Source organism: Thermococcus sp. ES12 (genome assembly GCF_012027515.1).
GTDB lineage: Archaea > Methanobacteriota_B > Thermococci > Thermococcales > Thermococcaceae > Thermococcus > Thermococcus barossii.
Genome location: NZ_SNUP01000003.1, coordinates 115,185 through 170,608, shown reverse-complemented (window position 1 = coordinate 170,608; position 55,424 = coordinate 115,185). Strand labels below are relative to the sequence as shown.

The window sequence follows — 55,424 nt, the reverse complement described above, 5'->3', positions numbered from 1 at the left end:
TGTCCAGGTCACCGGAGGTGTGGTGGCAGGCGTTGGAGTTGAGGGCGATGAAGTCTCTGAAGTCGTAGAGGGATACTCCACGCCTCCTGGCGTTCCGGTCCCTGGAGTAACCGAGAGGCAACCGGCGACGATGACCATGGATGCGATTATAAGTGTCGTGAGGAAGCTTTTCATCATAGAACTGATTGCCGGATGAGCTTATAAACAACTCCCCGAGGGGAAAACGCCGGTTTAGTGCTCATCGAAAGATTTAAAAATGCCCTCCTGAAGGTATAACCCGGGCGCTCTGTCAGTGCCGGGGTAGCTTAGCCTGGTCAGAGCGCTCGGCTCATAGGGCCGCTTCCCTTCGGGGAAGCCTGAGAAACCGAGAGGTCCGGGGTTCAAAGCCCCGCCCCGGCACCACATCGACCTCTTTACGCTCGCTGGCCTTTTGAATTCTCCTCTCTGGAGGTCTGTGGAGGGAGTTTATACCCAAGGTTGTCCTTCCGGTGGTTTCGAAGAACGCTGGATAGGGAATCGCTTTTCTCAGCGCGCTTCCCAGAACCGTCTCAGGTACAGCCTCATTCTCGCGCGGTCCACGGGCCTTATACTCTCACGCATCCAGTCGGGAAGGTCCTTCTTGATGGAGTTCCACAGCAGGCGGTAGTCGAGAACCACTATGCTGCCCTTCTCCTCGGCCGAGCGATGCACCCTCCCGGCGGCCTGGACGAGCTTCCTGTGGGCGGGCAGATAGTAGCCGTAGTAGCGCCCCTTTCCGGGGAACTTCCGCTCGAAGTACCTTATCTGGGCCTGAACCCTTGGAGTTGGCCTCGCGTAAGGGATTCCAACGAGTATAACCCCGTTCATCTCGTCACCGCTGTAGTCCTGCCCCTCGCTGTTCCTGCCGCCCATTACACCGAGCAGAACCGCGCCGTTGCCCTTTGCGTGGGCCTTGAAGCTCGCCACCATCGCGTCGTTCTCCGCCGAGCTGGCCCCCTGCTTCTCAATGAATATAGCCTTTCCGGTCTCCTCAAGACGAACCTGCAGGTTCGCCGAGAGAAGCCCCTGGAGAACCTCGTAGGAAGCCGTAAAGACGCCGACGTTCTTCGGTATCAGCCTGACAGCATCGACGATGTACTCTACCATGCGCCTGTAAACTTGGAGGGAGCGCTCATCGCCGCGGGTCGAGACGTCCTTGGCAACCAGAACCTGTGCGTTCTCGCGCTTTACCATCCTCGGGAACTTCTTCAGCTTGGCTTTCTCGATACCCATGACATCGCGAAAGGCCTCCATCGGGGTCAGGGTCCCCGACATGAACACCGTGCTCTGGACGTTTTTGATGAAGCTCAGGGCTTTCGAGGGATCCAGGGCGACCAGCTCAAGGCTCAGGCCTTTATCCCTGCTCATGAGGAAGAGGTAGTCCTCCCGTCCTATGAGTGAGAGCCAGAAGAGCAGGAACTCCCCAACGCGGCCGATGTAGGAGCGTGGGGGCTTTCCCTTCTCTATCCTGTCCTCCCTTATGGCGTCGCCAACGGCTACCATGTCGTTCAGTATCCTGACGAGCCTTCTGGTGTCGAGGCTCAGGATGTCAACGACGTGGGCGAAGACGAGCTCCGGCTGAATCGGGGTTTCCTGAACGTCCCTGTCCTTGAGCTTTTCGTCATAGAGTATCTCCAGTCCCCTGCCAAAGATGCTGAGAAAGTTGGCTATCTCGTGCTCGTTGTACTCGTCTGCCTCCTTTATGGCCCTGTTAACCGTGTGTATGCTTATCTTGTCGCTTAGGGCCGAGATGGCCTGATCCGGCAGGTTGTGGGCCTCGTCAAAGACGACTATCAGGTCGGAGTAGTCAACGTCGAGCGAGCTCATGAAGTTCTCCCTTATCGAGGGGCTGAGGAGGTACAGGTAGCTGGCAACTATAACGTCGGCCTTCTCGGCCACCCTTCTCGTTAGGTCGTAGGGACAAAGCTCCAGGGTTTCCGCATGGTTTAGAATCTCCGCCGGATGACTCGGCTCACCCAGGAAGAACTTCACCAGCTCGTCGAACTCGGTCTTTTTCTTCTTCTCGTTCTCGTAGAACTCGCATTTTCCAAGCTTCTTCAGGTTCTTGCAGACGACCATGGCGGTGTATGCATCGCTCGTGAACTGGGTGAGGTACGTATGAAGGCACAGGTCTTTCCTGCTCCGTAACTCTACGCCGGAAACGGGGCTCTTCCGGTTTATCGCCTTCAACTCCTCTATAACCCTGTCCATCTGCCTGTGGGTTCTGGCCAGGTAGAGAACCTTGTAGCCCATTTCCTTGGCATGGGGGAGGATTCCCGCCAGAACGCTCACGGTCTTTCCGAATCCCGTTGGAGCCTCTATTATGGCGTTCTCCCCGTTTTTAACAGCCTCCGCAACGAGGTCTATGAATTCCCTCTGGTGAGGCCTTAGCTCCTCGTAGGGAAAGTACTCGAACCCTTCGCCGGCATCACTCATGGGAAAGAGTTTTAACGGCTCGCTTTTAACTTTTCCCCAGGTGAAGGGTGTGGACGAGAAGGAGCAGAGACTAATTGAATACTCCATTGAGGCCGTTGTAATAGCGTGGCTCGCGTACCTGTTCTTCTATCAGAATTACCTGCTCCACAGCTGGCACAGGGGGTTGCCGCTCCCCTCAAAACTGCCCTTCTTGGTGGCTGGAATCGTTGTTGCGGCGCTGTTCTTCTGGTATGAATGGACCAGATTCGAGCGCGAACTTGAGGGAAGAAAGAAGGTGCCCCTGAAATCGGTTCTGCCCGTTGCCCTCAGGGAAGAGAACCTCCCCGATTCGGACTCAAACGAAACCGAGAATGGCGGTGAAACTGCGGACGACTCTGAAAGGGAAGAACAGGAAGGGGTCAGAGCTTCAGCCCCGGAATCTCCTCAAGAACCTTGACGGTCAGCCTGACCGCTGCATCGACGTCGCGCTCGTCCACAACTTCGGTGTTGGAGTGGATGTATCTTGCCGGAATGCTTATCCCGCCGCTCGGGACGCCGGCTTTGTTGAGGTGTATCGCTCCTGCGTCGGTTCCTCCGCCGGTGAGGATATCCCATTGGTAGGGTATCTCGTGCTTCTTCGCCAGCTCCTCCATCCACCTCACTATCGTCGGGTGACAAATTACCGAGCGGTCCATTATCTTGATCGCGACGCCCTTCCCGAGCTGAGTTATCTGCTTGTGCTCCGGCGTTCCGGGAACATCGGCCGCTATGGTTACGTCGAGGGCGAAGCCGTAGTCGGGGTCTATGCCAAAGGCCGAAACCTTTGCACCGCGGAGACCGACCTCCTCCTGGACGGTGGCGACGAAGTAAACATCCGCATCGGTCTCGCTCAATTGTCTCGCGGCCTCAACGAGGGTGTAAACTGCTATCCTGTCATCGTGGGCGATGCTGACTAAGCGGTGCTTGCCGAGCCTCTCAAGCCTTCCGTCCCAGGTGATGACGGTGCCTATCTTAACCCCCATCTCCTCGGCTTCCTCTTTGCTCTCCGCTCCGATGTCAATGAAGACCTGGTCCCAGGTCGGGGCCTTGTTCCTCTGCTCCGGTTTCTGGATGTGGGGCGGAACGCTTCCACCAACGCCGTAGATGAACTCGTTCGGCCCAACCCAGACCTTGAAGCGCTGGGCTATCAGCGTCCTCGGGTCTACTCCTCCAACGGGGGCGACGCGGAGGAAGCCGTTCTTCTCGATGTGGGTCACCATCAGGCCGATCTGGTCCATGTGGCCGGCGAGCATGACCTTCGGGCCCTTGCCCTCCTTGTGGGCTATGACGTTGCCGAGCTTGTCAACCTTAATCTCGTCGACGTAGGGTTTGAAGGCCTCGATAACCACGTCCTTAACCCCGAGAAACTCGTAGCCGGAAACGCCCGGCGCCTCTATAATCCTCTTGAGCAGTTCAAAGTCCACCATAGAGACCGCCTCCGTTCAGATTTCCGTCTAAATGTAGGGAAATCCATATTTAAGGCTTTAGGTTCAGGGGTATATCCTGACCCCCATCTTATCCTCGCCGTTGTCGTATATCTCCCGGATTTTGAAGAGGTACGCAGGAGTTCTGCTCCAGTCCCTCGGCTTTTTCGGCCTATGAAAGATGTCGTGGAGGGCGTTGGTGTACTCCCACACCGGGCCGGACTCGTGTATCTCGACCTCGCACCTCACCTCGTAGGAGGTGCTCGGAGGGGTGAAGAAAAGCACCGTAGCTTCCTTTTTCCCCTCCCTCAGGTTAGTCCACGTGTGCTTCTTGGCCAGTTCGAGGGAAACCAGCTTGGTGAAGTCTATCTTCTCCCTCACGTAGATTTCCTCCAGCAGAAACTTCCCGGCTTCCATTGGGCTGTACGGCCTCCTGAGCTCTTCCCACATCTTTTCAATTGTTTCTTCGAGCAGCTCCTTCCTGTGGATGAAGCCAACGCCCTTGATGGAACCGTTGACCCCCGCCGGCCCACAGGTGATTATCGCCGCATTGTGGCGCGTGAAGCTTATCAGAACCTCTGGCCCGAACTTTCCGTCCAGCAGGCGCTTTATGCCCTCGACCCTCTCCTCAAACGCGTATCTGATGAAGTCCTCTGGGAGCATGTTCCCACCGTATTAAGTGGAGCGCTACCGTTAAAAGATATCTCTCTGAAGAAAGGTGGGGTTCACTATGCAAGTTTTGCTGAACCTGAACGTCGTTCCCTGCGTCTTCCTCAAGAGGCTCAACCGCTTCGTGGCGCTGGTCGAGGTCAATGGGGAGATGAAGAAGGCCCTCGTAACCAACACCGGTCGCTTGGAGGAATTCATGATTCTGGGAAAGAGGGCCTTCTGTCTCCCGAAGAGAGGGGGCAAGACCGATTTCGTTCTGCTCGCTTTTGAAGACCTGGGCGGAAAAGGCGCGGTAATAGACACGAGGACTCAGGCGAAGGCCTTCGAGAGGGCCGTTGAGCTCAACCTTATCCCCTGGCTGAGGGACTGCTCAATAAAAAGGAAGGAAGTCTGCGTCGGCAACTCGCGCCTCGACTACCTCTTCGACTGCCCGGAGGGGGAGATATACGCCGAGATGAAGAGCGCCGTTCTTCGGGGTGGAGAGAGGGGAGAGTACGCGATGTACCCCGACTGTCCAAGCGTCAGGGGCCAGAAGCACGTCAGGGAGCTGATCGAGCTTGCAAAGGCAGGGAAAAACGCGATGATCTTCTTTATCGGAGCGATGCCTGGCGTAGAGAAGTTCAAGCCGTACGTCAAAGGCGATCCGGAGATAGCGAAGCTCCTAAGGGAGGCCAACAAGGCGGGCGTTGAAATCCGGGCGCTCAGCCTGTCCCTCCTTCCCACCGGCGAGGTGATCCTAGAGAGACCTGTTCTTAGGGTGGAGCTCTAAACCGCGGTTCTCGGCGTCTTGTACCACACCTTCTTGGCCTTTCTCGCCTCCCACAGGCCAGCGAGGGAGATTAATATCCATATCTGAGAGTATGTGTAGTACATGAGCGGTGCGAGGAGCCAGCAGCCGATGCTCCTTATCTTCCCGTCGTAGAGGCCTGCGAAAATCTCCAGCAGGAACGAAAGGTACACAAAGCTCAGAATAAGCCCCGTGAACCACGTGACGTTTCCGAAGGTCATCAGAAGTGCCACAAAGGCCACGTCCGCCACTATGACCGCTATCGCCAGGAGGTAGTACACCATCAGCGTGAGGAGCAGGTCAAAGCGCAGGCCCCAGCCGGGGATCTCGCGGAACCTCTTTATGTGCTCCCTCACGGTGTAGACGTTTCCAGCCGCCCAGCGGGTTCTCTGCCTGAACCACACGCGCCAGCTCTCGGGCTCCTGCTCCCAGGTGACCACGAGTGGGTTGTAGGCTATCCTCTTGCCCAGCGCCATTATCCTGAAGGACATCTCCAGGTCCTCGGCGAGCGCCTCTTCGTCCCATCCTCCGAGCTCCTCGAGCAGGCCCCTCCTGATTACGAAGTTCGTTCCGGGAAGTACTGCCGTCCCGTACAGCTTGCTCTTTCCGCTCTGGCCGGCCAGCTGGAAGTACAGGTACTCCATGCATATGAACCGTGTGAGTATGTTCCTGTTCCAGTTTATCGTCCGGACTTTTCCGGTTACTGCAGGCGTCTCGTCGCTCAGCATCGCCACAAGGCCCTTGAGCGCCCCCGGCTCCGGCCTGTTGTCGGCGTCGTAGACCGCTATAACCTCTCCCTTTGCCAGTTTAAGGCCGTAGTTCAGGACGTAGCTCTTTCCCCTTCCACCGCCCTCAACGCGAACCACCCTGATGAAGGGATGCTCCCTCGCCACCTCCTCCGCTATCCTCACTGTCTCGTCCGTGGAACCGTCGTCGAGCAGGAGAACCTCCAGTTTGTCCTTGGGATAGTCGAGGTTTGCCATCGCCAGGAGCGTGTCCCTTATCACCACCGCCTCGTTTCTCGCCGGGATGAGGATGGTGACAAAGGGAAGCTCGTCCGGGATCACGGGTTGCTTGAACCTCGAGTTGTACCTCAAACCCGCCATCGTCAGAGCTATGTAGTAGAAAAACACCGGGTAGATAACTGCGGCCGAAAACACCCAGATGAGGTGGAGGATGGATACCACGATGTCTAGGGCACGAGTTAAGGGCTCCATGTTACCCCCTTTAGTTTTATGTCGTTTGCTCCTTATAAGCCTGCCCTAACGCGGAAGCGTTTTAAACCCAGAGGGAAAGAGAGGATTAGGTGATATAAATGGCCATAGTCGATGTTAGAATTCTGGTTGAAGGCGCGAGCGATGTTGAGGTGGTAAGCAAAGCCCTTCAGGGTCTTGCACTTGGAAGTGAATACAACATAACGATCTCCTCAATAATCCCAACGACTAATGTCGAGATAGCAAAGAGTGCCGCCGCTGGAGCGGATCTTTTAATCATCGCGACCGACGCGGATAGGGTTGGAAGGGATCTCGCCGAGAGGCTTTTCAGCGAGCTGGGCGAAATGGTCGGGCACGTTGAAAGAATGAAGCTTCCCCTCGGCCACGACCTGGAGCACGTTGATGTCGAGCTGGTGAGGAAGGAGCTTAAGAACACCCTCGTAAGGGCAGGTCTCAAGAGCCTCCAGATACTCCCCGAATACATGGCTCTGAGGAACCAGCTCCTTGACCTCAAGGGACGCTACGATGGCCTTGCTGAGGAGTACAGGAAACTCCGCGAGGAGTACGAGGCGACCACAAAGGCCCTTGAGGAGCTGAGGGAGGAGAACACGAGGCTCAAGGAGGAGAATGAGGGTCTAAAGGCTCTGCTTGAGAGCGCCAAGAACATATACCGCATTGAGGAGGCCTGGAAGTCCCTCTTCCCCGCCGAACCGGTTCCCGACGAGGCTTACATAGGAAAAGCCGTTGAGAAGCTCGGTCTGGCAGGACGAGTAATAGTCGGCCAGGGCTACATCTTTGCCGAGGATAAGGGACTCGTGGACGAGCTTCTCAGGACGGTTTACCTCAGCCTTTCCATCAGGGAGGAGTCCGGGGAAGTTCCCAAACCACCTACGGAGGAGCCACCCAGGCCACCGAAGCCACCCGAGGGGCCGGGGGTCGTTGAGGACGCAGAGGTGAAGCCCGACGACATCGAGGGACTCCTGAAGGGGCTGTGATATGGAACTTAAAGAGACGCTTGAGGAGTACGAGACATACCTCGATCTGGAGGGCAAGAGTCCGAACACGATTAGGATGTACTCCTACTATGTGGGACGATACCTGGAGTGGGGCGGAAAACCAAACGCGCGCTCCGCTCTCCGTTTTCTCGCAAAGCTCAGACGTCAGGGCTACTCCAACAAGAGTCTAAACCTCGTCGTCCAGGCCCTCCGCTCCTACTTCCGCTTTGAGGGCTATGAGGAGGAGGCCGAAAAGCTCAAGCCTCCAAAGGTCCCACGGAGCCTTCCGAAGGCCCTGACGAGGGAGGAGGTCAGGAAGCTCCTCTCCGTCATTCCCCCAACGAGGAAGCGCGATAGGTTGATATTTCTTCTCCTCTACGGTGCCGGTCTTCGCGTCAGCGAGCTCTGCAACCTCAAGAAGGGCGATGTCGACTTTGAGCGCTCGCTCATAGTCGTCCGCGGAGGAAAGGGCGCCAAAGACAGGGTCGTTCCAATCCCAGCATTCCTCCTTGGAGAGATTAAGTCTTACCTTGAGGGACGCAATGACGACAGTGAATATCTCATCGTCGAAGACAGGCGCGAAAAGAAGGACAGGATTACTCCGAACACCGTGTGGTACCTCCTCAGGAAATACGGTGAGAGGGCTGGGATCAAAGTCACACCGCACATGCTCCGCCACAGCTTTGCCACCCACATGCTCGAAAACGGCGTTGACATAAGGGCCATTCAGGAGCTTCTCGGCCATTCGAACCTCTCAACGACACAGATATACACGAAGGTCACCGTCGAGCATCTGAGAAAGGCCCAGGAAAAGGCTCGGCTGATAGAGGGGCTGATGGAATAAAGAACAGTGCAGTGCTAAAAATCGACTATTCATAGCTTCCCCTTCTTCCTCAGCATCGCCAGGTAGCTCGTGAAGGCCCCGGCGGAGATGGTATCGCCCAGACCGACCGTTGAAACGGGATTTCTGACGAGTCTCGTCGGGATTATGACGACCTTGTACTCCCTGGTTCTCAAGCGCCTCTTCGCCTCCTCGAAGCGGAGCTTCACGAACTCACCGTACTCGTTGTACGGGACTTTCATGCCGACCTTGAAGTCCTCCGGGCTAGTTATGTCCCCGAGGGATGCCCTCGCCGCTGCCAGGGTAGTTGCGAGCTCAAGACTGCTCCTCAGCTCCCCTTCACTGAGCGGGTTGTCCGCGTGGGTTATATACATGATGTAGTAAATCGTGTGTATCTGGAGCACCTCGAGGTTCATCTCGTCCACGAGGATTTTTCCGCCTAGGACGGTGTCCTCTATGCGGTTGTATGTGAATATCCGGTCGGCGAGCTTGGAGTAGCCGAGGGCGTTGAGGACGTGGGCTATCTCGGCCTCGTCCATGCCAACGCTGTCAACCAGGGGGAAGAGGTTGTAGATGACCTTCTTCCTAAGCTCGCGGTTCTGTATCGAGGCAAACTCCAGGTGAACCTTAACGTCCTTCTCCCGCTTGAGCAGGAGTATGTCCCTCTTCGCCTCCCTGAGGTAGTGGTTCGCATCCTTGCCGTCCGAATAGCGGAGCTTTATCCCCTGGTAGCCTGAAAGGATAGCCCCGTCAACCTGAAGGCCTATTTCCGGCAGGAACGGCTTTAATTCGGGTTCGGTGTATATCCTTATGCTCTCAAACCTTGCTGAGACTATGAACCTGCCCGAGAAGGGAACCCTTACAGTCTCGCTTCCCAGCTTAAATGTCGTCCCGGCGCGGAACTCGAAAATGCGGTTCACCTTTATCGGGTCATTCTCGCGGTAGGCCTCGCGCGGGTGCCTGAAGGTCAGCCTCCCGTCCTCAACCACCGGATAGAGGAGGTTCGGCCTGTCCACGAACATCTCGGCCTGCTTCCTCGCGAGGTGGGGGGTGTAGACTATCACCCTCCTGAAATCTAGGCTGGCCAGGAGGTTTGCTATTATTCCAGCCTGGCCACCCATCCTCTCGATGTCGTATTTGAAGTGGGAGTCAAACCACGTGTGGAGCTCCTCGTTCACCAGCGGCACCGCCATCGGCTTTCCGGTCTTGAGGGCGTGAACAAGCCTAGCAACGAAGTCGAGGGGCTCGTTTATCTCCCTTGGGTACTCGTCCATCCTTTTCCTTACAGCCTCGGCCCCGAACTCGTCTATCAGGCCCTGCACCGTCTCCTCGTCCAGGAAGGTTATCGCATCGACGTTCGTGTTGTAGGCGGTGTATATCGAAAGTTCCCTGGCATCGTCGAGGAGCCCCATTTGTATCACCCTCAGTGATTAATCCTTAGAGAATGCGGGTGAATTCTTAAAAGGATTTCGGAAGAAATTGGCAGAAAAATGTTAAAGGCTCAGAACTCGGTGAAGAGCCTTCCAAGCCAGGGGATTCTTTCCATGATGTCCATCTCTCTGAGTGCCAGCCACAGCGATGCTTGGTTGCTCGTAACTACCGGGATACCGAGGTCTTCCTCAAGGGGCTCGATTATCTCGAAGGTTCTCATGTTAGTGCAGCTGATGAAGACCGCGTCGGCCTCGTCCATGAAACTCGCCTTTGCAAGGCGGTAGGCCTCGTGGGGTTCGAGTTTCCCAATCTGGGTGTTGTCCTCTATTCCAAGCCCCCTTATGTCGAGCACGTTGAACTCGTTGGCCTCAAGGAACTCCCTTTCCCGCTGGTTTATCTCGTCGGTGTAGGGGGTTATCACGAGTATGTCCCTCGCATCGAGTATCCTGAGGGCCTCGACAACGGCGGTGCTGGTGCTGACCACCGGAACGTTTACCTCCTCCTCTATCTTTGACTCAAGCTCCTTCTCGTAGTCTTTCCCGCCAATGAACGAGCCGCTGGTGCAGCCGTAAAGAATCATCTCCACGCCGGCGTCGCGCAGAAGTCTTGCCGCCTCGACGGCGAGGGTGTTCATTTTGACGAGCTCTTCCTCGGTGACGTTCTTCAGCGGAACCCTCGCGGTGTGGAGCGAAACCCCATCGGGAAGGGCGCCGTGAAGCTCCATCTCCATTGTGGTGTTTGATGAGGGTACAATAAGCCCGAGCCTGCCTCTCCATCCGTACATGCTTTCACCTCTGCGGTGTTACGCTGGAATTCTCTTAAACCTTTGGTTTTGGAAAGGCTGATTAAGGCCGGCGAGGAGGATATACCGGTGGTAGTGTGAAGCTCGATGATGCGATATTCGGAAGGGCTTCCGTGCGGTACTTTGAGGAGGAGGACGTTCCCGATGAGCATGTGAGGGCACTTATCGAGGCTGCTGTGAGGGCACCAACCGCAAGCGGCCTTGAAAACTGGAAGTTCGTGGTTTTCAGGAGCAAAGGCGTGAGGGAGAAGCTGTACAGCCTCATAGCCGAGGGCATGATAAGGTACTACCGCGCGGTGAACCTGGCGGAGGAGAAGATAGAGAAGCTCAGAAAGCGAATGTACGTGCAGGGGATGTACCGTGCGCCGGCCTACGTGGCGGTCTTCATTGACAGGCGCGTTCGGTTCCTCCCTGGGGAGGACTTCGATGAGCTTGAATTCATCTGGAGCGTTGAGAGCGCCGCGATGGCCATCCAGAACCTCATGCTCAAGGCGGTTGAGCTGGGCCTCGGAACGGTCTACATCGGCGTTACGAATTTTCCGGGGATAGAGGAGGAAGTTCGCGAGCTGGCGGGCCTCGATGAAAACCACTACCTCGTTGGCCTCATTCCGGTGGGCTACCCCAGGATGGAAGTCAAACCGAGAAGAAGGAGAAAGGCCCTCGACGATGTGCTGCTCTTCATCTAAACGTTTTTATTCCCTCCCCCTCAACTCAAACTGGTGGAAGGATGATAGAGTTCGTGATACTGCTCGGAGTCATCGGCGGCTGGATAATAGTGGCCTCGACGCTCTTCCTGATGCTGGCCCTGGGCAAGATGTGGGGGCTAGTCGGGGTTCTCCTGCTCATTCTGGCCATCCAGATCAACCACTGGCTCAAAAGGAAATACATGCGTGCCATCGTTGACGCCACGCCGAGGGCAAAGGCCATAGCCGCCCATATATTCGAGATGAACGAGCTGATTCTGCTGTCATCCTACCTAATTTCGGTGGTCCTCTACGTCGTCATCCAGAAGTACGTGGAGATAGTCATCAAGTTCCCGCACGCACTGGGGTGAGAGCATGAACGTCGTCATAGTCAGGTACGGTGAGATTGGAACCAAATCGAGGCAGACAAGGAGATGGTTCGAGAACATACTCATGAACAACATACGGGAGGCTCTGGTGAGCGAAGGAATAGAGTTCAAGAAGGTCGAGGCGAAGCACGGGAGGGTTCTGGTGAAGACGAACAGGGCAAAGGAGGCAGTTGAAGTACTCCGGAGGGTTTTTGGAATAGTATCCCTCTCACCGGCGATGGAGATAGAGGCGGAGATGGGGAAAATCAACAGAACTGCCCTCAAGCTCTTCAGGAGGAAGAAGCGCGAGCTGGGTCTTGAGAAGCCAAAATTCCGCGTCACTGCGAGGCGTATAACCAAGGAGTTCCCGCTCAAGAGTCCCGAGGTTCAGGCCAGGGTGGGCGAATACATCCTGGAGAACGAGGAAAGCGAGGTAAACCTTCACCACTACGACATCGAGGTCGGCGTCGAGCTGATGGAGGGCAAAGCGTACGTCTTCGTGGACAAGGTTAAGGCCTGGGGAGGACTGCCGATAGGGACGCAGGGCAAGGTGGTGGCACTGCTTAGCGGCGGTATAGATTCGCCGGTTGCCGCTTTCCTCATGATGAAGCGCGGCGTTGAGGTTATTCCCGTCCACATATACATGGGCGAAAAGACCCTCGAAAAGGTCCGGAGAATATGGAATCAGCTCAAGAAGTACCACTATGGAGGAAAGGGCGAACTTGTGGTGATCAAGCCCGAAGAACGTGAGAGAATACTCGAAAAGCTTCGCGAGCTTGGAAAGGAGAAGTACACCTGCGTCTTCTGCAAGTTCATGATGGTCAGGCACGCCGACAAAATAGCGAAGGAGTTTGGGGCCAAGGGCATCGTCATGGGCGATTCTCTCGGCCAGGTGGCTTCACAGACCCTTGAGAACATGTACATCGTCAGCCAGGCGAGCGATTTGCCGATTTACCGCCCGCTCGTTGGCCTTGACAAGGAAGAAATCGTCAGGATAGCGAAGGAGATAGGAACCTTCGAGCTCTCAACCCTGCCAGAGGACGAGATTCAGTTCATACCGAGGCATCCGGTTATCAGGGGCTCGTGGGAGGAGTTCAGGAAGCTCTACCGGGCGGTCTTTGGGGAGGAGCCGCAGAAAAGGCAGTGCTGAAAGGTTAAATATATGAAAAGTTAAGTCTTCAATGGAGGTGAAAATATGCCAATAGTCGTTGAGGCCGTGTATGAAAACGGAATTTTAAAACCTGTAAAAAAGCTCAACCTGCCTGAAAAGAGCAGGGTGCTCATAAAGGTTGAAGTCTTTGGAATTCTGAAGGACTGGGACGTTGACCCTCAAAAGCTGAAGGATGAACTGAGGGAGGCACATGGCTAAGTTCTTCGCCGATACCTACGCCCTCGTTGAAATCCTCAGAGGAAACCCCAACTACTCAACATATGCTGAAGAGGAACTGTATACAACCGAATTCAACCTGCTAGAGCTGTCGTATGCCCTGACAAGGGACTTTGGAGAGAAGAAAGCTAAAGCTATCGTGGAACTCGTGAGGAGCGTTTTTATTATCCTGACGCCCGATACAACGCATTACGTCCGGGCATCAACCCTAAGACTTCGGGCCAAAAAGGAAGGGAAAAAGCTTTCTTTGATAGATTGTCTGGGTTACGTTCTAGCAAAGGACATGGAAATGAGGTTTCTCACGGGCGATAAGGAGTTTGTAAACATGGAAAACGTGGAATTTGTGAAGTGATCCCCATGACTCTTCAGCGTTTATGGTCGTACGTGGCCATCTTCCTCCCGCTCATCTTCATCGTCGGACTCCTCATCGTTGTGAACCAGAACCCGTGGTTTTCGTTCACAGACAACGCCCTGAGCGACATGGGTTCAATACGGAATCCGGTGAACTACTACTTCAACGGTTTTTTGATGGTCTTTTCCGTTCTGGGTTTTGTGGCCTCCCTCGGTGCGCTGAGGAACGGTCTGGCTTACCTGATGCCCTTAGCAATGGTTCTCCTTTTCCTCGTTGGTGTTTTTCCGGAGGAGTACGCTCCCCATGGGCCGGCGGCGGTGTTCTTCTACGTTCTGGCCCTGGCGGACATAGCGATAGTTGGCATAAAGCTCGGACGGAAGGGGCTCTCCGCCGGCTATGCCTGGGGCGTTCTGGCGGTTCTCACCTTCGCTCTGATGCTATACCTCGTGAAGGCTGGGGTCTTTAAGGGCCTCGCGATTCCTGAGCTCATCGGCGCCTCCACGATACTGACCTGGTTTGTTTACATCGGCCTGCTCCAGTTTGGCACCCGTAGGAATTCCTACAGAAATCCTTAAATACCGTGCTGTTGTAGGCATGACTACACGGTGAGAAATGTGCCTGTGAGTCTTGATGACCTGAAGGCAAATATCTGGGAATACATAGAGACGGGGAAGACGCCTTCAAAAAGGCAGATACAATTTCGCATCGATACTGTATTTCAAAGCCCTTGTTGGAATATGCGACTACATCATCAAGCGTGATCTGAATCTTGAACCCAAGAACCACAGTGAACGATTTGCAATTCTGAGGCTTCACTACCGTGATCTGTACCGCGTTGTCAGTAAGTTCTTTGATTTTTACCGGGACGCGTATGAAAGACGGCTCACAGAAAATGAGGTGGGGGCGTTGAGGAATGAAGTTCTCAAACTTACCGATAGGATTAAGTGAACTGGAAGAGGCCGCGAGTAAATTCAAGAGGGAGCATGGAAAGGTCTTTGATGTGGTTCTGTATGGATCCACGACCCAGGGGAAAGACTCCCCCAACGATTTTGACTTCATGGTCGTGCTCCGGGGGGCGGACGATTCTGAGAGGTTTGAACTCTCCTTTGAGTTCAAGGAGATGCTGGTAGATACAGGGTTTCCCCACGAAAAGCTGGACGTTAAGGCGATAAACCTTGAGCAAATGTGGAATCCCAACTACCTTGCTGTTCCGGGGATAGTGATTACTGGCTATTCCCTGATTAGAAAACGGCCAGTTCATGAGCTGATGAACGGAGAGGGATACGCGCTGTTCGTCCTCGATGTCAGGGGGATGACAAAGAACGAGAGGAACAAATTCAGCTTCGCACTTCGCGGGAGGGATGGGAAAAGTGGTATACTGAAAGAACTGGAGGGACATTATCTGGCCCCGTGGGTCGTCCTTCTGCCTGTGGAGGCCACTTACCGGTTCAAGGAATTTCTGAGAGTATGGAGGGTTAACTACGAGCTGTACCTGATGTTTGGGGTCCCGTACGAATCAAAGGTTTGGGGACTCGAGATCAGTTCTGGTGGACTCCAACCTTAAGTTGAGGAAAGCTTCATATATCCTCAATCCCTTCTTCCGAACATGAAAGCGGTGGCGCTGCTCAGTTCGGGCATAGACTCGCCCGTGGCGATATACCTCATGCTCAGGAAAGGCTTTGAGATAACCCCCGTTCACTTCCGGCAGAGCGGTACGAAGGAATCCAAGGTCCTTGAGCTCTGCGAGGTTCTCGGAAAGTACGGAAAGCTGAATAAGGCGGTTATAGTAGATGCCTACGAGGAACAGGCACCGGTTTTTTCGAAGCTGGCGGAGATTGGAAAGGGAAAGTGGACGTGCCTCTTCTGTAAATACATGATGCTCAGGAAGGCGTGCAGGGTGGGACATGAGATTGGGGCAAGAGCTATAGTCACAGGCGATTCCCTCGGCCAAGTTGCTTCCCAGACCCTTGACAACCTTATGATAATAAGCAGGGCTAGCGACCTTCCGATCCTGAGGCCGCTTATTGGTCTTGACAAGGAAGAGATAGTTAGAATCGCCAAGGAGATTGGCACGTTCGATATAAGCATCGAACCTGAAGAATCGTGCCCCTTCGTTCCGAGGTATCCGATAGTGAGGGGCTCGCTCGGTGAGTTTGCGAGGATAAGGGAGAGACTTGTTAGAGAAGGTGTGCTCTAAACATCCGCTCACCTCACACCGGCATCTTGAAACGCCATCCGTTACCACAGGCTGAATATTTTGTAGGCTTTCACCCCGTTGGTTGTTTGGACGTAAACGATGTTTCCCACGAGTTTGACTTTTGTTGGGCGTTCGCCCTCTTTGAACTCTTTGCAGGCTAGTTTTCTTAGGCTCTCCGCCCTAAAGACGCAAATTCCGTTCTTCTCATCCCCTCTTTCGTTGGCTAAGAAGTAAGATACAACGGCATACTTCTCGTTGGCATCTATGAGAAGTCTGATGCCCACGCCCTCCCCCGAAATGCTGGTAATTTCCGCTTTTTTGACTTTCTCGCCGTCTTTCATGTATATCAACGCGTGGGTCTCCAGCGGAGGTCTTCTCGGCTCTCCAATGGTGACGTATATTCTGCCTCCTGTGATTTTAACGTCCGAGACATGGCCTCCGAGCACATCGGGACAGAACCAGCCGGAAAGCCGACCGGTTGAGATGTTCAAAACGTAGACGCATGAACTCCCAGAAGAACCAAAGGTTGGGTTGCTCACGAGAATCAGTCCTTCGCCTGTGTAGTTGAGCGGATACGCTGGAAGCTCCCGTCTCCACTTCTCGCTGAGGTTGTAGTCGAGGAAAATCATCGAGGATTGACTATCCGATGTGAAGTACGCATACAGAAGTAATCCTTCATGGGCACAGAGATATCCACTACTTATCCCCTGCAGAGTGTAGTTAACGGTCTGTGTCCCATTTGCCGATGAAATCATAAAGACGCAGGAGAAATTCTCAAGAATGGAGGCGGTCTGAATCTTCAGGGAGCCACACTTTGCTGAGACATTAAGGCCGTCAAAAGACGCTTCATCGGGATTTACCGGAGTAAGCAGGCCTTTGGGCAGGAAATATACCAAGGCCAAGAGAACAAATCCCAAGGTTGCTAATTCTTTCTTTTTGTCCATAGTCTACACCTCGTCGTCAGTCCCCTACATGCTAGATTATCCCAGACTTAGTATCTTGTAGGCTTTCACCCCCTTGGTTGTTTGGACGTAAACCACGTTTCCCGCGAGTTTGACTTTTAGCGGCCTCTCTCCCTCCTCAAACTCCCTGCAGGCGATTTTCCTTAGGCTATCTGCTGTGAACACGCAAACGCCGTTTTTCTCGGCTCCGTCGGTTGGATACAGAAAGTAGGCCACTGCAATATACTTTTCATTCACATCGAAGGGCATTCGTATTCCAACGAGTTCGAAAGTTGGAATGTTTATGATGGGGACTTCCCTCCTGTCACTGCCCTCAAAAACGTAAAGGTGGGCCTTGCCTTTGAGATGAGCCGCCGTTATGTACAACCTACCACCCACAAACTTGAAATGAGAGATGTACTCATGCACACAAATCCTCTTACGGAGTTTACCAGTTTCCACGTTTATCAGGTAAAGGCAGTCCTCTCCAAGGAGAATTATACTTCCGTTTTTGTACGCAACTGGCGAACCCCCATGCTCGGTTCTCCATAGCTGGGTCAGGCTGTAGTCGAAGAACGCTATAGTGCTGTGCTCCCGTGAGTAGTGCCCGTAAATGGCAACCCCCTCAGGGGTGCAGAAGTAGGAGCCGGAAAACTCTTCCAGGGTTAGGTTGAGATAATGGGTGTTGTTGACAAAGAGGGTGAAGTTAAGGAGAACGGTGTTATTCGGGGAAACATCTCGCCTCCATCTGACCTCTAACCACTGCGGACACGTGATAAAACCTCTAGACTCCTCTGAGAAATTCACTTCTTTAAACCCTTCATCGAGTTCGATTAAGGGGCTGGGCAGGGGTGTTTGAGTGGAGTTGTCCTTTATTGCTGTTGGAGTCTGCTCCGATGTTTCTTCTTTAGTGGACACTTTCCAGGAGGTTGCTTCATTGTTGTTGCTAAGCTTTGGATATTCCTCATAAACAACCGAGGTCGCTAAAATTAGAATGAGCAAAAATAAAAACAACACAGGGTACTTTTCCATTGACTTCATGGACTATACCCCCGGCCGACCAGCTACCCTCTTTAGAAGGACGTTAACGTCGATGCGGGAGCAGTCCTGAGGGGTTGCCTGGACTTGGCCGGTGGTTTGTGTTGCTTCCGCTTTGAGGGTATGAAAGCCGCCCAGGAGGAGAAGCCCAAGGAGGAGCATCGTTACCCACTTCCGCATTTGCCCTCCCCAAAGAGTTATTGGCTATAATTATTGAGAATTGCATATAACACTTTTGCCTGCAGAATACTGGGATTAAAACTGGCATTTGAATGATATGTTAACTGCTGGAGTTACGCCTAGGGCATTTAAAATGGGAATTAATTACCCAATTCTGTCCATAACTGTTCGTTTTAGGAAAGCTTTTAAAGGCTTTTCCTGAGCCTTTTGTGGTGATGGCAAATGAACGTGTTTAACAGCACGCTGGAGCTGTTCGAAAAGTACAAGCCCACCCCCCTGGTTAGACTCTCGGCGGAGAGGGGGGATGTATTTTGCCAAGCTGGAGTTCTTTAACCCCTTCAGCAGGAGCATCAAGGACAGGGCCGTTTTTAACATGCTTATGAAGGCCATCGAGCGCGGGGACATCAACGGCACGGCCCTTTTTGAGGCCACCTCCGGCAACGTCGGGATTTCTCTTGCGGCGCTCAGCAACGTTCTCGGTATTGAGTTCAGGGCATACCTGCCGAAGCCGACCCCCAAGGCCACACAGGTTCTGCTCAAGGTGCTGGGTGCGGATGTCGTCATGACCGACTTCGAGACCATAGACCCCACCATGGTGCGCTTTGTGCAGGAAGAAGCCAGAAAAGCCGGTGCAATGAACCTGAACCAGTTCGAGAACAACGACAACTTCGACGCCCACTACCGCTTTACCGCGGGGGAGATCGAGGAACAGCTGAGGAGCATCGGGAAAACTCCCGACGTCATAATAGCCGGCATCGGAACTTCCGGACACATAGCCGGCATAGCGAGCTACTTCAAAGAGCGCTACGACACGACCGTTGTGGGCGTCGTTCCGGCGAGGGGTGAGAAGATACCCGGCATTAAGAGGCTTGAAACAAAGCCCAAGTGGTACTTCCAGGTGGACATAGACAGGATTGTGGAGATAACCCGGAACGAAGCTATTGAAGGCGCCTTCAGCGTGGCACGCAGGGACGGTCTCTTGATAGGACTCAGCTCTGGAGCGGTGGTCAAGGCGTACGAGAAAATCTCCAGCGAATTCGGTGAGAAAACCTACGTCCTCATCTTCCCCGACGATGGGTTTAAATACGTGGAGGTCTTTGAAAGCTACTTGGGGATGATATGAAACGGCTCAGGGTTGCCTCGTCTCTCCTTTTTCTCAGCGGATTTCTGCTCCTCTACTACGCTTATTACTTGGCATCGCCGATTTACCTGACCTTTGCGATATTCAACATGGGGCTTGGCTATGGAGTTGGAATTGAAAACAAGACCGCCATCAAGGTTGCCCTCATATATGCTGGTGTGACGTTCTTTTTTGCCCTGCTCTTCCTTATAGCGGGTAACCCCATGGCCTTGATTGAGGTGGCGATAAGCTTCTTCATAATCCACGACATCCTTAGCTACATCAAGGCGGTGGTGAAGGAAGAGGAGGGGGAAGAAAAGCCCAAAGGCGAAACGAAAGACTGATGGATATTTTTATAGCTGGTCGGAGATGCGGAGGGTGAAAACCGGTTCCAGGACTCCTTACATCATCCTAATCGCCGGGTTCTTTGCAATCTTAGGTTCAACGATGAGCAAGTCGCCAACGCTGCCCCTCTATGCCCAGAGCCTCGGTCTTGGAAAGGGGGAAATAGGCCTCGTTGCCGCCGCCTCGACGGTGACGGGTATCTTCATGAACTTTGCGTCGGGCCTCCTCAGCGACGTTTACGGGAGGAGGAAGCTCCTCAAGATGGCGGGATTCGTTTTTCTCAGCGCTCCCCTGCTGTACTTTCTCACAGACAACGCGCTAAGCCTCGCCCTTGTCAGGGTCTACTACGGTGTTGCGACGGCAATCTTCGTCCCGGTGTCCTTCGCATTGGTCAGTGACCTGTACCCGGACCATAAGGGCACCTTCATGGGCTTCCTGAGCTCATCAACTCTCGTTGGCCGCGCCCTCGCTCCTGTTCTCGCGGGGAGCATCATCTATTTCCTGGGGTTCTCGGTGGTCTTTGTCCTCTGCTCACTGACGGGACTGGTCGTTTTTGCCCTTACCTTCAGGTTCCCTGAAACTGGGGGAGAGCTGAAGAGGTTTGAGTTCACGTTCAGCGGAGAACTCCTCCTGATAGGCCTTCTGGACGCGGCCGTTTACATGGCCTACCAGGGCATAGAGACCTTTCTACCCCTATTCTACTACCTCCAGGACAAGGCGTGGCTCTCCGGGCTGATACTCACCGTTGAGATAGCCATAATGGCGGTCGTCAAGCCCTACGCGGGCTACCTAAGCGACAGGGTGGGAAGAATCAAACCGATAGTGGCCGGCATGACGATGGTTGGCCTGGCGATGTTTGTGTTCGCCCTTTCAGAGTCCCTTTCTCTTGTGGTTCTGGGTGCGGTGCTTTTCTCGGTGGGTGCATCGATAAGTGAGGCCTCAACGAAGCCCCTGGCCACCGAGGTATCGAGGCTTCGCGGAACGGCACTGGGATTTCTGGAGAGCATAAAGGATATCGGTCAGGCCCTGGGGCCCGTCTTAATCGGATTTTTGGGCCTTAGAATCGGCTTTGCCCTCATAGGGATGTTTGGAATTCTGTCGTTGGGGCTGTTCCTTTTTGCCCGCCCCGGAAGAAAAGTTTGAAAAATGAAATTAGGCGCACCTCTCCCTGTACTCGCTGCTTATCTCCTCTTTCTTCTCGGTGGGCTCCTTGACGATTATCCTGGCGTCAACCACCACGGCACCCTTGCCCTTCTCGTAGACGAAGACCGGGTTGAGGTCCATCTCCTTGATGTAAGCATCGAGGTCGTTCACGAGTTCGCTAACCTTGAGGAGCAGCTCAACTATTGCATCGATGTCGGCCGGCTTCTCACCGCGCGCTCCAGCGAGAATCGGGTAGCTCTTGATCTCGGTTATCATCTTCCTGGCATCGCGCTCGGTTATCGGGATTATCCTGAATGTGACATCCTTGAGCACCTCGACGAAGATTCCTCCGAGGCCGAACATGAGGGCGTGGCCAAACTGCGGGTCCTCGGTAACGCCGATGATTATCTCCCTGCCGGGCTTAAGCATCGGGGCTATTAGGACGCCGAGGATTTCAGCGTCCGGGCGGTATTTCCTCGCGTTCTCGTGGATAACCTCCCACTTCTCCTTCAGCTCCTCGGGGGTCTTGATGTTGAGAAGGACGACCTTGGCGTCGCTCTTGTGGAGAATCTGCGGGGACATCAGCTTCATGGCGACGGGGTAGCCGATTTCCTCGGCGTACTTGAGTGCCTCGTCCAGTGTCTTGGCGAGCTTTTCCTCCGGAACCGGGAGGCCGTAGGCTTTGAGAACCTGCTTTGCCTCGTACTCAACGAGCGAAGTCCTTCCGGACTTCAAAACCTCTTCAATAACTTTAAGGGCTTCCTCCTTCATGCTACCACCACCGGAAGATTGGGGGGTCAAACCCCCTTCCTGAGGTATTCAGCGTACTTGACAAGGCCCGCCAGGGCGCGGACGCCCCTCTCGGGGGTCGGGTAAACGGGAACTCCCTTCTCCTCAAGGATTCTGGCGTAGTGATCGGTCTTCTTACCACCCATGGCAACGGCAACGATGGGCTTGTCGCTCTTTTTCTGGTATTCGGCGAGGATGTCGATTATCTTCTCCTCCTCAAGGAGCGGAACCTGGAACAGGACTATGACGAGTATCGCATCGACGTTCGGGTCGTTCACGAAGCCCTCGATGGCTATCCTGTAGCGCTCCGCGTCGGTGTCTCCAACCACGTCGGTGGGGTTGCCTGGAACCGCGTGCGGCGGGAAGTTCTCCCTCAGGAACTTTATCGTCTCCTCGCTGAGGTCGGCCATTTTAAGGCCGAACTTGGCAACGGCATCGCTGGCCATAACGCCGGCTCCACCGCCGTCGGTGATGATTCCTATCCTGTCGCCCTTCGGGAGCTTGTCCTTAAGCGCGGCGAAGGCCTTCGCCAGGTCGAACATGTGCTCGAAGTCCTCGGCACGGATTATTCCGGTCTGCTTGAAGACCGCATCGTAAATCGTGTCTGCTCCAGCGAGTGAACCGGTGTGGCTTGAGGCTGCCTTGGCCCCGTACTCGGTCCTTCCGCTCTTGAGAGCTATGACGGGCTTAACCTTGGTTATCCTCTTGGCGCTCTCTATGAACTTCCTGCCGTCCTTGACTCCCTCGATGTAGAAGGTGACGACGTTTATTCCATCGTCGTGGATGAAATAGTCCATCAAATCCGCATCGTCAACGTCGAGCTTGTTCCCGTAGCTGACCATCTTGCCTATGCCTATACCCGCCATCGCAGCCCAGTCGAGCATCGCAGCGGCGAAGGCACCGCTCTGGCTGACAAAGGCAATGGGCCCGCTCTTCGGCCTGTCCATCTTGCTCTCCGGCAGGAAGACCGTGTCAACGCCGGTGTCTGGAACGTAAACGCCAACGCAGTTCGGGCCTATGACCCTTATTCCATTGGCCTTTGCTATCTCGTAGATTTCGCGCTCCAGCTTCTTCCCTTCCTCGCCAAGCTCACCGAAGCCGCCTGTGATGATTATTACCGCCTTTATCCCTTTCTTTGCTATGGCCCTCATTGTATCGGGAACAAACGGGGCTGGAATCGAGATGACGGCCAGGTCGGTGTCCTCGGGGAGCTCATCAACGCTCTTGTAGACCTTGTAGCCCTCAATCTCGTCAAGCTTCGGGTTCACCGGATAGATGTTGCCCTTGAAGATTCCGCGCTCCTTGTTCATCTTGAAGTTCTCAAATATGACGTTTCCAACCTTCCCTTTCTTGTTGGTTGCTCCGATGATAGCGACCGCCTTCGGGTCGAAGAAAGGCTTCATTTCCTCAACTATCTTTTCCGCCATTGGTATCCCTCCGCCAGAAACTGCTTCTCGCAAGAACTTCATTTTAAATGTATAAAAGAGTTGCGTTTTGTAAAAACTGGACGCCAATGAACTGAAAAGTCCATCAATGCAGGCTTTTCAAAAATTCGAAGCTTCTCCGGGCGGATTCGAGGTCGTTGACTTCGAGGGCCCACGTCACCTTGGGGAGCTTTGGGAGCACCCTGACCCACGGAACGGTGCCGTCTCCCAGGGCGAGATGCTCGTCTCTCTCGCCGCGGTTGTCGTGGAGGTGGACGTGGACTATCCTGTCCCCAAAGAGCTCGATGAAGCGCTCAAAATTCCCCGTTGTGGTGTTCAGGTGCCCGACGTCGAAGGTCACTCCAATCTCAACGTCTCCAAGTATCTCCCACAGCCTCTCGCACGTCTGTGCATCGAGGATTACGAAGCGGGGCATGTTTTCAACGCCAATCCTGACCCCGTACTCCAGTCCCCATTCGGCGATTTTCCTCAGGGACTCCCTGTGTATCTCCAGGTACTTTCGCCTGTTCCTCACGCTCACCGGCGAGCAGTGGCCTGGGTGTATCGTGACTGAGAGCGCATCTATCTCTGCCGCCAGTTCTATGCTCTCTCTGATTATCTCCAGAGACGCTTTTCTAATTCTGTCGTTGAAGGAGCCTATGTTGAGGTCGCTGAACGGTGCATGGAGGGTTCTCTTCATGCTCCAACCGTCAAGAACCTCCGCGAAGAGGCGGTAGTTGTTCCTCGTCAGGTAGTGGGGCCATTCGCTCAGAATCTCGACGAAATCGAAGCCCAGCTGTCTTACCCTCTGGACCCATCCCTCCAGGCCGGAGAGGTCCTTTCCGGAATAGGCGGTCATGGAGAGGCCTATCATTCAACCACCCACCATCAGCTTGGCCATCAGCACGACGTATATTGTCCCGAATATGTCGCTGTTGTTAGAGATGAGCGGTATCGCAACGTGGTCGGGGTCTATGTTCTTCCGGAACAGGAAGTAGGATACCGTGTAGGAGTAGAGCATGATGAACAGGACCATGAACGGGTACGTGAGAGCCACTACCCACGCGGAGCCGGGAACCGCCATACCGGTCGTCAGCTTCACGAGGGCTATTCCTATTAAGAGCTTCGTCGTTCCAATGACCGGTGCGGTCGTGAAGAGTGCCAGAATGTCGGTGAATGCCTTGGGACAGAGAAAGCCCTCTATCTCACCGAGGTGGAGCTTCGTTGAGGTCTTCGCGGCTATTATCGAGCCGTAGTTGCCGAAACTGCTGAGGAGCGAGGGGTAGATGAAGCTCAGTATCACGGAAGCTTGGATTATCCCGCTGAACCTGGCGAGTATTGAACCGGATATCGTAGATAGGAGCGCCAGCCCGGTTATGGTTATGAAGACCTGTTTGAGTTCACGAAACTCCTCCTTCCTTACCCTGCTTATCGCGGCGACGACGGCAAACAGGAAGAGCACGACGTAGTTGAAAATCCTGAAGCCCTCTGGGGAGTGCTCTATGAGGAGGATGAACAGCACCAGCGAGGGAACCGTCAGGAAATCGCCCATCGAGGCGACGAGCGGAGCGGCTACGCTGTCAGGGTCGGTGCCGCGCCTGAAGGCGAAGATGGTGACGAATGAGGTGAAGTATCCGAGGATGAAGGAGACCAGTATCGTTGAGGTGACGACTATGAGGAGGACGTCGAAGGCGTTCTTCCTCACACCGGTGGCGACGCCTATGGCCCACAGAAGGAGTATCGGAATGAGCGAGATGAGCATTCTGAGCACTATCTCCTTGAGAACCTTCCTGTCACGGAGGGATGGCTCAAGGTCACCGAGATAGAGCATCGTGGAGAAGCGGGAAGCCATCGAGCCGAAAACGTTCCCGCGGAGGCCCATTATGCCCGGCAGAACCACCAGGAGGCCCGGGAACTGGGTTCTTATGGTCTCAAAGTACTTGCCCAGAAAAGTACCGCCGAATAGGCCGAATATCTGGGATGTAAACAGGGACGGCAGCGTGACTCTGTAGGCTTCCTTGACCTTTTCCTTCAGCTCCTCCCTGACCTCCCCGCCGATCACTGCCATCACTCTCCATTGCCCTCACCCCGTAGACGTTGGCCCTTGCGGGTATTAAACTTTTCGAAGGCGAAAACTAAATAAGATTTCCCTCCCTCCACACATCGGTGAGAGCCGGGTGGAAGAGTGGGACGAAATCGAGGTTCCGAGGAACGTTAAGGACATCTTCGTTGAGATGAAGAACACCGCCGAGCTGATGGTTGACCTGGCCTACTCCTCGATACTCTTCAACGAGGAGGAGATGGCCGAAGAGGTGCTTGAGCTTGAGGAGTACCTCGACCTGCTCAACTACCACCTCATGGTTCACGCGGTTTTGGCGGCTAGAAGCCCCAAGGAGGCCGAGCAGATAACGTCCATTCTTCACATGGCCCACGCCATAGATGACATGTCCAACGCCGCCGCAGACCTGGCGAAGATGGTTCTGGAGGGAGTTGAACTTCACCCAGTCATAACCGAAGCAATACTCGGCAGCGAGGAGATAATAGGCAAAATCTACGTTTCGGCCGATTCGATACTGGTGGGCAAAACCCTGGAGGAGCTGGATTTGGCCACGAACACCGGAGTATGGATAGTCGCGGTGAGAAGGGGCAAGCGCTGGATTTTCGACCCCGACGGGGACTTCAAGATATTCCCCGGGGACATACTCATAGGAAGGGGAACGAACACCTCCATAGACTACCTCAAGGAGATAGCCAGGGGCAACATCAAGGTGATGGGCAATGAGTGAGCTTGAAGAGATTAGGAACTGCCTCATAGAGATGAAGGACCTCTCATCGCTCATGGTTGATCTGGCCTTTTCCTCGGTGATGTACAACAGCGAGGACATAGCGGAGGAGGTTTACCTGCTTGAGGAGCGCATGGACGAGCTGACCCTCAAGGTCAAGAAGCTCGCTCTGATGCTTGCCAAGAAGGAGGAAGACCCGCTCAAGCTTCTCAGCGTCATAGACATGGCCGAGATAAACGAGCAGATAAGCGATGCCGCCTACAAAATATCCGACCTCGTGCTCCGCGACGTTGAGCCGCACCCGATAATCCGGAAGATAATGGAAGAGAGTGAGGAGGAACTCGGCAGGGTGACGGTTCACAGGGGCTCTGTTCTTCACGGCAAGACCCTCGAACAGCTCAAGCTTCCCAGCAAGATAGGAACCAGGATTCTGGCCATAAAGCGCGGGAGCAGGTACATTTACAACCCGGGACGGAACGACGTCATAAAGGAAGGCGACGTGCTCATAGCCGTTGGCTCCGACCTTGACAGGCTGAGGAAGCTGGCCGGCGAGGAAGTGGAAGAGGAGGAGTGACTTTTTTCCATCGAAAACTTTTTATCATTCTTGATGGTTTTAAATTCGATGCCGACTCGGAAGGACAGGGTGTTCCTGTTTGGCCTGCTGGTGGCCATACTGCTGGTCTACTCGGCGGACTGGCTTCACGGAAGAACCGTCTCCTCGCCCGGGGAAACAAGTGAAGCCGTGCTGGACACGTGGAACTTTGAGGCCAACGTGAGCAACCTCTCCTGCATCATAGAGCACTGGAAGCCGCTGGGCTTTTATTCCTTCAGAAGCAGGGGTGACCTTTTCATCGAGCTCTCATATTCTGCAGAGGCGATGAGGAACGTGGGATGCGATGATTTTTTGATTTCCGGGGACTTCACGATACATCTTATGCCAAGGAACGGCTCAATCGCAATAAGGAAGGTCCTCTTCGTTGCCGAGAATGTAAGCAACGCCTCAGTTGACCCAATCTTTCCCAAAAGGGAAGGCGTCATGTACTTCAAAACGGCCGACGGCAGGTTCGAGATAACCGAGGCCTATGTGCCCGGCCTCGAAATCTGGCAGGCTATCAGGGCCGAAGCTCTGAAACCAACGTGGGGCGATCCCCTCGACATTACCCCCGTCATTCCCCTCGACGTCAGAGGATCGAGGAACGTAAAGGTCATCGAAGCCAGGATGAGGTTTAGGCTGGAGATCGAGTATCTCTTGAGAACCGGATTCTTCAAATCCGAGAAAAGGAGAATCGAGATAGAGATTCCCGCGGTTTATCTCCTGTACGGGCTGGATAACTGTCCCTATGAGTGCGAGCCCTAAGCCTTTCCCTTTATATCAGCATCCGTAACGAGGCCCTTCGCGTAGGGACACAGCTCCCTCAGCGGACAGGAATCACACTTCGGCCTTATGGGGTTGCATATGTTCTTTCCGTGGTCCACCATAGCGTGGTTCACGTAAATCCACTTCTTCCTGGGGATTAGCCTCATCAGGTACTCCTCGACCTTTTCCGGAGGAACCCTCGGCGGGGCCAGACCGAGGCGCTTGCTTATTCTGTTCACGTGAGTGTCCACGGGAATCGCCTGTTTCCCGAAGCCGTAAGCCAGTACTATGTTGGCGCACTTCCTCCCGATTCCCGGCAATTTCATGAGCTCATGAATGTCATTGGGAACTTTCCCGCCGTACTTTTCGAGGATTATCCGGGAAGCTTTGACAATCCACTCCCCCTTGGTCTTCCAGAGGCCGACACCGTTCTCCCGCAGAAAGCGCTGCATCTCCTCGACCGGCGTGCTGGCTATCGTCTCGATGTCGCGGTACCTCTCAAACAGCCTCTTCCATACCTTGTAGGTCACCTCATCCCTCATGCGTTGGGAGATAATGCAGTGGATTAAGGTCCTGTATGGATCACCGATGAGGAGCTTCTCCCTCGGATAGGTTTTCATCAAAACCTCGACGATTCTCTCAGCCCTTTTCCTCTTCTCCTCCCAGGTTTCATCGAAAGTGAAGCCCTCAAGGCTTAACGAGCCTGATTTTGTTCCCGTCATGGATTATCACCACTGTTCCTTTGGAGACCCTAACTCTGTTAAGTTCCTCGAACTCGTCGCTATAAATCTTTTGCCCGATGTGGTTCAGAATTAGAACCTTTCTACTGAGCACAACGACAAAGCCACCATCAAAGGGAACAACTTCCCTCACCGGCTCGTCGAACTCGAAGTCCAGAACCTCCGTAACTCCGGTAGCGAACTCCACCCTCGTGTTCCTGCCCACCTTCAGCGGCGATGGCTCGGCCAGAAGAACCTTAAAGCGCAGTGGCTTTCCGAGGAGCTCAACCTCAATCTCCTCCCCGGTTCTGACCTCCCTCCCGGTGAGCTTGTTCTTTATGACCTCGCCGAAATCTGCCGGCAGTTCTGCCTCGAAGAGGGGTCTGAGAACGAGCCTCACACCGATCACCAAAAAAGGTTTGAAGAATGGGTAAAAAAGGTTACCTCAAACCGGAACGGCCGCAGTTTGGGCTAAAGTGCTAGTGCTTTGGACAAATGCGTTCATGAACTCGACAAAGACGTGGCTGTAGGCCCAGTCCGGGTCGTTCGTGCCTCTGTGAGTCGGTGAAACCTGCCCCTCCGGTCCGGGGTGGTCGCGGTCCACGCTCCAGAAGGCGAGGGAGCGTATTCCATGCTGGATAGCCCAATCCACAAGTTCCTGGGCATCTTCGATTGTGAACACACTGTGGTCGTCGTTCACACCTATCATCGGGGTGAGGCCAATCACGCCCCAGATTTCATTGTCCTCCTTTTCTGGATAGAGCCCATTGAGCTGGCTGAAGACGTGCTCGGCAACGCTTATCGCGTTGTCCGCGTTGGAGGGGGTCCAGTAGTAGTCCATCGTCATTGGATTGACCCTGTCTATCTCGACGCCCTTCTCAACCATCGTTTGGATTATCGAGTAGCCGTTGCCGACGAGACCCGCCCCCGGGTCGCTTGGAAGGGTGAAACTGAACTTTACCCAGGGTATTTCCCTTTGGACTATGAGCAGGGCATCTGCCAGGAGATTGGCGTCGATGCTGGACTCTATGTCAAAGTCGAGGTATGTGACGTTGTAGGTGTCGATGACCTGGAGGTACCACTCGGCGAGCTGCTCAGCGCTCTTGGCCTGCTGGCAGAGATACGGCCCGACTGCCCCTCCAAAGGCTATTATGACATCACCTCCGGCTTTTCTCAGCTCTCTGACCTCATCGACGTAGTGCTCCAGCTCCAGCGAACCCCCCCAGCTCGGACCATCATATGCCGAACCGTAGAGGATAAAAGCGAGGGTGAAGTACGGTGTTCCAGTGAGGTTGTAGTATTCAACGAGGGGCCTGTGCACACTGGTGAGGCTCATATCAACGTATGGGGCGAAGAAGTGCTCGGGAAGCCCAGGTTCGGCGGGGACATAGGTAGTGTTGGAGGGAGCGGTGGTGTTTTGGCTTCCACTCTCTGAGGTCTGGTCCTCCGATGAACCGTCGCCGGTGGTGTCGCTCTGGTTCTGTGGAACGGAGCTTCCCTTGGGCCAGACGTCCCAGGTTTGGCTGTTCACCTCAAGAACCATCTGCTCCACCGGCTCGCTTCCCGTCGCTATGAACCCGAAGCTTGCGGTTGGACCGCGATTCCAGCTGACTGGCATGAAAACAATCCATTCATCTTCCTCAGATTTGCTGACGCCCCAGAAGCTCGAAATGGAGGAGCCCTGGACGAGCTTGACCTTGATCTTCCAGTCATAGGTTCCGTTGAGGTTTAGCGTTACATCGTACTCTGTATCACCCCAGTCAGTTACCTGGACACTGATCGAATCTGGTTTGGTTAGCTCCGTGGAATTCGCGTTATTGTTCGATGATTCGGTTGAGTTTGAGGGTGTTGTGTTCTGGGAGCCCCCCGGGATTGTGGAGTTGTCCTGCGGAATATTCACACCTTCCGGCCACAGATCCCACACTTGGCCGTTCACCTTCAGAACCATTTCCTCAACTGGCTTGCTTCCACTCGCAATGAAGCCGAAACTCGCGGTTGGACCGCGATTCCAGCTGACTGGCATGAAAACAATCCAGCCGTTCTCCTCGGCTTTGTTCGCGCTCCACAGGCTCTTCACGACCGAGCCGTTTCTGAGCATTACCCACAGCTCCCAGTCGTAGGTTCCGTTGAGGTTCAGGGTCACGTCGTACTCGGTATCTCCCCAGTCAGTTATCGTGACGCTTATAGTATCTGGTCTCAGGACATCTGAGACATTGGTTCCGTTTCCATAGGTGCTGCCTTGACCACTGTCCGTCTGGTTTTCCTGACCTGAGGTGGTTCCGTTTCCTGGAGAGGGAGATGTTTCATTGTAGATAGGCTCTGGAACCGTCAGGTTTGCCGAGACACTGGAGCTGATGTAGTAAGTGTCCGGGAGCCATGCAGGTGGTCTCTCCTTGAGGTGGTCAAGGATTGTGTCGAGGAGCGGGTGGTCGCTGGTTCCGGGCTTCCTATCCGCGGTTATCTCCCAGACCATAACTCCCCCGATGCCGTTCTTGAGGGCGTAGTCCACCTTTATACCTATGCTCTCGGGGTCGTCGTAACTTATGAAGACCTTCTTGGTGGGTGAGTATGCGTAGGGCACCATCGCCACGGGATCCCAGTAGCGCTGGTACTCACCGCTCGCTATCTTGTTGACGATGTCCCAGTAGTCCATGACGCCGTAGGTCTCGCTTGCGGGCCCCCAAGTACCGTCGGGTGTTCCGCTGAAGCTCTGGTAGAGGCCGTTGTTGGTTGATGGAACGTTGGAGAAGCTCCTTCCGTAGAATGGCAGGCCGAGGACGACCTTGGTCCTGTCGGGAACGTGGTTGATGTACCACTGTACCGAGGCGTTCACGTTGAAGTTCCACTTGACGTTCGGGTCGGTGTATGGGGCGTTTGGATCGGCGTAGAGCGGGGCGTTGTGGCCGGTTATGCTCTCCCAGGCGCCGTGGTAGTCATAGGTCATGACATTTATCGAGTCGAGGTACCTGCTCGCCTCGGTCCAGTTGATGCGGGAAGCCTTAACCGGGTCGGCGGGAACAGCGGCGGTTATGAGGTAGTCCCTGTGGTCAGCTTTCTCGGCTTGATCGAAGACCTCCCTTATCGTCTTGAGTAGGAGCACGAAGTTCTTCCCATCGTCAGGACTGGCGTAGTTGCTATCAAGCCCTCCGCCGCCTGGATACTCCCAGTCAATATCAACGCCGTCCAGATGGTACTTCCTAATTATCTCCAGCACGCTCTCGGCGAACCTCTGGCGCTTGGCCGGGTCGGCTGCGACCGGCGAGAAGTACTTGCTGAGCGTCCAGCCGCCGACTGAAACGAGAACCTTAACGGCGGGATACTTCTCCTTGTACTCCTTCAGCTCCTCGAGGTTGAGCGGGTCAGCGTAGGTGTCGTAGTAGGTAACCGTCCCGTCCTCTTTGAGGTCCAGGAAGGCGTAATTGAGGTGGGTGACCTTATCCCAAGGTATGTCGCTGACGTAGAACTTCCTCGCGTAACGGCCCCATGAGATGTAGTAAACTATGACGCGGTATGGCTCGTATGGAGTTTTCACCTGGAGAACGCCAGAGGGGATTCCCCTCGAACCGTCCTTGAGAACGGGGACGACGGCGTAGAAGTATGTGGTGTTGGCCTTCAGGCCATACCGATCGAGATAGCTGGTTGCAGGGGTCACGTCGCCTATGAGCTCCCAGGCCTCCCCTCCTGGCGCGTTCTGGGTCCAGTACTTGGCGCGCCATATTTTGCCATCGTACTCGACGACGTCCCCCTGCTGGTAGGTCTCCCCAGGCTCGTAGGGCGGATAGGTACTCCAGTTGATGACGACGAGAAGGTTGTTGGGACTTATAAGGTTGAGTGGGTTTGTTGATCGGTATATCTCATACTCCTTAACGTTGTCCGCTGGAGTCCATGTAAGATTCACGATGTCCCAAGCTATCGCTCTCCCACTCAGCTGGATGTGGGAAGCCGAAACAAAACCAAAGAACGGCAGAGAGGGCACTGCCGAGAGCATTATAATGGCCAAGATTACTGCCGCAGAGATTCGCCTTTTATTCAAACTGGCCACCTCCAGGGAGTACTCATAGAGTTATCTCAACTTTCTTATTTATAAATTTCTCGGTTTTTGTAATTTTGTCAGAAATTGGAAAATTCATTGGATTTATGATTCGTGGGGTGCTGTCCAAAGGTTTATAAACAGATATGTCGAGCGATATATCGGTGAAGCAAATGGAGCGCCCTAATTTTCGCGGTTACATGAAGATACTCGTGTTGGACCTCCTCCGGGAGCCGATGCACGGCTACGGAATAATGTCCGAACTTGAGAACCTCTACGGGATAAAACTGAGCGCGGGGACGGTCTATCCAATACTCTCCTCCCTGAGAAGAAGCGGGCTCATTGAGGTAGCTGGAACTGGAGCACGGGACAGAAAAACATACATCCTCACGGAGAAGGGGAGGAGGTACTTAGAAGAGCACGCGGAAGAACTGGATGAAGTGAAGCGCAGAATGCGTGCATACAGGGCCTTCCTTGAGCTGGGCGGCGACGAGCTGAGGGCCGCCTTCAGGGAATTCTTTGAGTCTGCGGACAAACTGACGGACGAGCAGAGAGAGATGATTCGGAGGCTCTTCACTGGCTGCGCGAGGGAGCTGAGACTGATTCTTCTTGGAGGTGGAAGTTATGAAAGCGATTGAGGTTGAGAACCTCGTTAAGAAGTACGGCGACTTTGAGGCCGTTAAGGGTATTTCGTTCGATGTAAAGCAGGGGGAGATATTTGCCTTCCTCGGCCCGAACGGGGCCGGGAAGACCACGACGGTTCACGTCCTCACGACGTTGCTGAAGCCAACATCTGGAAGAGCCATAGTCGCTGGCCACGACGTCGTCAGGGAACCGATGGAAGTCAGAAGGAAGATAGGTATAGTCTTCCAGGATCCAAGCGTTGATAGAGAACTCACCGCCTACGAGAACATGCTCATTCACGGCAGGATATACGGCGTTGAGAACCTGAAGGAGAAGATAGAGCGCCTCCTCAAGTTCGTCGAGCTGTGGGAGTTCAAGGACAGGCCTGTCAAGTTCTTCTCGGGCGGAATGCAGAGAAGGCTTGAGATAGCCCGCTCGCTACTCCACGAGCCGGAGATACTCTTCCTCGACGAGCCGACCATAGGCCTCGACCCGCAGACCAGGGCGCACATCTGGGACTACATCAGGGCCATGAAGGAGGAACACAACATGACGATATTCCTCACCACCCACTACATGGACGAGGCCGAGCAGTTAGCCGACAGGATAGCGATAATGGACCACGGGAAGATAATCGCCGAGGGCACCGCTGAGGAACTGAAAAAGCTCGTTGGCAACGATATAATCTACCTGAAGCTCCAGGCAAGGGAGGAGCTCAGGTGCCTCAAGGCGGATTTCATCAAGGGCTGCAAGATGCTCCCGGACGGGAGGATTAGGCTGGACGTGGACAACGCGGCAGAGGCGCTTCCAAGGCTCTTCGAGCTGGCGAAGGAGAGCGGAGTTAAAATCCTCGAAGTCACATACCACAGGCCGACGCTCAACGACGTCTTCCTGCACCTCACCGGCCGGGAAATCAGGGACGAGGGCGGAGAGGCCAACGTGGCAAGGATGATAATGAAGGCGAGGATGAGGAGGTGATTGCATGCAGGTCTTCCTCACGATGATATACCGCGAGCTGAAGCGCTTTTCCCGCTCACGAGCGAGGGTTATCGGAAGTATAATCAACCCGCTCATCTGGCTCATATTCTTCGGAAAAGGCTGGAGCGGTGTCTTCGACAACCCCATGGCGGCCCCGATATTTGGAGGCGTCGACTACATGACCTACCTGGTGCCGGGAATTATAGCGATGACGGTCTTCAACATGAGCTTCATGCAGGGCATAACGCTCATCTGGGACAAGCAGTTCGGCTTCCTGAAGGAGATTCTCGTTGCCCCGGCGAGCAGGACGGAGGCAATCCTCGGCAGAATCACAGGAGGGGCGCTCATGGCCATGATACAGGGCGTCATAATCCTGGCACTCAGCTTCACGATGGCCGACCTCAGGGTGAGCGGAATACTCCCGGCGCTGGGGTTGAGCTTCCTCGTGGGCCTGGCCATAGCGGGCATGGGAGTGGCGATAGCCCTCAAGATGAGCAGCATGGAAGGCTTCCAGATGATCGTCATGATGATAATGCTCCCAATGACGTTCCTCAGCGGGGCCTTCTACCCAATAAAGACGATGCCCGAGTGGATGCAGTGGCTGGCGAAGGTGAACCCCCTAACCTACGCGGTGGACGGCTCCCGCTACTACCTGGCCGGCGTCGAGCCGACCTTCGGAATCGTCACTGACTGGGTGGTGCTAATCGGCCTCGCCGCGCTCTTCGCGGGAATTGCCGCACTTGGCTTCAGGAAGGCCACGATAGACTGAGGTGAATAAAGATGAGGAAGCAGATGCTCACAATGCTCTGCGTCGCCCTTGCGGGCCTCATCTTCATCCCCACGGTCTTTTTCAACCAGCCCCTTTTCGCCCTCATCGGGGTGTTTTTCGACTGGCTGCCCCTCCCAACCGGCTGGATGAAAGCCGGCAGGGAAATAAACAGGACCTTCCTGAGGCTTCACGTGACCGTGACCCTGATAGCCTACGCGATATTCGTTGGGTGGCTCGTCACAGGAACGGCAACTGTGGGGTTTGCCTTTTTTGAGGTCTGGTGGGTAGCTGTCATCTTCGGTGTGCTGATGGGATACTGAGATTTCAATTTTTAGTCGAAATCTTTTTATTCTTCTACGTTCTAAAACCTTCGATGCGGAATGAGTGAGGTGGCCATCCCCGCAATCCTGCTGACACTCGGCGTTTCGGTCTTCGGCGTCTATCCCTTCCATCTCTTCAGGAAGGGACGGCTCTCCCTGGAATCGCTGGTTGTGTACCTGGCCTTTATGGCTTGGGTCATGACATTATCCATCGGGGCAATTCTCGACAGTGGTCTCCTCATAATCGGCTCGTTTGGAATGATGCTGCTAACGGCCGGTCTCGCTCTCGCGTTCCGAAAGGAGATGCTGAGGGACTCTTACTCCGTCGAGGTCTCACCGGAGGAGCCCCTCAGGCTACGCTGGCTGGTAACGCTCAACTCTTCCTTCTGGGTGTGGTTGGCCTACCGCAGGGGCTCAACGCTGGCGGCGACCCTCAACGTCATTATAACGTACCTGGCCGTCGTGGCAACGCTGTTCCTTCTGAATCACTTTCTCGGCGGCCATTTCCCCCTCAAGTCCTTCGCGGTGATCTATGCCGTCATCATGCTCTTTCATTTCAGGGGCGTTTATCGGAGGCTTTACGAGAAGACCGGTGTGGACTGAACGCGGTAGCCTTAAATCCCCCAAGCGCGTACTGCTTCCGTGGGTTCAATGGCTGGAAGAACGGAAGCTGAGGGGAAAGTACCCGGACGGGAGGAGATTGAGGAGCTCGAAGAGGCCCTGGGAATAGCGGACCACGTCCACAACATCTTCGTGATGGCGCTGATAGTTTCCACGATAATTTCGGGGATTGTGTGGGTTTACGAGAGGTTGGTTCTCTCAAACTCCATCCCAATGCCGCTGGAGATACAGGCGATGGTGGTCTTCCTCGTGGCCTTCGCTGCGACCTTCTACATCACCAACGCGAGGAGAATGAGGAGAGGTTACCTCATCGCCGGCGCCTTCCTTCTGCTCCTTGCCCTCTGGGGCCTTGAGGCCGTCCTCGCGGGGGTAGAATCCATGGAGGAGAGGGTGCTCATAGCCGCTTCCTTTATCCTTGGAATCGTAGGTCACGTTCTCTACTCCAACAGAAGGTTGATGGAGAGGGTAGAATGGTTCCTGATGCTCCTCCTCGCGGGAACACTCGCGGTCGTTCTCCTCGTCTGGCTGTTTACCCTTTGAGAAGACCCTTGAAGCGCTCGTAGCTTTCCCTGAATGCCTCAAGGACTGGAAGCTTCTCCCCCGCGAAGAAGCTCAGCATTGCGCCACCACCGGTTGAGACGTGGCTTATTCCGGTAATGTTGTGCTTGTAGATGCTCGCTATTGAGTGGCCTCCCCCGACTATGCTGAAGGCCGGACTCTCGCCTATCGCCCTGAAGACCCCTACGGTACCCACCGCGAACTCCTCACGCTCGAAGACGCCCATCGGCCCGTTGGCCACTATTATCTTGGCATTGAGCAGAACCTCGCGGTACTTCTCAACGGTTCTGGAGCCGATGTCGAGGATCGGGTGCCCGTCGAAAAGCCACTTCTCCTCGCTCAGAAGGTCAACCTCAACGCGCTCGCCCCTGTAATCAACGGCGAAATCAACGGGAGTCCTCACGTAGGGGTAAAAGTCGTTGAGTATCTCCTCGGCCCAGTCCACCAGTTCGAGGAGGCCCCTCCTCTCCATGAACTCCAGGTTTGTGTCTCCAAGGTGGAACCCCTTGGCGAGGGTGAAGACGTGACCGACAAGTCCACCGGTGAGTATGACCTCCGCCCTGCCGTTCCTCAGCACGTTCTCGGCCACGCGGAGGGAGTCGTCAACCTTTGCCCCTCCGAGAACATAGACCCTTGGCTTCTCCTGGGTCTCGTAGGCCTTTGTGAGCGCCCGGACCTCTTTCTCCATCAGAAAACCCATTATCATCGGCTTGAGCCTTGCGAAGCCCACCAGCGATGGCTGGCTTCTGTGGGCGGCGGCAAAGGCGTCGTTCACGACGTAATCGATGAGCGGGGCAAGCTTCCTCACGAAGAAAGTTTTCTCACATTCCTCAATCGGCTTGTATTTGATCTCCTCTGCAGAAAAGCGGAGATTTTCGAGCATTATGGCCTCCCCGGGTTTAAGCGAGCCTATCTTCTCTCTCGCGTACCTCCCGAAGATGTCCTCGACGTATTCAACCTCCTGGCCGAGGAGCCCGCTGAGTATCTCGGCGTGCTGCTCGGTAGTTATGTAATCCCCCTTGTACGGCTTGCTCTGGTGTGTTCCAATGACGAGCTTAGCCCCGTGCTCAAGGAGGTATATTATCGTCGGGAGAACCGCCCTAAAGCGGGCGTCGCTGATGATTTTGCCATCCTTGACCGGGGAATTCAGGTCGGCCCTCAGAAACACTGTCCTGTCGTGATAGCTGAAGTCCGTGAGCCTGAACATTTCATCACCATCCAGGTGTTAAATGCCCCCCATTAAAAACTTATTTTGAACACTTCGGGTGATAACAGATTTCGGGGGAAAGAGATTTATAAAATGAGGTTCAAAAATATTTTAGTGCCTGATTTCGCTTTCATAGGTGAGAGTGATGCCGTGGACCCAGGATATAATAATGATGGCACCTGAGGATGTTCTCATTGAAAACGTAATCGAGTTGCTCAAAAGAATGGGCTTCAGGGAGTACGAGAAGGTTTCAAGCAAGAAGGACTGGGGAATAGACATCGTGGCCATAAGGGACGATCCCATAGCCGGCATGGAGAAGCTCGTCATAGCCGTTCACCAGAAGGGGCTCGCATCATCGCGTGACGTCAACGTCTTCGCTGATCTCGTGGACAAGTACAAGGCTGACAAGGGGATACTCATCTCAACCGCGGGGTTCACCAAGGACGCCAAAGTTCTCATCTCCAGGGAGTACAGGGGGAGGATAATCCCCTGGGACGGGGAAAAGCTCATCTCGCTCTTCCACAACTACTCCCTTGAGCCACCGGAGGAGCTCCTCAAGATGGCCGAGAGCGCCAAGAAGAAATCCGAGAAAAAGAGTCCCCTGAATGAGTTTGAGCTCGATGCCCCTCTTCTCCACGAGTTCTCCGCCCAGGAGGTGTTCAAAAAGGTAGCCTCCTTTGCCTCGTCCCAGTACCCAATCAAACCCTCCGAGATGAGCCTTCAGGCACTCTCCGTGACGCTCTCCAGCGCCTACATCTTCTCCTGGTCTGTAGAGGGAGGAGAGGAGAAGGACAGGGCAGTGGTCTTCTCGGGGGAGGACATAGTTCTGCGTGCAACAGAGGACAGGAAACTCAGCGTCCCGGTGACAAAGGCGCTCCTCAACGATGCCTCCTCCATTCAGGCGACCGAGAGGTACATAGAGGTTCCAATAAGTCCGAGCGAGGCGGTTCTGATACTCAAGGAACGGGCCGCCAGAGAGCTGGGGATCGCTGAGGGGAAGATCTCAATCCACGAACGGAAGAAGGTCTACGTCCCAAAGCTCGCCAAGCTCGACCTTAAGGTCGGTGAGAACACAGCGAAGGCCACCGTCAATCTGGAAAGCGGTGATGTCAAGTTCGAGATAAGCCCCCTCCCTGACGAATACTTCATTGGAAAGACCGAGGAGATAGTCCTCAAGCAGACCGGCGAGGAAGTCCTTGAAAAGGAGCTGAAGAGGGACAAGGGCAGGGTGAAGATATCCGGTAGAACCAGGAGTTTTTCCTTTGAGATTACCTTCAACGAGTACACGGGAAAGCCCCTCAGCCTTGAGGCCCTTCTGAGCGACGAGGCGCTAGACGAACTCCTGAGAAAGACCTATCCGCGTGGAAAAGTGATGAACCTTGAGAAGGGCAAGAAGGTGGCCGTGGCGGATATTTTGCTGGATGATGGAATAGCGGTCCTTGAGGTTGACCTGACCACTGGAAAGCACTCCGAGGTCAGAAGGCTTCCCTCACCGGAGGAGGCATTCAAAAATGCCAAGGACGTCATAGAGGGTAACTTTCCGCTCAGAAACCTTGAAATGAGCTCGTACCGCGTGCTGGAGCACAAGTACTTGGAACTGACCCTTGAAAGCCCCGATGGCAGGGCAGTAGTTAAGGTGGACGGCGCCACAGGTGACGTTCTGGACTACCTCGTCGAGATAACCCCAGAGAGGGCCAAGGAACTGGTGGCCGAGAGGTATCCAGAGTTTGAGATAACCTCCGTTGAAGAAAAGGATGCAGAGTACGTACTCAAGGCCGAGAATGAAAGGCATGTGGTTACAATACGTCTCAGCAAGGACGGTAAACTCGTTGAAGAGGTTGACCGCGTCCTGAGGAAGGAACTTGCCGAGAAGATAGCCTTGGAACGCGCGAGAGAAATCGATGATGAGGCGAGCATAGACTCGATATCCCTGAACGACAACTGGGAAGTCCAGTTCACCGGCAAAACGAAGATTGGAACCCTGGTTCTCCACAGGGCCACCGGCGAGGTTATTGAAGAGAACGTGCGCTTCACGGAGATGGCGATAGAGGCCATGTACCACGAGCACCTGAGGATGGCCTTCGGGGAGGATGGGGTCAAAACCGAGCGGCTGACCCACTACAAGGACAGGGGGTACATAAACATCAAGGTTTCCGGCGCCGAGAGGTTCTACTACGCTCGGATAGATACCAGGACAGGAAAAATAATAAGCGAAGACACGGCACCTATAAAGGGAATAACGGCGAAGCTGAAGCAGATTCAGCTGGATAGCAAATACAAGTGACTATGTCATCAGCATGTTCTCTATCATTTTTATGGCTTCCACTATCTTTCTCTCCGGCTTTTCCTCGTTCTTTGGTATCTCCAGGTTTATGACGAGCCTCTCCTCCTTGCTGTCCTCGAAGTCATACACCTCAAGCTCCTCGACCTCGACGTCCTCGAAGATGCTCTCTATCTCTGGGCTTATTATCTTCTTGTCGTTGCCGTAGACCTCGACGCGCACAACGTCCTCCGTCGTCGAGGCTATCACCATTATCTCGTACGCACCGACCTTCTTTGTGAAGCGGAGAACGCTTCCGTAGCCTTCAACAGCCTCCTTAAAGCCGAGCTGGTGCATGGTGCTCCTTATGGCCTCAGTCTTGCTCTTTATCCTGTTCAGAATCCTCTCGCGGAGCTTGTAGCTCTCCTGGAGGGCCTTCTTTATCCCCTCCCCGGCATCCTCTATAGTACCCTCCCAGATGCCGATGACCTTGATACCAGAAGAAGTGGGCTTGAGTTCTATCTTGATTGAGTTTATATCGAAGTCTCGCAGGTCATCTATTTTAAGCTCGCTCAGCGTGAGGATGTCGAATTCCATCCTCACGATGTTGCCAAAGGCCTTGCCCCTGAACTTCACCTTCATCACCATGGTGGGCTTATGGGGACGGTTTAAAAACTCTTCCCTCAGGATGGCAGGCGGAAGATATAAAAAGGGGAAGAAAAGACATCACTTCCTTCTCCTGAGGAATGCCGGGAGAAGGGCCATAGCCACCAGAGCCGCGGGGCCACAGATGCCCCCGCCCTCAGAGGGAGTACTTGTTGTCGTGGTTGTGGATGCAGTGTGTTCGTACGTGGTCTCGCCCTTGTTGCCGTAGAAGTCCTCAACGACAACCCTCAGGGTGAATTCCGAGGAGTTTATCGTGAACTGGCTGAAGTAGTTGCCCTTGACGTCCCAGGGGTTGGTAGAGAACGCCGGGTAGGTCGCCACGACCTTTCCGTTTTCAATGACCTCAACCTTGGCACTCTTTATCCCGACGTTGTCGCTGGCGTCGAAGAAGACCTTAACGAGCGTTCCCGGCTTCGGCTTCCTCGGTGAGATGTAACCGAACTCGACACTCGGCTTCTGGGTGTCCTTCTCCTTGACCACCACCAGCTGGCTCTCGCCCTCGGGCACCGTGACGTTCAGCAGCATGTAGTAATTGCCGCCTATCTCCCTCTCGGCGATAACCTTGTAGGTTATGGTGGTCGCGTCGGGGTCAACCTTGGCTCCCTCGGGTATTTCGACCACTATCGGACCGCTGACGGCTTTGCCCAGGTCGTTGAAGAAGTGCACGGCGCTTCCATCTTCACCGTTCTGCCTGAGAACGACGAACTCCTGGGGAACGGGCAGGGAGCTTATCCCCGGGTGGAGAACGTCGCCCGCCTTTGGGAAGGCAACGGTGCCGTTGGAGTAAACGTATATGACCTGGGAACCATACCATGAGGGGACGTCGTAGCCATGGGACAAGTCCGCCTTGCTCGGCGGGTTGCTTGTCTTGTCTGGTGCCCCCGTGGTGGTCAGGGTGTAGAACCAGTGCTCGTTCCCGTCCTTGTCAATGTACAGTATTGGCTTGTCGTGGTGTATGTGGCCTGCCAGGACGAGCCTGACGTTGTACTTCTCCACGAGCTGGAGGAAGTACCTGGCTATGTCCTGGTACTGGCCCTCCTTTCCAGCCCAGTCCCAGCTGACGTACTTCAGGAGGGCGTTCCAGTCGTTGTCATCGAAAGCGGTGTAGCCCTTTATGGTACCGTACTTGCCCTCATCGGTCTTGTACCAGAACGGGTGGTGCACGAGGACTATGACCGTCTTGTTCGGGTGGGATTTCAGGACGTCCTCCATCCACTGGAGCTGCTCCATCTCCGGATGCCTCTCCTCACCCCTGCTGTCAAGGCCGATTATGAGGAAGTTCCCGATGACCTCGTAGAAGTACCTGGGGCCGACGTACTTTGAGTAGTAGGTGGGCGGGTGGTCGTGGTTGCCCTTGATGCTTATGAACGGCATCCCTGCGGCCGTTCCGTGGAGGATCGCCAGGTCAAAGAGCTGATAGCCCTTCTTGTCGCCGTTGGTGTCAACGTCGTCGCCCGTACTTACCATGAGGTTTACCTCGCCGCTGTCCACCATGGCGTAGTACGTCATGAAGCTGTCGGTGGCCGTGTAGCTGTGCATCGGTATCGGGTCGTCGCAGTACTTGAGTATCTCGGGGATGCTCTTCTGGAAGTATTCCCCGCACACGAAGCCCATCTTTGAACCGCTGGTCACGTGGAAGTCGCTTCCCTGGGCAATCTTGAGAACCTCCGGAGCTTCCTTCATGACCCAGACGCCGTTGGGAATGGTCACCTCTCCCTTGTCGCTCTTAACGACAAGGAAGTACACGTCGGGGGCAGCGTCCTCAGGTATCTTTGCCTTGACAATTCCGTTTTCGGTTCCGAGTATCTGGAGGTCGTACGGACCGTGGAGAATCGAGACTATCTGTAATCCCTGGATTGAAACACCCTCTGCCGGTTGCACCTCTATCGTGTCCCCTGGAAGGCCAATCGCTGGAACGCCCGGTAGGGGCCTTAGAACGATGTCGCCCGGAGTCACTGCGGTCTCTGCCTTAACCGGAGCCGATAAAACCGCCGCAACGGCGAGGAGGGCAAGAATTATTGCAATGGCTCTTTTAACGGCCATGGTATCACCAAGAAGAGGTGGTACAACTAAATTATAAGCTTTCCTTTCCATACCTGAAGGGATTTTCATGAAACTCCATCCAGAATCTCCCCAGCCCATTCCACGATTCTTTCCGCGATTTCCGAACTTCCCCCAAACCGTCTGTACAGGGTGTAATTTTCTTCTATTCGTTTCCCAAGCCTTCTGGCCACCTCGTCTTTCCCCTTCTCAATGGCCACAGGGAGCCGCGTTAGGTCAACCGCCATCTCTATCAGCACGCAGTCCGCCCTGCTCAGGGGTCTGTTCGGGAGGTCCCCCCTTATCTCCCCCTCCGGGGCCAGGGAGCACGCCAGAATCGTGGTCTCCCCAAGCTCGTCCTCGTAGGGCTCTTCGCGGGCATCGACCCTTCCGTAGAATCCGGGGAGGCCCCTGACCCATCTGAAGCCTCCGCTCTCCTCGAACTCAAGGCTCACCGGCAGGTTCAGGCCGAGTCTCACGAGGAGCTCGGCGTCGTTTGTTATCTGTATCGATGCGTACGGATGTTCCCTAAGCTCCTCAGCACTCTTCCCTCCGAACAGCTTGAAGAACAGCAGGTTTCCTCTCCTCACAACACCCACGGGGGTGACGTTTGACTTCGTGACCAGCAGAACCTCGTAGACCTGCCCCTCCCTAAACAGCTCCAGCATCCGACCACCAAAGGGGAATGGAAAAGGGGGATTTAAAGCTGCTGCTTTGGAAGGACGATTATGTCGTCCCTCTCGACGTAGAAAGTGACCTCCTGCAGGGGTCTGAGTCCCGCCACTTCCCTGTCGCTGATGGTCCTTGCGATTATCCTGGTCTCCCCGAAGAGGCCAACGACCTCGATGAAGAAGCCGTAGTACTCGATGAGGTCAACGGTTCCGGTGAAGGAAACGGCGTTCTCCACCGGCTTGAGCTGTATCCTCTCCGGCCTGATGACTATGACAACATTGTCGCTCTCCCCCGTGTAGTACAGTCCATCGAGCCTTATGCCCTCGAACTCCACCGTAACGCGGTCGCCGTTCCTCTCCACGACCTTGGCCGGGATGACGTTGGTCTTGCCCATGAAGCTCGCCACGAACTCTGTCCTCGGGCTCTCGTATATCTCCTTCGGCGTTCCGACCTGCTCGACGGTTCCGACGTTCATGACGGCTATTCTGTCGCTTATGGCCATGGCCTCCTCCTGGTCGTGAGTAACGTAAATCACCGTTATGCCGAGCTCGCGCTGTATGCGCCTTATCTCGGAGCGCATCTCAAGGCGGAGCTTGGCGTCGAGGTTGCTCAGCGGCTCGTCCAGGAGGAGAACCTTCGGCTCCACGACGAGGGCCCTGGCGATGGCAACGCGCTGCTGCTGGCCACCGCTCAGCTGGGTGGGGTAGCGATCCTCGAAGCCCTTGAGCTTGACCAGCTCAAGCGCCCACTCGACTTTCTTTCTTATCTCCTCCTTGGGGAGCTTCTTGAGCTTGAGACCGTAGGCTACGTTGTCAAAGACGGTCATGTGGGGCCAGAGGGCGTAGTTCTGGAAGACGAGCACCGCTCCGCGCTTGCTGGAGGGAAGGTAGGTGACCTCCTCGTCGCCGAAGTATATCGTTCCGCTGTCCGGAAAGTCCAGGCCCGCTATGATCCTCAGTGTCGTCGACTTTCCACATCCGCTGGGTCCAAGCAGCGTGAACAGCTCTCCCGCTTTTATATGAAGGTCTATCCCCTTAAGGGCGACCGTTTCTCCGAAGGTTTTAACGATGTTTTCAAGCTTGACGTCAACCATCCCAACCACCTCATGTCAGGCCTATGAATGAGTACCTCTGCTTGGTTATCACGTTGGCGAGGACTATGGCTATGATCTGCACGGTCATGAGGAAGACACCTAGCGCGGCGGCGAGGTTCGCGCTTCCGACGGCGCTCGTCATCAGCTCGACCATTCTTGCTGTTATCGGGTAGTACTCAGGGTTTATTGAACCGAGCGTGATGCCGACGCTGGTCTCGCTCATACAGTAGACGAAGCTCAGCATTGCCCCACCGAGGAGGTTCAGGAGTATCAGCGGCATGAGGATTCCGGTGAGTGCCTTCCACCTTCCGGCGCCGAGGTTGAGAGCCGCCTCCTCAAGGGACACGTGAACCTGCTGGATTCCGGCCGAGATGGAGCGCGCCGCGAAGGGCAGACGCCTGATGGAGTAAGCCAGCACGAGAACCATCGCCGGGTTGAAGCCGAGCAGGTTTGTTGGGTCAAGGGGGGTGTTCGGGAACACCTTGGCGAAGAAGAAGAAATAGCTCATGGCTATGACGATGCCGGGGACGGCTATGGGTATTGTTGAGAGACTGTCAAGAACCGGACCGAGCTTGCTCTTCTTGAACCTGCTGGAGGCGTAGGACGCTGTGAGAGAGAGCAGGAGAATGACGATTATAGCCGCGGTCGAATACATGACGCTGTTCATGATGACCCTCTCGATGTCCGGCTGGGTGATGATGCTCTGTATGTGGGCCGTTGTGAAGCCTTCCGGCCACGTTCCGGACCAGCTCTCGCTGAATGCCAGGAGAACCACACCCACCTGCGGGAATATCGAGATGAGGAGCATCGGGAGGACAACGAGGTATATTAGCAGCGCCTGCCAGCCCTTGGGCTTGGCGACCCTCGGCTTCCACCTTCCACCCTTGCTGAGCATCGCGTACTGGCGCAGGCTGACGTACTTCCTGATTCCAAGGAACATCAGAATGGCGATGGTGAGCATTATGAGGGCCAGTGCAGCGAGCTGTGGACTGCCAACGTTGAAACCGCTTGTGAATGCGCTGTAAATCTGGAAGGACATGAGCTTCCTGGCGAGGGGGTTGCCCTGGAAGACTATCGGCGCGGCAAGGTCCTCAAGGCTGAAGATGCCGACGAGGGTTGCACCGGCCGCTATTCCCGGAAGAGCAAGCGGGAAGGTAACCGTCCTGAAGAGGTGGAAGCTACTACTTCCCAGGTTCTCCGCCTGCTCCTCAAGGGTGGGGTCGATGTTGATGAAGCTCGCGTAGGCGTTGAGGTAGACTATGGGGTAGTAGGTCATGGCCTGGGCCACTATGACGCCAACCAGGCCGTCGATGACGATTCTGTGCGGGAATATGTGGAGGGTGTCATAGAACAGCCAGTTGATGAGGCCGTTGGGGAGGAACATCTTCTTGACGATGAAGACGTTGACGAAGGGAGTGACAAGAAGCGGAACGAAGAGCAGGATTCTAACGATGTTCTTTCCAGGGAAGTCATAGCGGGCCATGACGAAGGCGAATATCGTCCCGAGGATCGTTGTAAGTATCATAACGCTTACCGAGACGAGCAGGGAGTTGATGATGACCCCAAAGTCCACTCCCTGGACGTAGTATATCTGCTCTCCGCTGGGCATGGTGATGAGCTTGGCAAACTCCCCGGTTGGTCTGCTGATGTAGTAGTCAGACGTCAGAATGCTGGTGAACCAGTGGAAGGAGAAGTGACCGTTGTACTCGAAAGCTATCGCCAGCATTGTCAGCACTGGGATTACGAGAAACGCTATTAGATACAGGAGAGGGAACAGGAATGATGCCGTCACGACGGGGTCGAAGATTGGTGTCCCAAAGAGATTCTCGCTCCACTTGCTAACCTTCATCGAGCATCAACCTCCGTTGTTTTGAACTCCCAGTCACTCTGATTGGGTCGAGGCCGGGTCTATTTAAATATTTCCAAGAATTTGTTGATTTACTGGCATCTAAAACGGGGCCAGAAATGAAAAAAATCTTCAGAAAAATATCAAAAGATGTGCGGAGACATCAAATTCAGCCGGTCATGCTCTGAAGGTCCTGGAGAACCTTGTCGTACTTGTTTCCTGCCGCCTGCCGCCACTCCTGGACGAGCTGGTCCTGGAAGTTCCTGTCCTTGGTTATCTTGTCGTTTATCTTCTTGGCGTACTCCTCAGTGAAGGTCACCATCTTGCCGGTCTCCGGGTCCTTGAACTGTATCGGCGCGGTGAGCTCGTCTTTAAGCTGTTCAAACTGCTCCTTGGTTATCTTGCCCTCTTTGTATGCCTGCACTATGGCAACCCATGCGTCGTGGAGCTTCTGGTTCGGATCAACGAGGGTGGCCTTGAAGTAGTACTGGAGTGCGCTGACCGTCTCAAGGGCACGCTTGTCGTCGAAGGGTATTCCCTCGGCGTTGATTGCGTCCTGGTAGGCCTTCTTGAGGGCCGGCCTCACCTGGCCGTAGGTCTGTCCCTCGTGCTGGCCCTTGAATATGACGTCGGCGTATGTCTTGGTTATCTTCATGTCAAAGATGTTCGGGTTGATCGGGAGCCTGTTGACGTCCGGGCTCATCCAGACGGCCTGGCCCTCTGTGAGGACCCAGTAGATGAAGGCCTGGGCCGCCTCAGGGTGCTGGGCGTTCTTGAGGAGCGCTATTGGGTCGCCGTTGATTATGCTCTCTCCCTTCGGGACTATGTACTGGCAGTCCGGGTTCTGCTGCATGGCGGTGTAGCCGTAGAAGTCGATGGTGTTTCCAGCGGCGATCTCACCGTTTATGACCGCATCCCTGACGGCGTCGCTCTGCATGTATATCTTGGAATTGGCCGCTATGAGGGTCATGATGCGCCAGCCCTGATCCCAGCCAAAGGCTTGGACGATTATCTGGTAAATCCTCGTGTTGGAGGTGCTCCTCGTTGGGTCGGCTATGCCGTACTGGGGCGGGTTGAGTGCCCACTCTTCACTGGCAACGTCCTCCCACTTCTCGGGAACCGGAAGGTTCCACTTCTTGAGTTGGGCCTTGTTGACGGTGAATCCGAAGGATGAAAGTGCAGCGGCGATCCAGTAAACCTTGTCGCCTTCCTTCCTGACCATGGGCATTCCTGCGAGCTGGGTCGGAATCTGGTTGCCTATGAGGCCGAGAACCTTCTCGTCCGTTATCGGGGCGAGGTAGCTGGCCTTGTAGAGGTCGTCGAAGAGTGTCGGACCTCCACCCCAGCCGACATCGGCACCTTTCTCGATGTAGCTCGGCCAGAGGCTCTCAGGGACCTTAATGAACTTGAGGTCCACGATGTTGTACTGCTTAGCTATGTCGCTCTTGAGGAACGCCTGCTTGGCCATGTACTGTATCGTGGCGTCGTGTCTGGTGACGATAACGAGGGTTATGCCGCTGCTTTCGCCACCGCCGCCACTGATGCAGCCGCTGGCCACAACACTGAGTGCAAGAAGCAGGATAAGACCAAGGGAGGCCCATTTCTTCATTTTTATCACCCAGTTATGTTCAATCAGTGGAAGTTCCGCAAACTCAATAAAAAATTAATGGTTCAAGGAACTAAAGAAAAAGAAGATTCACCTCTTCCTCCTGTAGAGGGCGAGAGGTATTATGGCGAGTCCGAGGAGAGCGGCCGGACCGCAGGTGCTTCCACCGCCGCCACCCTCTTCCTTTCCGAGGCTCTGCTGGAGGTCAATGGTCCAGTGGATGAAGTTGGTGACGAACTGTGGACCGTCGAGATCAACACCGTGGTAGGTCGGGCTCCACATGGGCTCGTAGCCACCGTATGGAGTCTCACCGCTGACGATGAGGACGTTCTTCTTGTCCGGGAAGACCTCAACGGCCATGAGCGGGAACTGGCCAGTCTCACCGGCGGTGTAGGCCTGGGCCGCTGGGTCAGTGTTCTCGACGATCTGGCCGTCGCCGCTGCTGGTGACGATGACGTAGACGTTCTCAATGCCCCCTCCGGCAGGGAGCGGCTTCCAGTTTCCGTCGTCGTCAACGTAGGCAACGACACCCGGTCCGTGGAAGAGGACCTTTCCACCGTTCTTGAGGTCCTTGGTGAGCATGTCCTTGTTTGGAGTATCGGCTGAGGGGTTGACGAGGCCGACGACACGGTAGCCGGCTCCAGCGTTGCTGGTGGCATCCTCAACGGAGGCCTGGTCGACCCTAAGGTGAACGCCAAGCGCGTCGAGAATAGAGTCAGCGTAGTCAATCCTGTCCTTACCGTCGCCGTAGTCACTGTCGGCGGCAACCCAGAGAATCTTTCCGCCCTGGTTCCACCATTCTTCGATGGCTTTTATCTCGTCGTTGCTGAAGGGCTGGCTTGGCTGGCCTATGATAAGGAAGTCGACGTCCTTGAGGGCATCGGCGGTTATCTTCTCGCCGACGCTCTGTATCCCGAGCTGGTCCGCCAGAGCGGGGTCACCGATGTAAACCCAGTTGACATCGGTGATGGTCTTTATCATTCCCTCGGCGATGACGTTGCCGTTCTTGTCAGTCAATACTGCCAGGCCCTTGTCGCTTTCACCATGGGAGAGGTCAACACCGATGGTGGTGGCGCTGGCCATGGCGAATCCAAACACTCCAAAGAAAACAAACACCGCAAGTATTATTGCAGCCTTCCTCATGGTATCACCGGGTTATTTAAGGCTCATGAAGTTATAAATCTTATGAATCCGAACTTTAACAGTCCCGAAAAAGTTCCGTAAAGTCCTTAAAGGCTTATACCGTTCAGGCTTCAGGTGGTGAGTATGGACATTGAGCGAAAGATAGAGCTCGTTAAAAGAAAGCCAACGGAGGAGCTCCTAACCGAGGAGAACCTCAGGCACCTGTTTGAAGTCGGTGCTCCGATGCAGCACTACATCGGGTTTGAGATAAGCGGTTACATTCACCTCGGAACCGGACTCATGGCTGGAGCGAAGATAGCCGACCTCCAGAAGGCTGGAATCAAGACGAGGATTTTCCTCGCCGACTGGCACAGCTGGATAAACGACAAACTCGGCGGGGATTTGGAGGTAATCCAGAAGGTGGCTTTGACCTACTTCAGGGAGGGCATGAAGCAGAGCATAAAGGTCATGGGCGGCGACCCGGAGAAGGTCGAGTTCGTTCTCGCAAGCGAGATACTTGAGAAGGGCGACTACTGGCAGACGGTCATAGATATCTCCAAGAACGTCACCCTCGCAAGGATGATGCGCTCCATAACCATCATGGGGCGCCAGATGGGAGAGGGGATAGACTTCGCAAAGCTCATCTACCCGGCCATGCAGGTCGCCGATATCTTCTATCAGGGGGTCACGATAGCTCACGCCGGAATGGATCAAAGGAAGGCCCACGTCATAGCCATCGAGGTGGCTCAGAAGCTCAAGTACCACGCCCTCGAATGGAAGGGCGAGAAGCTCAAGCCCGTCGCCCTGCACCACCACCTCCTCCTCGGCCTTCAGGAGCCACCGGTCTGGCCAATCGAGAGCGAGGAGCAGTTCAAGGAGCTGAAGACACAGATGAAGATGAGCAAGAGCAAGCCCTACTCGGCGGTTTTCATCCACGACAGCCCCGAGGAGATAAGGCAGAAGCTCAGGAAGGCCTTCTGCCCCGCGAGGGAGGTGACCTACAACCCGGTCCTCGACTGGGCAGAGTACATAATCTTCAGGGAAGAGCCAACGGAGTTCACAATCCACAGGCCCGCCAAGTTCGGCGGCGACGTCACCTACACCACCTTCGAGGAGCTCAAGAGGGACTTTGCCGAGGGCAAGCTTCACCCGCTCGACCTCAAGAACGCGGTAGCTGAATACCTCATCGAGCTCCTCAGGCCGGTCAGGGAGTACTTCGAGAGGCACCCCGAACCGCTGGAGCTGATGCGGGAGATAAAGATCACCCGCTGATTCTTCTTTTTCCTTCAGCTGGTGGAGCCGATGCCGGGAGTAGATGAGAAGGACAGGGAAATACTCAGAATCCTGAGGAGAGAGGGTAGGATAACCCTAACCGAACTCGGAAAGCGGGTTGGCCTGTCCCCGGCGAGCGTTAAAAACCGGGTTGAGAAGCTGGAGAGGCTTGGGGCTATACGGGGATACTCCGCTGTCATCGACCCGGCCTTCCTCGACGAGTACGTCCAGGCATTCTTTGAACTGCGCCTGGCGATAGACGACCACACGATTGACCCCATTCTGAAGCGCATCGCCAAGCTCGATGAGGTTCAGAGTCTTTACCGCCGCAGCGGTGAGAGGCAGATACTCGTGAGGGCCAGCTTTCACAACACCGACGAGGTCAAGGCCTTCGCGGGGAGGCTTAAACGGTTCTTCGGCAAGAACCTGGAGCGGGTGGAGGTGACGCTCATAATAGACACCTTCAAGGAGAACTGGGTTCCGAGTGAGGCCGAGAGGCACTGATGGGGGAGTGACATGCTCTTCGTTGTGAGACCGGGGAGAAAGAAAAACGAGCTGGAAGCGTTTTTCATCGAGAGCGAGCCGGAAAAGCTCACCGCGATGAAGAACCTGAAAGCTGACAGGATATACCGCTTTATAATGCGCGAGGGAAGGCTCTTCAAGGTTCTGGAGGGAAGCAACTACCGCAATCCGAAGGAGATCGAGAAGCTCCTCCGCCAGGCAAGAATCGTCCTCGTCAATGCCGATGAGTGGGAGGACTACTTCAGGCGGAGGCTCCAGAACAAGCGCGTAGAGAAGGCCGAGCTGTGCCGCCTCTGCCTGCTGGAAGGTAGGATAACAGTTCTCACCCCCGGAAACCGAATAAAATACCGGGACGAGTACATCTGCGAGCGCTGTGCCGAGGACGAGCTGAAGAGGGAGCTTCGCTTCAGGTTTAAGAGCGTGGCCATGTTTGACCAGGCGAAGAAGCTCCTCGAACGCTTTAGAGATCTTGACAAGGTTCTCTACGCCTTCGATCCCCGCTTCGACCCGACGAGGCACCCGGAGATAACCAAGTGGGACGAGCTGAAGGCGAAGCATGTGCGCGTTGAGAAAATACATCTTGACGAGCTCCCCCTACCAGAGAAGTTTAAATCCGTTCTCAAAGCGGAAGGCGTCAGCGAGCTCCTCCCGGTTCAGAGTCTGGCCGTTAAAAACGGCCTCCTCGAAGGGGAGAATCTTCTCGTTGTTTCGGCAACAGCTAGCGGTAAGACCCTCATCGGCGAGCTGGCGGGCGTTCCCAAGGCGATGGAGGGGAAAAAGCTCCTCTTCCTCGTTCCGCTCGTTGCCTTGGCCAATCAGAAGTATGAAGATTTTAAGAGGCGCTACTCCAAGCTCGGCCTCCGTGTGGCGATAAGGGTCGGCATGAGCAGGATAAAGACGAAGGATGAGCTGGTGGTCGTAGATACAGGCATAGATGCTGACATCATAGTAGGAACCTACGAGGGTATTGACTACTTGCTGAGGGCAGGCAGAAAAATCGGCAACGTCGGAACTATAGTGATAGACGAGATTCACACCCTCGACGACGAGGAGCGAGGACCGAGGCTTGATGGCCTGATAGCCCGCTTGAGGAAGCTCTATCCCAATGCTCAGTTCATAGGCCTGAGTGCCACCATAGGCAATCCCGAGGAGCTTGCCAAAGAGCTCGGCCTGAAGCTGGTTCTCTACGACGAAAGGCCCGTCGACTTGGAAAGGCACATAATCATTGTCAGAAACGAGAGCGAGAAGTGGAGACATATAGCGGTTCTGTGCCGTGCCGAGGCAAGTAGAAAGTCGCGGCAGGGCTACAGGGGTCAGAGCATAGTCTTCACCTTCTCGCGCAAGAGGACGCACGAGCTGGCGGCTTACCTCACGAGTAAAGGGCTCAAGGCGAAGCCCTACCACTCCGGATTACCTTACAGACAGAGAAAGCTCACTGAGATGGAGTTTCAGGCCCAGATGCTCGACGTTGTAGTTACCACAGCAGCCCTCGGAGCGGGCGTTGACTTTCCGGCATCGCAGGTCATCTTCGAGAGCCTCGCCATGGGCAACAAGTGGCTCACCGTTCGGGAGTTCCACCAGATGCTCGGCCGCGCCGGAAGGCCGCTCTACCACGAGAAGGGCAGGGTTTACCTAATCGTGGAGCCTGGGAGGAAGTACTCGGCCCAGATGGAGAGCTCCGAGGACGAGATTGCGTTCAAGCTGCTCACCGCTCCAATTGAGCCCGTCATCGTTGAGTGGAGCGACGAGCTCGAACAGGACAATGTTCTGGCCCATTCCTGCGTCTTCAATCATCTTGACGTCATTGAGGACGTGCAAAGTAAATGTCTCGGCGCCAATCAGAGTGCCGAGAAGGTTCTGGAGAAGCTGGAGGAGTACGACCTCGTTCGCCTTAAGGGCTCCCTCGTCGATGTCACCCCCTACGGAAGGGCCGTAAGCATGAGCTTTTTGCTCCCCAGGGAGGCGACCTTTGTAAGGGGCAACCTTGGAAAGAAGCCAGCCCAGTGGATAGCCGTCAAGCTACTCCCCTTCGAGAACCTGTATTTGAACGGAACGCTCCAGAGGGAGCTTGAAGGTGCAGTTAGGGGTCGCTTGAGCGCAAACGTCTTCTCGCCCAGCTTCGCCTCGATCCTTGAGGAGCTGGACAAGGTCATCCCGGAGCTCAGCCCCAACGCCGCTGAAAGGCTCTTCACAATCTACCAGGAATTCTTTATGTGTCCTGAGGACGACTGCACCGACTACGCGATGGAGCGCGTTAGCAACCTGATAATCGAGCTGAGGAGGAACGGCAAGCACCCAACCCAGATAGCGGAGCACTTCAGGAAGGTCTACGGCCTCATCGTTTACCCGGGCGACGTCTTCACGTGGCTCGACGGAATAGTCAGAAAGCTTGAAGCCATCGAGAGGATAGCAAGGGTTTTCGGGGTAAGGACTGCCGAGAACGAGGCGAAGCTTCTCAGGAGGGAGATCGAGGAGGGCAGGACAATACGAGGGGACCATGGGGGCGGAAGAGGACACCAAGGGTCCTTAGATTGGAGGGGCCGGGAAGGCAGGAAAGATCGGGGAAGGAGTGACCAACCACAGGGAAGGCACAGGAATGGAAGGAGGAACGGCTGAAGGATCAGCCTCCTATCTGCAGCACCAGCTGGGCGGGGTCCCTTATCGCCGGCCCCAGGCCTAGGACGTAGACCATCAGGTACCAGAGGCGTCTTTCCTCCTCGTCCGGGACCAGCTTCTGGAGGCCGTAGTAGACCACAACAAGAATGAATGTTATCCACGGGTAGTAGAAGTACGCCCCGAAGTGCTGAACCAGAATGTTCTCCAGCCAGTGAACCTCGCGGTAGCCGTAGAAATGAATCGCCACCACCGTTGACCCCATGTCGTAGAGGTGAGCCAGGACTGCGTAGAGGTAGAGCCTGTCGAAGGGCCGGTACCTGTATACCAGCAGGGCCGGAATCCAGGAGACGAAGGTGTGGATTAGCGTCAGCTCGTAGGGCTCCCAGCTCTTGGCGTGTGTGACGAGGAGGTAGTTGGCCCCTAGCGCCAGAAGTGCGCCCCAGCCAAAGGTCAGCTTGGGGTATGTTTTCAGCTTCGCGTCCAGAACTATCGCGGGGAGCATTACAAAGAACGTCGTGAAGAAGATTCCCGGCGTGAGTATCAGCGGGCTCTGGGGTAGGATCCCCCCATCAACGAGGGCCCTGACCGTTGACCCGAAGACGACCATCAGGGTGACCGCTATAAAGAGCGTCCTGTCGATTTTAATCCGAAGGGGTTTCAGTATATACCTATATGTATATATGGCACCAAAGCCGAGCATGAAGGCGTACACGAGCGTGTTGACCGGATTATAACCGCTCCTTGTGAACATAGGCTCCCAGAAGTACCTGTAGATGAAGCCCCACAGCTCATTCCACAGCGATTCCAGCATCTCTTTCCCCCAGCCTGAGTCACCCTTCCTGTTTAAAGGTCTTTTGGAGCGAAAACGGGAACTTTAATAAATCTGCAGCCCAATACCGGTTGGAGGTGAGGGAATGGTGCATGGACCCGGAATGGTCTTTGGACTCGGTGCCGCCGCGATACTCGGCTTCCTGCTGGCGCTTTTCATAGCGGCCCTCTTCCTGTGGATGGCGGCCAAGCTTATAGGAATAAAAAATGCCTCGATAGGAAAGGCAATGATCGCAATACTCGGTGGAGGAATACTCGGTGCCCTGATCGGTGCCATCGTTGGGGCGGTGTTCCAGCCCCTCGGTCCGATACTGGGTTTCTTGGCCAATCTCTGGGTGATAAAGGCCGTCTTTGACACTGACTGGCTCAGGGCCTTCCTTGCGTGGATACTCTCCGCGGTAATCGCTGCAATGGTCATGGGGATTCTGGTGCTCCTGGGGGTATTGACGATTGGCGCACTCGCGGCCCTCTGAGTTCTCTTTTTTGAGTAAGGTATAAATATCTCCAGCGCGCTAAGCTATGTGATGCCTATGTTCTTCAAACCGGCCGAGCTCCAATCCAGGGAGGTAAAGCCCTTCGAGGGGTTCCCCTTCGGTCTCAGTGAGGGGAGCATAGCGGGGATAATATCAACCGACGAGCTGGCCGAGACGGTTTTTCTGTACCACCTCGTCGCCAACGCCCTTAAAGATGGTCCAGTTTACCATATAGGCCCCGGAACGGCTTTTTCTGTTAAGCTCCTGAAGCGCCTCACCGATGACGTTTCTAACCTCTACGTGGGCAACGTCTATTCCATAGATGAACTCGTGGCAGCCCTCAACGTCGTTGAGGATGGCTCCCTCGTGGTTGTCTCCCTCTTTCCGGCACTTCTCAACCGCTCCGCGGAGGGAGTGGTGGAGGTCAGAAAACTGGTCGACGGAAAGGGCCTCATTCTGGTTCTGGGACACACGACCATAGAACTCAACGAGCTCGACCTTCCGGGGGAGTTCAGGCGCCTCTACGACCTCCCGGAGATATTCGAGGCGCTGGCGGTCCTGAGAACCAGCTCCTACCGCGGTCATTACCGCTTTAACATGACAGTCCTGAAAGCGCCCCCCGATCACGTTTCCTCCGTTGGAGACCACTCGATACCCATAGACTCTTTAATAAAGCCCCTTCTTTAGCCGTATATGCTCACGTGTCCGAGTCCCAGGCCGTAGCGGACGTAGAGCGCCAGTCCGAACAGGATTAAGATGACAGCGGTTGCCGCGTAGTCCCTGCCCGTCATCTCGATATCGTAGAGGAACGTCCTTTTCTTTGTGGCCCCCAGGGCCCGGCTCTCAAGGGCTATGCTCAGCTCGTGGGCCGTTTTGAGCGAGGCGACGAGCAGGGGAATCAGCACCGCACTCATTCTCTTCATCCTGACCAGGAAGTTCCCCTTCTCAACTTCCCAGCCCCGGCTCTTCTGGGCGTCCATGATGTTGCCCGTGAGCATGTAGAGCGTCGGTATGTAGCGGAGGGCTATCGATATCGTCAGGCCGAACTCGTAGGGCATGCCCAGTCTCACAAAACCCAGTATCAGGTCGCGCTGGGTCGTCGTCATCAGCAGCATGAACGTCAGCAGGGCAAAGGTCAGTAGACGTATCGAGAACGAGACACCAAAGAGAAGCCCCTGGAGCCTTGGCTTGTATATCAGGGGCCATATTATGAGAGTTATGATGACTATGGGGATGAGGGGCTTCAGAAGGCGGAGTTGTTCCCGGATTTCAATCTTTCCGAGAACCCTAACGGCGATGAGCGTCATGAAGAACAGGGGGATCAGGAAAACTGGGTCGTTGTAAAGCATTATCGCGGCTATCCCCGCCACGGTCCCGAGTATCTTAACCCTGGGATCGAGGCCATGGAGGAGGGAATCCCTCTCGAAGTAGAACGGGTATATCATCGGGAACCACCCGCCAGGGCGTTTACGATCTCAGAGGCACTTCTCACGAACCCTATCCCGAGCCTTTCGCTTATCCTGAGGAGTTCGGGCTTTTCGAGTCCGTAGTCGTGGAGTTCCAGGGAGAAGAACTCCTCCACCGAACCGTCGAAGACCTTCCTCCCTCCGTGAAGCAGGACAACCCTCTCGGCCAGCTCCAGAACCAGGTCCATGTCGTGGGTTATGAGCAGTATTCCGTGGCCCTCCTTCCTTAGCTCGCGTATCGTCTCAACGACCCCCGTGGCGCTCTTGGCGTCCAGTCCCGTCGTTGGTTCGTCGAGTATCAGGTACTTTGGCCTCATCGCCAGGACGCAGGCTATCGCCAGCCTCTGCTTCTCACCCCCGCTCAGGGAGTACGG

General features: G+C 54.9%; 58 protein-coding genes and 1 tRNA gene (2 of these 59 cut by a window edge). 32 read left to right on the top strand and 27 right to left on the bottom strand.

Annotation, left to right across the window (positions count from 1 at the left end):
• Positions 1-12, bottom strand: partial view of a transglutaminase-like domain-containing protein gene (locus tag E3E37_RS08730; protein ID WP_371731708.1) — the 5' portion only. It extends 999 nt beyond the left edge of the window; only the first 12 of its 1,011 coding nucleotides appear in the window; it begins with the start codon at positions 10-12; the stop codon falls past the left edge of the window.
• Positions 13-22: 10 nt separating this feature from the next.
• Between E3E37_RS08730 and E3E37_RS11775 the strand changes: the two genes are divergently transcribed.
• Together E3E37_RS11775 and E3E37_RS08725 are read left to right on the top strand one after the other, a co-directional pair.
• Positions 23-196: a hypothetical protein gene (locus tag E3E37_RS11775; protein ID WP_371731707.1), complete on the top strand. Its 174-nt coding sequence runs from the start codon at positions 23-25 to the stop codon at positions 194-196.
• A gap of 98 nt (positions 197-294) precedes the next feature.
• Positions 295-402: transfer RNA gene (locus tag E3E37_RS08725), tRNA-Met, on the top strand.
• A gap of 123 nt (positions 403-525) precedes the next feature.
• Here the strand turns inward: E3E37_RS08725 and E3E37_RS08720 are convergent.
• Positions 526-2,454, bottom strand: coding sequence for a helicase C-terminal domain-containing protein (locus E3E37_RS08720; RefSeq protein WP_240921960.1), 1,929 nt, complete (start codon positions 2,452-2,454; stop codon positions 526-528).
• A gap of 40 nt (positions 2,455-2,494) precedes the next feature.
• Here E3E37_RS08720 and E3E37_RS11560 point away from each other — a divergent pair, with 40 nt between their 5' ends.
• Entirely contained in the window at positions 2,495-2,890 is a 396-nt protein-coding gene (locus E3E37_RS11560; RefSeq protein ID WP_206204080.1) for a hypothetical protein, read from the top strand.
• Here the strand turns inward: E3E37_RS11560 and E3E37_RS08710 are convergent.
• Complete coding sequence (locus tag E3E37_RS08710) at positions 2,853-3,899, bottom strand: M42 family metallopeptidase (protein WP_167716653.1); 1,047 nt, start codon at positions 3,897-3,899, stop codon at positions 2,853-2,855. The two genes, E3E37_RS11560 and E3E37_RS08710, sit on opposite strands and share 38 nt — an antisense overlap.
• Before the next feature lie 63 nt (positions 3,900-3,962).
• Entirely contained in the window at positions 3,963-4,559 is a 597-nt protein-coding gene (locus E3E37_RS08705) for a hypothetical protein (RefSeq protein WP_167716652.1), read from the bottom strand.
• Positions 4,560-4,626: 67 nt separating this feature from the next.
• Here E3E37_RS08705 and sfsA point away from each other — a divergent pair, with 67 nt between their 5' ends.
• The gene (gene sfsA, locus E3E37_RS08700; RefSeq protein ID WP_167716650.1) at positions 4,627-5,334 is read left to right on the top strand and encodes a DNA/RNA nuclease SfsA; all 708 of its coding nucleotides are present in this window, start codon (positions 4,627-4,629) and stop codon (positions 5,332-5,334) included.
• On the opposite strand, the gene E3E37_RS08695 is transcribed toward sfsA, so the two are convergent.
• Positions 5,331-6,569, bottom strand: coding sequence for a glycosyltransferase family 2 protein (locus tag E3E37_RS08695; protein ID WP_167716648.1), 1,239 nt, complete (start codon positions 6,567-6,569; stop codon positions 5,331-5,333). The two genes, sfsA and E3E37_RS08695, sit on opposite strands and share 4 nt — an antisense overlap.
• Positions 6,570-6,667: 98 nt before the next feature.
• Between E3E37_RS08695 and E3E37_RS08690 the strand changes: the two genes are divergently transcribed.
• Complete coding sequence (locus E3E37_RS08690) at positions 6,668-7,561, top strand: toprim domain-containing protein (protein ID WP_167716646.1); 894 nt, start codon at positions 6,668-6,670, stop codon at positions 7,559-7,561.
• A 1-nt stretch (position 7,562) separates the two neighbouring features.
• On the top strand, positions 7,563-8,405 hold the full coding sequence (xerA, locus tag E3E37_RS08685; protein ID WP_167716644.1) for a site-specific tyrosine recombinase/integron integrase: 843 nt from the start codon (positions 7,563-7,565) through the stop codon (positions 8,403-8,405).
• Between the two features lie 29 nt (positions 8,406-8,434).
• On the opposite strand, the gene pfkC is transcribed toward xerA, so the two are convergent.
• Positions 8,435-9,814: an ADP-specific phosphofructokinase gene (pfkC, locus tag E3E37_RS08680; protein ID WP_206204079.1), complete on the bottom strand. Its 1,380-nt coding sequence runs from the start codon at positions 9,812-9,814 to the stop codon at positions 8,435-8,437.
• Between the two features lie 89 nt (positions 9,815-9,903).
• On the bottom strand, positions 9,904-10,617 hold the full coding sequence (locus E3E37_RS08675) for an aspartate/glutamate racemase family protein (protein WP_167716642.1): 714 nt from the start codon (positions 10,615-10,617) through the stop codon (positions 9,904-9,906).
• Positions 10,618-10,712: 95 nt separating this feature from the next.
• On the opposite strand from E3E37_RS08675, the gene E3E37_RS08670 reads away from it, so the two are divergent.
• From E3E37_RS08670 to E3E37_RS08635, 8 genes are all read left to right on the top strand, one after another.
• A complete protein-coding gene (locus tag E3E37_RS08670; RefSeq protein ID WP_167716640.1) occupies positions 10,713-11,321 on the top strand; it encodes a nitroreductase family protein in 609 nt (202 codons plus the stop codon).
• 41 nt (positions 11,322-11,362) lie between these two features.
• The gene (locus E3E37_RS08665) at positions 11,363-11,689 is read left to right on the top strand and encodes a hypothetical protein (RefSeq protein WP_167716639.1); all 327 of its coding nucleotides are present in this window, start codon (positions 11,363-11,365) and stop codon (positions 11,687-11,689) included.
• Between the two features lie 4 nt (positions 11,690-11,693).
• On the top strand, positions 11,694-12,836 hold the full coding sequence (gene thiI, locus E3E37_RS08660; RefSeq protein ID WP_167716637.1) for a tRNA uracil 4-sulfurtransferase ThiI: 1,143 nt from the start codon (positions 11,694-11,696) through the stop codon (positions 12,834-12,836).
• A gap of 45 nt (positions 12,837-12,881) precedes the next feature.
• Complete coding sequence (locus tag E3E37_RS08655; protein ID WP_088864921.1) at positions 12,882-13,055, top strand: antitoxin family protein; 174 nt, start codon at positions 12,882-12,884, stop codon at positions 13,053-13,055.
• Positions 13,048-13,425, top strand: a complete 378-nt coding sequence (locus E3E37_RS08650) for a PIN domain-containing protein (RefSeq protein ID WP_088864920.1) — start codon at positions 13,048-13,050, stop codon at positions 13,423-13,425. Before E3E37_RS08655 ends, E3E37_RS08650 begins: the two co-directional genes overlap by 8 nt.
• Before the next feature lie 5 nt (positions 13,426-13,430).
• Positions 13,431-14,000 (top strand): DUF998 domain-containing protein, encoded by a 570-nt coding sequence (locus tag E3E37_RS08645; protein WP_167716635.1) that lies wholly within the window; start codon positions 13,431-13,433, stop codon positions 13,998-14,000.
• A 338-nt stretch (positions 14,001-14,338) separates the two neighbouring features.
• On the top strand, positions 14,339-14,989 hold the full coding sequence (locus E3E37_RS08640) for a nucleotidyltransferase domain-containing protein (RefSeq protein ID WP_167716633.1): 651 nt from the start codon (positions 14,339-14,341) through the stop codon (positions 14,987-14,989).
• A gap of 42 nt (positions 14,990-15,031) precedes the next feature.
• Positions 15,032-15,622, top strand: coding sequence for a hypothetical protein (locus E3E37_RS08635; protein WP_167716631.1), 591 nt, complete (start codon positions 15,032-15,034; stop codon positions 15,620-15,622).
• 41 nt (positions 15,623-15,663) lie between these two features.
• On the opposite strand, the gene E3E37_RS08630 is transcribed toward E3E37_RS08635, so the two are convergent.
• Both E3E37_RS08630 and E3E37_RS08625 read right to left on the bottom strand, forming a co-directional pair.
• Positions 15,664-16,566: a hypothetical protein gene (locus E3E37_RS08630; protein ID WP_167716629.1), complete on the bottom strand. Its 903-nt coding sequence runs from the start codon at positions 16,564-16,566 to the stop codon at positions 15,664-15,666.
• Positions 16,567-16,602: 36 nt separating this feature from the next.
• A complete protein-coding gene (locus tag E3E37_RS08625; protein ID WP_167716626.1) occupies positions 16,603-17,604 on the bottom strand; it encodes a hypothetical protein in 1,002 nt (333 codons plus the stop codon).
• A gap of 481 nt (positions 17,605-18,085) precedes the next feature.
• Between E3E37_RS08625 and E3E37_RS08620 the strand changes: the two genes are divergently transcribed.
• From E3E37_RS08620 to E3E37_RS08610, 3 genes are read left to right on the top strand one after another with little or no spacing between them, the layout of a single operon-like run.
• The gene (locus E3E37_RS08620; protein ID WP_167716624.1) at positions 18,086-18,904 is read left to right on the top strand and encodes a cysteine synthase family protein; all 819 of its coding nucleotides are present in this window, start codon (positions 18,086-18,088) and stop codon (positions 18,902-18,904) included.
• Positions 18,901-19,245, top strand: a complete 345-nt coding sequence (locus E3E37_RS08615) for a hypothetical protein (RefSeq protein ID WP_167716622.1) — start codon at positions 18,901-18,903, stop codon at positions 19,243-19,245. Before E3E37_RS08620 ends, E3E37_RS08615 begins: the two co-directional genes overlap by 4 nt.
• Positions 19,246-19,270: 25 nt before the next feature.
• On the top strand, positions 19,271-20,389 hold the full coding sequence (locus E3E37_RS08610; protein ID WP_167716619.1) for an MFS transporter: 1,119 nt from the start codon (positions 19,271-19,273) through the stop codon (positions 20,387-20,389).
• A 9-nt stretch (positions 20,390-20,398) separates the two neighbouring features.
• Here E3E37_RS08610 and E3E37_RS08605 read toward each other — a convergent pair whose 3' ends face one another.
• The 4 genes from E3E37_RS08605 to E3E37_RS08590 all read right to left on the bottom strand — a co-directional run bounded on the left by E3E37_RS08605 (position 20,399) and on the right by E3E37_RS08590 (position 24,670).
• Positions 20,399-21,160 carry an acetate--CoA ligase family protein gene (locus tag E3E37_RS08605; RefSeq protein ID WP_167716617.1) on the bottom strand — a complete coding sequence of 254 codons (762 nt, stop codon included), beginning with the start codon at positions 21,158-21,160 and terminating at the stop codon, positions 20,399-20,401.
• Positions 21,161-21,186: 26 nt separating this feature from the next.
• Positions 21,187-22,605 (bottom strand): acetate--CoA ligase family protein, encoded by a 1,419-nt coding sequence (locus E3E37_RS08600; RefSeq protein ID WP_167716858.1) that lies wholly within the window; start codon positions 22,603-22,605, stop codon positions 21,187-21,189.
• 103 nt (positions 22,606-22,708) lie between these two features.
• Positions 22,709-23,476, bottom strand: a complete 768-nt coding sequence (locus E3E37_RS08595; RefSeq protein WP_167716616.1) for a sugar phosphate isomerase/epimerase — start codon at positions 23,474-23,476, stop codon at positions 22,709-22,711.
• On the bottom strand, positions 23,477-24,670 hold the full coding sequence (locus E3E37_RS08590) for a magnesium transporter (protein WP_167716856.1): 1,194 nt from the start codon (positions 24,668-24,670) through the stop codon (positions 23,477-23,479). It abuts the gene before it with no gap.
• 109 nt (positions 24,671-24,779) lie between these two features.
• Here E3E37_RS08590 and E3E37_RS08585 point away from each other — a divergent pair, with 109 nt between their 5' ends.
• The 3 genes from E3E37_RS08585 to E3E37_RS08575 are packed head-to-tail and all read left to right on the top strand — an operon-like array spanning position 24,780 to position 26,742.
• A complete protein-coding gene (locus tag E3E37_RS08585; RefSeq protein WP_088864908.1) occupies positions 24,780-25,388 on the top strand; it encodes a potassium channel family protein in 609 nt (202 codons plus the stop codon).
• A complete protein-coding gene (locus E3E37_RS08580; protein WP_088864907.1) occupies positions 25,381-25,959 on the top strand; it encodes a potassium channel family protein in 579 nt (192 codons plus the stop codon). Before E3E37_RS08585 ends, E3E37_RS08580 begins: the two co-directional genes overlap by 8 nt.
• 48 nt (positions 25,960-26,007) lie before the next feature.
• Positions 26,008-26,742, top strand: a complete 735-nt coding sequence (locus E3E37_RS08575) for a hypothetical protein (RefSeq protein ID WP_167716614.1) — start codon at positions 26,008-26,010, stop codon at positions 26,740-26,742.
• Here E3E37_RS08575 and nth read toward each other — a convergent pair.
• From nth to E3E37_RS08560, 3 genes are read right to left on the bottom strand one after another with little or no spacing between them, the layout of a single operon-like run.
• A complete protein-coding gene (gene nth, locus E3E37_RS08570) occupies positions 26,739-27,464 on the bottom strand; it encodes an endonuclease III (RefSeq protein ID WP_167716612.1) in 726 nt (241 codons plus the stop codon). The two genes, E3E37_RS08575 and nth, sit on opposite strands and share 4 nt — an antisense overlap.
• A complete protein-coding gene (locus tag E3E37_RS08565) occupies positions 27,430-27,861 on the bottom strand; it encodes an ATPase (RefSeq protein ID WP_167716853.1) in 432 nt (143 codons plus the stop codon). Before E3E37_RS08565 ends, nth begins: the two co-directional genes overlap by 35 nt.
• Before the next feature lie 45 nt (positions 27,862-27,906).
• Positions 27,907-31,494, bottom strand: a complete 3,588-nt coding sequence (locus E3E37_RS08560; protein WP_167716610.1) for a glycosyl hydrolase family 18 protein — start codon at positions 31,492-31,494, stop codon at positions 27,907-27,909.
• A 170-nt stretch (positions 31,495-31,664) separates the two neighbouring features.
• Between E3E37_RS08560 and E3E37_RS08555 the strand changes: the two genes are divergently transcribed.
• The 6 genes from E3E37_RS08555 to E3E37_RS08530 are packed head-to-tail and all read left to right on the top strand — an operon-like array spanning position 31,665 to position 35,343.
• Positions 31,665-32,129, top strand: a complete 465-nt coding sequence (locus E3E37_RS08555; protein ID WP_167716851.1) for a PadR family transcriptional regulator — start codon at positions 31,665-31,667, stop codon at positions 32,127-32,129.
• Complete coding sequence (locus E3E37_RS08550; protein ID WP_167716608.1) at positions 32,116-33,093, top strand: ATP-binding cassette domain-containing protein; 978 nt, start codon at positions 32,116-32,118, stop codon at positions 33,091-33,093. The genes E3E37_RS08555 and E3E37_RS08550 overlap by 14 nt, the downstream gene beginning before the upstream one ends.
• Before the next feature lie 4 nt (positions 33,094-33,097).
• Positions 33,098-33,862, top strand: a complete 765-nt coding sequence (locus E3E37_RS08545; protein WP_088864901.1) for an ABC transporter permease — start codon at positions 33,098-33,100, stop codon at positions 33,860-33,862.
• Positions 33,863-33,873: 11 nt separating this feature from the next.
• Entirely contained in the window at positions 33,874-34,182 is a 309-nt protein-coding gene (locus E3E37_RS08540) for a hypothetical protein (RefSeq protein ID WP_167716606.1), read from the top strand.
• Positions 34,183-34,242: 60 nt separating this feature from the next.
• On the top strand, positions 34,243-34,785 hold the full coding sequence (locus tag E3E37_RS08535) for a hypothetical protein (RefSeq protein ID WP_240921959.1): 543 nt from the start codon (positions 34,243-34,245) through the stop codon (positions 34,783-34,785).
• Positions 34,786-34,833: 48 nt separating this feature from the next.
• On the top strand, positions 34,834-35,343 hold the full coding sequence (locus E3E37_RS08530) for a hypothetical protein (RefSeq protein WP_167716847.1): 510 nt from the start codon (positions 34,834-34,836) through the stop codon (positions 35,341-35,343).
• On the opposite strand, the gene E3E37_RS08525 is transcribed toward E3E37_RS08530, so the two are convergent.
• Positions 35,333-36,568: a phosphoglycerate kinase gene (locus E3E37_RS08525; protein ID WP_167716604.1), complete on the bottom strand. Its 1,236-nt coding sequence runs from the start codon at positions 36,566-36,568 to the stop codon at positions 35,333-35,335. The two genes, E3E37_RS08530 and E3E37_RS08525, sit on opposite strands and share 11 nt — an antisense overlap.
• Before the next feature lie 145 nt (positions 36,569-36,713).
• On the opposite strand from E3E37_RS08525, the gene E3E37_RS08520 reads away from it, so the two are divergent.
• Positions 36,714-38,852, top strand: a complete 2,139-nt coding sequence (locus E3E37_RS08520; protein WP_206204077.1) for a restriction endonuclease — start codon at positions 36,714-36,716, stop codon at positions 38,850-38,852.
• On the opposite strand, the gene E3E37_RS08515 is transcribed toward E3E37_RS08520, so the two are convergent.
• From E3E37_RS08515 to E3E37_RS08485, 7 genes are all read right to left on the bottom strand, one after another.
• A complete protein-coding gene (locus tag E3E37_RS08515) occupies positions 38,853-39,476 on the bottom strand; it encodes a hypothetical protein (RefSeq protein WP_167716602.1) in 624 nt (207 codons plus the stop codon).
• Positions 39,477-39,554: 78 nt separating this feature from the next.
• Complete coding sequence (locus E3E37_RS08510) at positions 39,555-41,537, bottom strand: metallophosphoesterase (RefSeq protein WP_167716600.1); 1,983 nt, start codon at positions 41,535-41,537, stop codon at positions 39,555-39,557.
• Positions 41,538-41,602: 65 nt separating this feature from the next.
• Positions 41,603-42,202 (bottom strand): DUF447 domain-containing protein, encoded by a 600-nt coding sequence (locus E3E37_RS08505; protein WP_167716598.1) that lies wholly within the window; start codon positions 42,200-42,202, stop codon positions 41,603-41,605.
• Between the two features lie 32 nt (positions 42,203-42,234).
• Positions 42,235-43,299, bottom strand: a complete 1,065-nt coding sequence (locus E3E37_RS08500) for an ABC transporter ATP-binding protein (protein ID WP_167716596.1) — start codon at positions 43,297-43,299, stop codon at positions 42,235-42,237.
• Positions 43,300-43,309: 10 nt separating this feature from the next.
• The gene (locus E3E37_RS08495; protein ID WP_167716594.1) at positions 43,310-45,148 is read right to left on the bottom strand and encodes an iron ABC transporter permease; all 1,839 of its coding nucleotides are present in this window, start codon (positions 45,146-45,148) and stop codon (positions 43,310-43,312) included.
• 166 nt (positions 45,149-45,314) lie between these two features.
• Positions 45,315-46,754: an ABC transporter substrate-binding protein gene (locus E3E37_RS08490; protein ID WP_167716592.1), complete on the bottom strand. Its 1,440-nt coding sequence runs from the start codon at positions 46,752-46,754 to the stop codon at positions 45,315-45,317.
• Between the two features lie 87 nt (positions 46,755-46,841).
• Positions 46,842-47,894: a DUF4350 domain-containing protein gene (locus tag E3E37_RS08485; RefSeq protein ID WP_167716590.1), complete on the bottom strand. Its 1,053-nt coding sequence runs from the start codon at positions 47,892-47,894 to the stop codon at positions 46,842-46,844.
• A 123-nt stretch (positions 47,895-48,017) separates the two neighbouring features.
• Between E3E37_RS08485 and E3E37_RS08480 the strand changes: the two genes are divergently transcribed.
• The 3 genes from E3E37_RS08480 to E3E37_RS08470 are packed head-to-tail and all read left to right on the top strand — an operon-like array spanning position 48,018 to position 52,283.
• Complete coding sequence (locus tag E3E37_RS08480; RefSeq protein WP_167716588.1) at positions 48,018-49,145, top strand: tyrosine--tRNA ligase; 1,128 nt, start codon at positions 48,018-48,020, stop codon at positions 49,143-49,145.
• Positions 49,146-49,175: 30 nt separating this feature from the next.
• A complete protein-coding gene (locus E3E37_RS08475; RefSeq protein WP_167716586.1) occupies positions 49,176-49,649 on the top strand; it encodes an Lrp/AsnC family transcriptional regulator in 474 nt (157 codons plus the stop codon).
• Between the two features lie 12 nt (positions 49,650-49,661).
• Entirely contained in the window at positions 49,662-52,283 is a 2,622-nt protein-coding gene (locus E3E37_RS08470) for a DEAD/DEAH box helicase (protein ID WP_167716585.1), read from the top strand.
• Between the two features lie 4 nt (positions 52,284-52,287).
• Here the strand turns inward: E3E37_RS08470 and E3E37_RS08465 are convergent, their stop codons facing one another.
• Positions 52,288-53,094 carry a DUF63 family protein gene (locus E3E37_RS08465; protein ID WP_167716583.1) on the bottom strand — a complete coding sequence of 269 codons (807 nt, stop codon included), beginning with the start codon at positions 53,092-53,094 and terminating at the stop codon, positions 52,288-52,290.
• Between the two features lie 103 nt (positions 53,095-53,197).
• On the opposite strand from E3E37_RS08465, the gene E3E37_RS08460 reads away from it, so the two are divergent.
• Both E3E37_RS08460 and E3E37_RS08455 read left to right on the top strand, forming a co-directional pair.
• A complete protein-coding gene (locus E3E37_RS08460; RefSeq protein ID WP_206204076.1) occupies positions 53,198-53,584 on the top strand; it encodes a hypothetical protein in 387 nt (128 codons plus the stop codon).
• Positions 53,585-53,635: 51 nt separating this feature from the next.
• Positions 53,636-54,271, top strand: a complete 636-nt coding sequence (locus tag E3E37_RS08455) for a hypothetical protein (RefSeq protein WP_240921958.1) — start codon at positions 53,636-53,638, stop codon at positions 54,269-54,271.
• Here E3E37_RS08455 and E3E37_RS08450 read toward each other — a convergent pair.
• Both E3E37_RS08450 and E3E37_RS08445 read right to left on the bottom strand, forming a co-directional pair.
• The gene (locus E3E37_RS08450) at positions 54,268-55,029 is read right to left on the bottom strand and encodes an energy-coupling factor transporter transmembrane protein EcfT (protein ID WP_167716581.1); all 762 of its coding nucleotides are present in this window, start codon (positions 55,027-55,029) and stop codon (positions 54,268-54,270) included. The genes E3E37_RS08455 and E3E37_RS08450 overlap by 4 nt on opposite strands.
• Positions 55,026-55,424, bottom strand: partial view of an energy-coupling factor ABC transporter ATP-binding protein gene (locus tag E3E37_RS08445; RefSeq protein ID WP_167716579.1) — the 3' portion only. 393 nt of this gene lie beyond the right edge of the window; 399 of the gene's 792 nt are visible here — the last part of the coding sequence; its start codon lies off the right edge, out of view — the gene reads right to left on this strand; it ends in the stop codon at positions 55,026-55,028. The genes E3E37_RS08450 and E3E37_RS08445 overlap by 4 nt, the downstream gene beginning before the upstream one ends.

Coding starts and splice junctions, on each gene's coding strand:
- E3E37_RS08720 (WP_240921960.1), bottom strand. CDS start 2,454: ATGAGTGATGCCGGCGAAGGGTTCGAGTACTTTCCCTACGAGGAGCTA.
- E3E37_RS08710 (WP_167716653.1), bottom strand. CDS start 3,899: ATGGTGGACTTTGAACTGCTCAAGAGGATTATAGAGGCGCCGGGCGTT.
- E3E37_RS08705 (WP_167716652.1), bottom strand. CDS start 4,559: ATGCTCCCAGAGGACTTCATCAGATACGCGTTTGAGGAGAGGGTCGAG.
- sfsA (WP_167716650.1), top strand. CDS start 4,627: ATGCAAGTTTTGCTGAACCTGAACGTCGTTCCCTGCGTCTTCCTCAAG.
- E3E37_RS08695 (WP_167716648.1), bottom strand. CDS start 6,569: ATGGAGCCCTTAACTCGTGCCCTAGACATCGTGGTATCCATCCTCCAC.
- E3E37_RS08690 (WP_167716646.1), top strand. CDS start 6,668: ATGGCCATAGTCGATGTTAGAATTCTGGTTGAAGGCGCGAGCGATGTT.
- xerA (WP_167716644.1), top strand. CDS start 7,563: ATGGAACTTAAAGAGACGCTTGAGGAGTACGAGACATACCTCGATCTG.
- pfkC (WP_206204079.1), bottom strand. CDS start 9,814: ATGGGGCTCCTCGACGATGCCAGGGAACTTTCGATATACACCGCCTAC.
- E3E37_RS08675 (WP_167716642.1), bottom strand. CDS start 10,617: ATGTACGGATGGAGAGGCAGGCTCGGGCTTATTGTACCCTCATCAAAC.
- E3E37_RS08665 (WP_167716639.1), top strand. CDS start 11,363: ATGATAGAGTTCGTGATACTGCTCGGAGTCATCGGCGGCTGGATAATA.
- thiI (WP_167716637.1), top strand. CDS start 11,694: ATGAACGTCGTCATAGTCAGGTACGGTGAGATTGGAACCAAATCGAGG.
- E3E37_RS08655 (WP_088864921.1), top strand. CDS start 12,882: ATGCCAATAGTCGTTGAGGCCGTGTATGAAAACGGAATTTTAAAACCT.
- E3E37_RS08650 (WP_088864920.1), top strand. CDS start 13,048: ATGGCTAAGTTCTTCGCCGATACCTACGCCCTCGTTGAAATCCTCAGA.
- E3E37_RS08645 (WP_167716635.1), top strand. CDS start 13,431: ATGACTCTTCAGCGTTTATGGTCGTACGTGGCCATCTTCCTCCCGCTC.
- E3E37_RS08640 (WP_167716633.1), top strand. CDS start 14,339: ATGAAGTTCTCAAACTTACCGATAGGATTAAGTGAACTGGAAGAGGCC.
- E3E37_RS08635 (WP_167716631.1), top strand. CDS start 15,032: ATGAAAGCGGTGGCGCTGCTCAGTTCGGGCATAGACTCGCCCGTGGCG.
- E3E37_RS08630 (WP_167716629.1), bottom strand. CDS start 16,566: ATGGACAAAAAGAAAGAATTAGCAACCTTGGGATTTGTTCTCTTGGCC.
- E3E37_RS08625 (WP_167716626.1), bottom strand. CDS start 17,604: ATGAAGTCAATGGAAAAGTACCCTGTGTTGTTTTTATTTTTGCTCATT.
- E3E37_RS08620 (WP_167716624.1), top strand. CDS start 18,086: ATGTATTTTGCCAAGCTGGAGTTCTTTAACCCCTTCAGCAGGAGCATC.
- E3E37_RS08615 (WP_167716622.1), top strand. CDS start 18,901: ATGAAACGGCTCAGGGTTGCCTCGTCTCTCCTTTTTCTCAGCGGATTT.
- E3E37_RS08610 (WP_167716619.1), top strand. CDS start 19,271: ATGCGGAGGGTGAAAACCGGTTCCAGGACTCCTTACATCATCCTAATC.
- E3E37_RS08605 (WP_167716617.1), bottom strand. CDS start 21,160: ATGAAGGAGGAAGCCCTTAAAGTTATTGAAGAGGTTTTGAAGTCCGGA.
- E3E37_RS08600 (WP_167716858.1), bottom strand. CDS start 22,605: ATGGCGGAAAAGATAGTTGAGGAAATGAAGCCTTTCTTCGACCCGAAG.
- E3E37_RS08595 (WP_167716616.1), bottom strand. CDS start 23,476: ATGATAGGCCTCTCCATGACCGCCTATTCCGGAAAGGACCTCTCCGGC.
- E3E37_RS08590 (WP_167716856.1), bottom strand. CDS start 24,670: ATGGCAGTGATCGGCGGGGAGGTCAGGGAGGAGCTGAAGGAAAAGGTC.
- E3E37_RS08580 (WP_088864907.1), top strand. CDS start 25,381: ATGAGTGAGCTTGAAGAGATTAGGAACTGCCTCATAGAGATGAAGGAC.
- E3E37_RS08575 (WP_167716614.1), top strand. CDS start 26,008: ATGCCGACTCGGAAGGACAGGGTGTTCCTGTTTGGCCTGCTGGTGGCC.
- nth (WP_167716612.1), bottom strand. CDS start 27,464: ATGACGGGAACAAAATCAGGCTCGTTAAGCCTTGAGGGCTTCACTTTC.
- E3E37_RS08555 (WP_167716851.1), top strand. CDS start 31,665: ATGGAGCGCCCTAATTTTCGCGGTTACATGAAGATACTCGTGTTGGAC.
- E3E37_RS08550 (WP_167716608.1), top strand. CDS start 32,116: ATGAAAGCGATTGAGGTTGAGAACCTCGTTAAGAAGTACGGCGACTTT.
- E3E37_RS08545 (WP_088864901.1), top strand. CDS start 33,098: ATGCAGGTCTTCCTCACGATGATATACCGCGAGCTGAAGCGCTTTTCC.
- E3E37_RS08540 (WP_167716606.1), top strand. CDS start 33,874: ATGAGGAAGCAGATGCTCACAATGCTCTGCGTCGCCCTTGCGGGCCTC.
- E3E37_RS08535 (WP_240921959.1), top strand. CDS start 34,243: ATGAGTGAGGTGGCCATCCCCGCAATCCTGCTGACACTCGGCGTTTCG.
- E3E37_RS08530 (WP_167716847.1), top strand. CDS start 34,834: ATGGCTGGAAGAACGGAAGCTGAGGGGAAAGTACCCGGACGGGAGGAG.
- E3E37_RS08525 (WP_167716604.1), bottom strand. CDS start 36,568: ATGTTCAGGCTCACGGACTTCAGCTATCACGACAGGACAGTGTTTCTG.
- E3E37_RS08520 (WP_206204077.1), top strand. CDS start 36,714: ATGCCGTGGACCCAGGATATAATAATGATGGCACCTGAGGATGTTCTC.
- E3E37_RS08515 (WP_167716602.1), bottom strand. CDS start 39,476: ATGGTGATGAAGGTGAAGTTCAGGGGCAAGGCCTTTGGCAACATCGTG.
- E3E37_RS08510 (WP_167716600.1), bottom strand. CDS start 41,537: ATGGCCGTTAAAAGAGCCATTGCAATAATTCTTGCCCTCCTCGCCGTT.
- E3E37_RS08505 (WP_167716598.1), bottom strand. CDS start 42,202: ATGCTGGAGCTGTTTAGGGAGGGGCAGGTCTACGAGGTTCTGCTGGTC.
- E3E37_RS08500 (WP_167716596.1), bottom strand. CDS start 43,299: ATGGTTGACGTCAAGCTTGAAAACATCGTTAAAACCTTCGGAGAAACG.
- E3E37_RS08495 (WP_167716594.1), bottom strand. CDS start 45,148: ATGAAGGTTAGCAAGTGGAGCGAGAATCTCTTTGGGACACCAATCTTC.
- E3E37_RS08490 (WP_167716592.1), bottom strand. CDS start 46,754: ATGAAGAAATGGGCCTCCCTTGGTCTTATCCTGCTTCTTGCACTCAGT.
- E3E37_RS08485 (WP_167716590.1), bottom strand. CDS start 47,894: ATGAGGAAGGCTGCAATAATACTTGCGGTGTTTGTTTTCTTTGGAGTG.
- E3E37_RS08480 (WP_167716588.1), top strand. CDS start 48,018: ATGGACATTGAGCGAAAGATAGAGCTCGTTAAAAGAAAGCCAACGGAG.
- E3E37_RS08475 (WP_167716586.1), top strand. CDS start 49,176: ATGCCGGGAGTAGATGAGAAGGACAGGGAAATACTCAGAATCCTGAGG.
- E3E37_RS08470 (WP_167716585.1), top strand. CDS start 49,662: ATGCTCTTCGTTGTGAGACCGGGGAGAAAGAAAAACGAGCTGGAAGCG.
- E3E37_RS08465 (WP_167716583.1), bottom strand. CDS start 53,094: ATGCTGGAATCGCTGTGGAATGAGCTGTGGGGCTTCATCTACAGGTAC.
- E3E37_RS08460 (WP_206204076.1), top strand. CDS start 53,198: ATGGTGCATGGACCCGGAATGGTCTTTGGACTCGGTGCCGCCGCGATA.
- E3E37_RS08455 (WP_240921958.1), top strand. CDS start 53,636: ATGCCTATGTTCTTCAAACCGGCCGAGCTCCAATCCAGGGAGGTAAAG.
- E3E37_RS08450 (WP_167716581.1), bottom strand. CDS start 55,029: ATGATATACCCGTTCTACTTCGAGAGGGATTCCCTCCTCCATGGCCTC.